The organism is Mesobacillus persicus, from assembly GCF_900109925.1.
GTDB lineage: Bacteria > Bacillota > Bacilli > Bacillales > Cytobacillaceae > Mesobacillus_B > Mesobacillus_B persicus.
Genome location: NZ_FOBW01000014.1, coordinates 57672 through 115342 on the forward strand (window position 1 = coordinate 57672; position 57671 = coordinate 115342).

The window sequence follows — 57671 nt, forward strand, 5'->3', positions numbered from 1 at the left end:
AATTAGTACCTCCTACTAATAATAGGTTCTTATCCTATTGTATAAAAGAAGTACAAAAAAAGGAAGGGTGAAATCCCTTCCTTGTCCTCATTTTTATAATCAACGGATTAATTGTGATTAACCAAGTCTAACATATGCATCCAGGTTGTCTTTTCAAAGACATCCATCGGCTCGCCATTTCCGAGAATCCCATAGCCAACAGCAGCACCTAAGATCGTGCTAAGAGCCAATAAAGCAATAATAATGAGGAGGCGTAGCCAAATGGGAATAAGGCGCACTCGAACCTTTTTCCGTTCCTGCCCCTTCACCTTCTCTTTACTCTTTTTCACTTGTTCGCGTGTTAATGCTTCTTGTTTGCTGTTCACTGCCATTATGTTCTTCCCCTTTTAACGAATTCATCCAGGTTGAGACATTATTATTTTTCACTATCCTCTATTATAAAAAAAAATGCAACAAGAAGCATTAACAAATTGTAGAAATTTGCGTTTTTTCTTGTTTGGCTGCTAAAAATGGATGTTGATTTCCGCTTCAGGCGCTTGCTTTCCGCGGGGCGGGCGGTGAGCCTCCTCGCTCGTTCCTCGCTGTGGGGTCTCACCTGTCCCGCTGCTCCCGCAGGAGTCAAGCGCCTTCCGCTCCAATCAACCTGCTAAAAAACACTACTTTCTTATTTTAAAAGCTAAAAAATCCATGGCTCAACTTGAGACCATGGACGTGTTAGCTCGTTAGACGATTTTCCTTCTTGCGATTTTATCAAGGTTATCAAGCATAATGCCTGTCCCTAGCGCCACACATTCCATTGGGTTTTCCGCAACAAGGACAGGTACTTTGAGTTCTTCTGCTAGTAAGGTATCCATACCATGTAGCAAAGCACCGCCACCGGTTAAAATCACACCACGGTCAATGATGTCTGCAGATAGCTCTGGAGGGGTTTTCTCAAGCACTGTTTTCGCCGCATGGACAATCACCGCTACCGATTCACGTAGCGCGTTTTCGATCTCCTCTGAGCGTACAGAAATCGTTCTAGGAAGACCAGAAACCATATCACGGCCACGGATGTCCATTTCCTCGCTACGAGATCCAGGGAACACCGTACCAATATTCAATTTAATGTTTTCCGCCGTACGCTCCCCAATCAAGAGCTTATACTGCCGTTTGATATAGCTGAGGATTTCGGCATCGAACTTATCCCCTGCCATTTTTATAGAAGCAGAAGTAACGATATCGCCCATAGACAACACGGCTACATCTGTTGTTCCACCACCGATGTCGACAACCATGTTTCCGCTCGGTTGGAAGATATCCATTCCTGCACCAATCGCCGCCACCTTAGGCTCTTCTTCAAGATAAATCTTTTTGCCACCGCTTTTCTCAGCAGCTTCTCTAATTGCTTTTTGCTCTACGCTCGTAATATTCGTCGGGCAGCAGATCAAAATCCGCGGCTTCGACAACAGACCTTTAACGTTTAATTTGTTAATAAAATGCTTTAGCATCGCTTCCGTCACATCAAAATCAGCAATCACGCCGTCCTTCAACGGGCGAATTGCGACGATGTTTCCCGGTGTGCGCCCTACCATCTGACGCGCTTCTTCCCCGACTGCCAAAACTTTGTTTGTATTTTTATCAATTGCCACGACAGACGGCTCGTTCAATACAATCCCACGGCCTTTAACGTGTATCAACACATTCGCTGTTCCAAGGTCAATCCCAATATCCCTTGCTAACATTCTACCCAAACCTCCTTGACAAATGGCTGGCTGCGGCTGATTCATCCTCACCTCTACCAACAACTTAGACAAGGACTTATTCTTCTTATAGACAGACGCGGCACCATATTCACCTAATTTTCTATTTTAACACATGCTAACCAAAATAGTAACTGTTTTCGACAGTTTCTGCAGAAAATTGTCGGATTTTTTAGAGGAGTAGGATTTTGCTTTAGTTTTTAATCATGCCCATTATTGGTTGATTTTATGGAAGAGGGTTTTGTTCACTTTGTTCTTCGGGACAATGAGAGGTTGATTTCCGCTCCAGGCACTTGCTTTCCGCGGGGCGGGCGCTGAGCCTCCTCGTCGCTTACGCTCCTGCGGGGTCTCACCTGTCCCGCTGCTCCCGCAGGAGTCAAGCGCCTGGAGCTCCAATCAACACGACTGGTAAAAGTTTTTATTCACACCAAACATCCACCTTCAATAGGAATATTAGATTCTGGTTTGGTACATGCGGCTTTTCGGGTAAATGTAAAAACACAAAAGGCGACTGCCTCTTTAAATTTCGAGACACTCGCCTATTGTTCTGCCCAGTCTTTCTTTCCGGACATTGCTATTTGCTCCTTTACCATTGACTTGAAAAGTGTAATCGTTGGAGACAGAAAGTAACATACGTTATTTTACGGGTTCCTCTTCCCTTTCTTCTTTTCGGTATTTTAGCTTCGTCGCTTCGCCACCTCGTAAATGGCGAATCGATTTATGATAATCGAGAATTTCTTTTACTTCATTCGCTAGTTCCGGATTGATCTCAGGCAGCCTTTCCGTCAAGTCTTTATGGACTGTACTTTTGGATACGCCAAACTCTTTCGCGATGACGCGAACTGTTTTTTTCGTCTCCACGATATACTTTCCAATCTTGATGGTTCTCTCTTTGATGTAATCGTGCACACCACTCGCCCTCCCTAAATTGGATGTGAGAAGTGTGAAATGAGACCCGCTTTTCCGCGTAAGATACTGGAACCGCACCATTGTATGCGGCAGAAGGCCTGGCCTTCTTGACATTACTGGAAATAATCATGACCCCGGCTAAATTCATATTCTCTGCTAACGACTCTTCACCTCAAACACTCTCTTTGACAGGTTTGTAACCATTCTATTAGCTTGGATAAGGGATTATGCACGAAAAACATAATAAGGACGAGGAAAACATGTATTTTTTCTGAAAATTTAATTATTTTAGGTGATTGAGTGGGTTTATTGTGGATTTTTATCCTTGAGGACATTTTGTTAGAGGATGGAATGTGCTGGTGCATACTTGAGTGCTTTATTTTAGGAAAGGCTGTGTCGGCTCAAACCGAGGTGCCCCGGCTTGAACCTCTATCCACCATTTTTATTCGTGACATTGATTAGATCGCCCCATGTGGAGCCACCCCTATCTTTAAAAAGCCGGAGCAGCTCAGTAAATAAATAAGCGGTTGTACGGGCATCGCCGAGGGCATTATGACGTTCGTAGATTCTCGTGCCAAATGCCATCGAATATCGTTCTAAATCACGCATATCGTAGGATGGCGCGATATGTCCAATCAAATCTAATGTATCGATTGCCTGCATTCCTTTTAAGGACCGATTCGCTCTTTTGAGTTCATTTTTTAAAACAAGACTATCAAAACTGACATAATGACCGACTAGGCTGACCGCTTCACGCAATTTTATGAACTCAAAAAACTCATTTATTGCTTCGATGGCTTCAGGTGCGTTTTCAACCTTTTCCGGCGTAATCGATGTCAGGTCGATTATTTCTTGAGAAATGTTTCGTTGCGGGTTCACATAGGTCTGAAAGCATTCATCTTCGTACACTTCTAAGCCACGGATGGTTACCGCGCCAATCTCAATCAACCGATCATCTGCCCCGACATTAAATCCCGTCGTTTCGGTGTCGAACACAACGAAAGTTAAATCCTCAATCGACGTTGATAAAGGAATGGACTGATACGATATCGGACAAGTGACGGATTTTCTTCGAAATAGCATCGAAACCTCCTTATTTCCCGTTTTTTATTCCCTGTACGAGAATATATCGGCTGAATATGGTCATCTTATTCCCTGTGCGGGAATATAACTTCCCTTAGAGAGAATATATCTTCCTTTAGAGGGAATAAAACTGTCGTTAGCGGGAATATAATCTAGCTCACCTGATCAAAACTAGTTTTTATTCCCACTAGGCGGAATAAAATATACCCCGCAGTGTAATTTAAACCGCTAATCTACTTTAAAAACAGCTGATTTTTAACAAAAATTACCCATTTCAGATAAAAACTAACCCCCATACTAAGCAAATCTAGCTCTGATCAGAACAAAACTCGCAAATCTAGCACTATCAAATCGAAAACCGCGCAAAAACCAGCCCCTGCAGCTCCCTCAACGTATCTAAACTTAAAATTAACTCATCTTTTTCCCTCGTGGATAGAGAATGAAAGTGGAGAACAGAACTTCCGCCCGCCCACCTCAGCCGAATATACACAGATAGAATCTGCTCCACCCCGGCCTTGAGATCAGCAGCAAAATCCGGCGTAAAAACGCCCCGCTGTAATAACGCATTAATTTTACCCACCGGCGTCCCACCTGGGATTCCCTCTAGCAAAGACAGAATCTGCAAACTATGATGATAGGGAAACAGCACTTCCTTCTTCAAATCGATACTCTTCCGGTCCATTTTAAACAGTGAGCGAATGGGTTGGTCTAGCATAGGTATCTGGCCTTGCGCCCGCTCTGCTTGGGCCAGTCGATACTGGAAGATTTTCGAGCGATCAAGCAACTCTAAAATCATCGAATCTAGCTTTTTCGCTACACTCTCATCCCCGGCAACCAATCGATAGGAAAAGAAGTTTTGTGCTAGCAGCAAGTTTTCATTGGTCGATTTTAGCATCCAGTGACGCAGCCGCTCCTGCCACTGGCTCACCGACCCGCGCCACTGCTCCTCACTCGCCATCATCAAGCCCTGACAACGCGCGTAGCCAGCCACCTCGAACAGTCTCGTGATTTCCACACCTAAGCGCTTAAAATAAACATGGTCGCTACCATTCTCAAAGACAAGAAAATGGTCCTGATCCGTCAGCATGAACTGCTCCCCACGACCACTTGACCCCATTTGAAAGAAAGCAAATTTCGTCGAGGCACCTCCCAGATTCGCCACGGCCAACTCAACCACGCGCAACACCACACGGTCATACAGAGCCGTCACCACTTCTAGCAACGAAAATGCTGGGACCTGTTCTTTTATTAACATATCAGTAATGTCACAGATGGCTTCCCTCACAAATGGGAGGGACGCTTCATCGGCTTCATCAATTCGCCTAATCATCTTCATGACACTAGCATTCTTCTTTTGAAATAAATCAGATAAGGTCACAATTCCTAACACGGTTTTACCGCCCTTATCTGTAACAGGTAAATGCTTAATTCCATTTAAAAGCATGCTAGTTATGGCCTCATAATAGTAGGCAAGGCGAGGAATCGTTATTGGACTGGCGGTCATGATTTCCGAAGCCCGGCCTTGATCGTTTTTCCCTTGAGCGACAACGCGATGGACAATGTCGCGCTCGGTGATGATTCCGGTGAGCACCTCTCCTTCCATGACCAACACCGAGCTTGTCCGAGATTCAAACATCTTCAACGCCACGTCTTGGATCGTTGCATCAGGCGTAACAGTGACCAGTTTTTCGACCATCAAATCTTGAACCCTCGTCATGAATGTTTGTTTGTCGCCAATCTTTCGGGCTAATTTTACCTGCTCGGCAAGCGAGCCATAAACATCCTTCAGCCGGACCGTTACTTGCGCTAGCAAATATTCGGTGACCACCGGCTCATTCCATCTTTTAGATAACACGCCGAAAGGGACGAACAATGCCTCAAGCTCCTCCACAGCCCGAACCTGAATTGCGGTTGGAGTGTCCCGTACCTTCAACCCACTCATCACTTCAACCAGGTTAGAAAATCCAATCAGCTCTCCCTTTTGAAGAATTTCAAGCACTTCATCCTCAACAAACACTTCGGCCATTCCTGATAAAATCACCAACAAGCCACGGTGCGGTGGAATGACTTCGGTTTTTTTATAAGACCGGGGCTCACAATCGGAGACAAGGGAAAGGGCCGTGCTTTGCTCCAACCCCTGAAAGAGGGGATGAAGCTGCACAGCCTCCCATATTTCTTTATGCCTTTGTGGATCCATCTTCACTCATCCAAACTTCGCCGTCTTTATAGACCATTTGTTCAGGATATCGTAAGTCCATAACTTCTTCCTGAATTTTTTGCGAAGGTGCTGCCGTTGCTAGCGATACGATGATGTTTGCCAAGAACGCGGCCGTTGCCCCGAAGACACCCGCGCCAGTGTCGATGATTCCAAGAATCGTAAATCCGCCGTATTTTGCAGCGAAAATGTAGCCAAGTGTCACCGCTAGACCAACTAGTAGACCAGCAATAACCCCTTGTGAGTTTGAACGCTTCCACCAAACCCCTAGTACAAGTGCTGGGAAGAAGGTTCCTGTCGCGAGCGCAAACGCCCAAGCAACAATTTGCGTGATTGCTCCCGGAGGATTTAAGGCAATCAAGCCAGCGAATAATGTAGCTAAAACAATCGACCAACGTGCCACCGAAAGACGCGTCTTTTCCGTTGAATTCGGCTTCCACACGCGGTAAAAAATATCATGCGCAAATGCTGAGGAAATCGAAATCATTAATCCACCAGCCGTTGAAAGCGCCGCTGCCATTGCACCTGCTGCGACAAGTCCGATTACAAATACGCCAAGATTGGCAATTTCCGGTGTCGCCATAACGACGATATCGTTAGAGATGATCAATTCGCTCCATTGAAGGACGCCATCGCCATTGCCATCGGCCATCTGAAGCTTACCGGTGTCAATCCATGATTTCGTCCATGCAGGAAGATTGGTAATCTCGCTTCCAGCAATCTTTGTCATTAAAATAAATCTTGAGAACGCTGCATAAGCAGGCGCGGATAAATATAAAAGTCCGATAAATAATAGTGCCCAAGCACCAGACCAACGAGCGGCTTTCATCGTTGCTACCGTATAGAAACGAACGATTACGTGCGGCAAGCCCGCTGTTCCACACATTAATGTAAACATTAGCGCCAAGAACTGCCACTTCGTCCCGTTCGTAAATGGTGCGAAATACTCCGAAATTCCAAGCTCACGATCAAGTTCGCCCATTTTACCAACGAGCTCGCCGTAAGAAAGCCATGGCAACGCACTATTCGTTAACTGCAAGCTCATAAAAATAACCGGAATTAGGTAAGCAATAATTAACACGACATACTGAGCAACCTGCGTCCAAGTAATCCCCTTCATCCCACCAAAGGCAGCGTAGAAGGCAATCAATACTACCCCAATCATCGTGCCAAGCTTGGCATCGATTTCAAACAAACGGCCAATAACCACGCCTGAACCAGACAATTGCCCGATTGAATACGTAAACGAGATGATAATCGTACAAATCGCCGCAATCACGCGTGCGGTATGGCTATCATATCGGTCACCGATAAATTCAGGTACCGTGTAACGACCGTACTTACGCAGCTGTGGTGCGAGCAGGAACGTTAACAGCAAGTAACCGCCGGTCCACCCCATAATATAAGCAAGCCCATCGTACCCGAGTAACATGATCGTACCGGCCATCCCAATAAACGATGCGGCACTCATCCAGTCCGCACCAATCGCCATTCCATTAAAAACCGGCGGAACCCCGCGGCTTGCTACATAGAAGTCTGACGTCGCTCTCGCCTTATTGTAGACAGCAATCCCTATATAAAGTGCAAATGTCGCGATAATAATAGAAAATGAGACCAAAAACTGAGTATCCAAAATGTGTTATCCCCCTTTGCTACAACTATTTCTACTAGACCCCCACTCGAGGTCAGCCTATACTTTTAATCCCCTAGACCCATTGAAGGTCAGGTCTATTTTTACTAGTGATCCACGCTTTTCCCAGCGCTTAGTTTGATATTCTGTGCTTCGTCGATGCCGTATTTTTTATCAATCATATCGCCGACCTTGGCGTTGACGAACAATAAGATAATAAAGGTCACGACGGCTCCCTGTGCTCCCATAAAGTAATGAAACGGAAATCCGCCCATAAGCGTCAGTTCGCTCAATGGCTCTGCCAACAGGACGACACCGTACGAAACGATGAACCAGATGATGAAATAGATCACCATATAGCGGTTCTTTTCACGAAAATAGGCATCTGCTACTGCTTTCTCAATCTTCTTCACATTCCCACCCCTTTGTAAAATAACAAACTATTAGGCCGTAAAATCACCATTCACTCCTTCCTCCGTTTTCATCCTCGTACCAATCAACTTAAGCTGAAAATAAATTTGACTGTATCGAAAAATGGCGCAGGCACCTTGAGGACTTCAATGAAGAAATATAAGAAAATACTGAGGAATGGAATAGCAAGGTAAAAAGACTTTTTCTTTCGTAAAGCTAAAATAAGTGACGCTCCTGTAATGGAAACTAAAATAATCAATGTTAGCATTTTGACCCACCCCCTTCTGTAAGCGCTACCAAAACTAATCCGAAATCCATGGTTGAACATTCGTTCAGACGGCTCAAATAGTTTATTTAATTTTTAGAAAATTGGTAATTTTTATTATCCATAAATCAAACAAGTTGGTCAAGGAAAATTTTAGGCGAAATTTAGGACAATTCTGTCGACAACTTTATCCGATTAACAACTTATCCTCGTTGGTAATAGGGTTTCTCTCTTTTAGTGATTGTCGAAAAATATATTTTATGATGTTGCTGGTTTTACTGCTGGTATGGTAGCTTTCCTATCTATTGGTGACCTTTCTTGTTCTAGTAACACTCACTTAGGGCACCAATAGGCTTCATTGGTGACCTTTCTTCCTCTAGCAGCACTTACTTTGGGCACCAATGAGCCTTATTGGTGACCTTTCTCGTTCTAGCAACACTTACTTTCGGCACCAACGGGCCTTATTGGTGACCTTTCTTCCTCTAGCAACACTTACTTTCGGCACGCACCAATTGGTTTTCATTGGTGACCTTCCTTCTCTATCACGATATCCAACCCATTTTAAAAATCCCAATTACCCCAACAGAAAAAACCAGAAGGGATTTTCCCTTCTGGCCTCATTTATTCTTTTTCTGCTAGAAAGACATTCTTCACTTTCGTTACGGCTGCTGTGGAGCCGCCGCCGGTTTGGACATCTTCGATCATCATTGAGATCATTAATTCCGGGTTGTATCCGATGAACCAACCAAGCTCGCGGCCTTTTGTTCCTTGTGTTGCTTTGATCTCGGCTGTTCCGGTTTTCCCTGCAATTGGATAGCCTTCAATCCTTGCAGCGTGGGCGGTTCCATTCGGGTCGCTCACTACCTTTGTGAGCATTGCGTTCAGGCCTGTAGCTTGTTCCGCACTAACTAACCCTTCTGCCCAGATTTGCTTTTGAGTTTCATCCGCTAATAAAATCGGTTTGATGAGATTGCCATTGTTGACAAATGGTGTGTAGGTTGCGGCTAAATGAAGGATATTCATTTCCACTTGGCCCTGACCATAGCCCGAATCAGCTAGAGCAATTTCACTAGCGAGCTCACCCATTTGCGAACTTTCAAGTGGATAAGGATACTCCATATCCTCAAAGCCAAACTTCTTTAATCCAGCAGCAAAGTCCTCTTTGCCAATTTCCAGAGCACTGCGGGCAAAATAGATGTTATCGGAATAAATCATTGCCTTTTCAAGGTTAACTTGGCCTGGTAAATTTGTGTACCGCGTTACTTTGTAGTCTCCCCATGACTTATCTGGCTGCCATTGCTTTTCATTGATTTCATAGGTTGTGTCTAGCTTTAGTTTACCAGTGGATAATCCGACTGCAGCGGTGATCGGCTTCATTACGGAACCAGGGACATACGTTAACTTGAAGCGATTCAAATACGGCTTCAATGGATTTTCTTCTAATGCTTGGCGCTGTGATGCTGAGATGCCTAATGTTTCAGCATTCGGATCAAACCCTGGCGCACTTACCAATGCGAGCGTTTCTCCAGTAACGGGGTTCATTGCTGCCGCTGTACCTGCAACACCTTTCATCTGGTCATAGATACGCTGTTGGAGCACGACATCAATCGTTAACTGAACATCCTCGCCATCCTCTACCGGTTTTTCAGCAAGTACCTTTTCTGTTCCGTCTTCCTTAACGATTGAAATTTTCACGCCATTGGTGCCTTTTAACTTTTCTTCAAATACTTGCTCAAGGCCGCGCTTGCCGATATAATCGGCGGCTGTGTAGCCTTTTCCTTCATTGTTTTCAAGGTCCTCAGCGGTAACCTTCGCGACAAAGCCCACAAGATGGGAAAGGTCCTCGCCGTAAGGATATTCGCGGGCACCCACCTCCATGCTCGTGACTCCAGCGACGGCAAATAGCTTCTCTTTTAGCGCCTCATCTGTCTTAGAGATATTTTTAAGCGGCACAAATAGATCTGCTTTTACCCATGAGGCATTTAATAATTTCGTGATTTGATCCTCAGACATGTTGAGCAGCTCGCTTAGCTTCGTGACGGAGTTTTCATCCATCTTCCCGGGAACGACGCCAATCTGCATCGCCGTTCCATTAATGGCGAGTCCATTGCCGCGACGGTCGACAATGCTGCCACGCACAGCCGGGATATTGTCGTAGCTAATTTTATCGGCGCTCCCTAGCTCTGGGAAAATATACGTGGTATCCCAATTGACATACCAATTCGTGTCGTCCTCGCGCTCTTCTTTTACAAGGACGGCCGTGTGATCAAACTCAATGGGCCCGGCGGCGCTATCCATCTTGGCGGAATAGGCAAAGCCAGCCTGTTCTTCGTATTTCTCTTCTTCTTCTGGCGGATTGAATAGGACATCAAGCTGGTCGATTTCGAGGTCCTGGTAAATTTTATGATAACGATTGACAAAGTCTTCTTTCGTGATTGTCTCTCTAGCTGGCTGTGAAAGTAATTCATACATTTCTTCAAAGTTTTGCTCATTCCAAAGGCTTACGTACTCTGCAAATCTCTCATCCGGGGTTGGCTGTTTGCTCATACACCCGGCCAAAATAATGGTTAAAACGAACGTCATCAGGATGATTGCTTTTTTCAAATGCGACTCCCCCTTCTTGTCTAATTTTACCACATTCAAAAGGTTGGATGTGTTATACGGGGTTATTGATTTCCGCTCCAGGCACTTCGCGCACCTTAGGGCAGTCCGGGAGCCTCCTCGTCACTACCGCTCCTGCGGGGTCTCCCTTGGCCTTGCACTCCCGCAGGACATTGAATGGCTTCCTCGAATATGCCCACGCACGAGAAAATGTGCAGTTCATTTTCGAGGAGTCTTCGTGCCTTCCGCTCCAATCAACCTGGTCAAAATCAACATAGTCCTTTAACACAGCCAAAAAGAAAAACCCGCCAGTTAGCATGACGGGTTTCCTGTCCATTTTAAAATCTATTTACAAATCAAGAGTTGCTAGATGGTGTTGCGTTATCTTCAGTTGGGCCATCCTCTGGTGTTGAAGTTTCTTCATCAGACCCAGTTCCTTCTTCTGTTGAAGTTTCTTCGTCAGATCCAGTTCCTTCTTCTGTAGAAGTTCCTTCGCCGGACTCAGTTCCTTCTTCAGTTGAAGTTCCTTCGTCAGATTCAGTGGCATCCGTTGATGGGTTTTCATCAGCGTCTGCACCAGTACCAGTTTCAGCTTTACCAGCATCGCCTTCAGAGTCCATTTCTGCCTCTTGAAGCGCGCTTAGTGGCTTATCAAAGTAATCTAATGGGTTCACTGGAGTTCCGTCTTTACGAATCTCAAAGTGTACATGGACGCCTGATTGCTCGTTAAACTGGCTTGTACCAGCTGTTGCAATCGCATCACCTTGCTTGACCATGTCGCCCGCTTTTACTTTCATATTTTTAATTGATTGATACTGTGTTACAATTCCATTGTCGTGTTCGATTTCGATTACGTTACCTAGCAGTGAGTCTTCCTTAACCGTTGTTACTTCCCCGCTTAACGATGCGATGACATCAAATTCCTTGCCATCTTTTGCTGCGATGTCGAGTCCTGTGCTCGGATGGTATTGGTTATTGTAAACAACTAGTGCAGCTTCTTGTTCGGCTTTATCACTTTCGTTGTCATAAAACTGCATTTTCACAACAGAGTTTTCGACATCTTCCATTGGCATAACGAATTTCTCCAACGAGCTATTTACTTCAACTGCTGGCTCGTCATTGAACTGCTTGCTTGGATTGTCGGTTGCCTGATCAAGTTGATCTGTACCTTGTTCACCGCCACCTTGGAACCAAAGAACACCTGTTAGTATGATTGCGGCACTTCCTAAATACACTGCTGGGTAAACCCACCGCTTCTTGAAAAAGCGTTTAAAGCTCTTTTCTTGAGAAGATTTTTCCTCTCTCATTTTCATCACCTCAGCAATCATTCTGAACAGATGCGAAAAAATATATACATAGAGTTGAAAAAAATTTTAAATGCTTATTTTTCGACAAACTTCTCAGTATTATACATTTTATTTTTTTGGAGGTTTTTATGAAACACGTTATTAGGATTTTGCCCGTCGTTTATATGGCACTTATTTGGGTTTTATCGAGCATGCCGGCGGATGCGGTGGTGGAGCTGCCGAATGTTGGGGTTGACCGATTTATTAAAGAGTCGCTGCATCTTGTAGAGTTTGGGATCTTGTATGCGTTGTTATTTTTTGCTGGATTGACGTTTGGTGGTCGGTTTAAACCTTTGTGGAGTTTTATTTTTATGGGTGTGGCGATTTTATATGGGGCAATTGATGAAATCCACCAGTCGTTTGTGCCATACCGCTCGGCGACATGGATTGATTTTGTAAAAGATACCATCGGTGTGCTAGTTGCTTCGCATTTTATGCATCATGCTTATTTTAGTGGGAAGTTTGTGCGGTTGGGGGATTGGTTGCGGAAGTTTGCTGCGTGGGTGCGGTGATTTTATTCCTGTAGCGGGAATATGTTTGCAGTTTATTCCCTTTACAGGAATATAGCAGGCTAAATATTCTCTCTGCGAGAATATATTAAGTTTGATATTCCTCTCAAGGGAATATCTGTTCCATTTCGGGGAATATAACGTCTCTCAGAGGGAATATAATTTTACATCCTATTATTATATTCTCTCTAAGGGTAATATAAATTACCCCCACCCCTATAAAGTCACAAATCCTTCACATTATCTAGCAGCTTTTTGAAGGAAACTGCCCCCGTGGTGCCGTATTTTACTATCAAACCTAATAAGGAGGAATCCATTTGTACATAAAACCCCGCCCAATCCCTCTAAATGTGCTATTTTGCCATGCACTAATTCCCAGGCTAAGTCCCAACCACCCTAAAATACCTCAACTAGAAAGAGAAATCAGCAGCTATATGTCAGGGTATCGTGGCGAAAAGGCGACTGAATTCCATTTAACCTTCCTCGATGACAAAAAACATCATATATTCGGAGGTTTACGTCTTCCTCACGAACAGCATTACTTCCAAATCGACACTCCTATTCTTACGCGCAAGTACATTCTCATTCTTGAAACCAAAAACATGGGTGGCGAACTTGATTTTAGTCCCGAGCAATTTAGCCAAAACTCTTTTTACGGAAAAAAGGGCTATAAAAATCCAATCGTACAAGTAAACCGCCACAAGGAGCAGTTACAAAATTGGCTAGAAACTCATAAACTCCCTGTAACTATCCCGTTGATCCCCCTTGTCGTACTTAGCAACCCATCGGCCATCATTAAAACGGATGAACCCGACGTTCTTCAGCAGGTTTGCAAAGTGGAAAACCTAAAAAACAAACTTACGAATCTCACTAACCTCTATGCGAAGGATGTTCTAACAGATAGAATGGTTAAAAAGATTTCCATGCTTCTCCTTGAAGACGACACACCACTTTTCCCTGATATTGAAAAAACGTATGGTCTATCACCACAAGACATTGTCCCTGGAGCTCTTTGCCCTAAATGTCCCTCGACCAAATTGATAAGAAGGGACCGCATTTGGATCTGTCCGCGCTGTCTTACTCATTCAATAGATGCACACAATGACGCGATACTTGATTACTTCCTTTTCAATAAAACAACTCTAACGAATAAAGAACTCAGAGACTATTTAGGGATTGACTGCATTAAAACAGCGAGTAGGATCCTTGTGTCCTTAAACCTCCCATCCACCGGACAAAACAAAGGCCGCATCTATCACCGCCCACTCGATTTTCTTGAACAACTAGAAGCACGTTACAAACGTATAAAAAGCTAAATGACGATAATAGAAAAAAACCAGAGCCCCATCACTCTGGTTTCATACAACACTTTATTTCTTCGCCATCACCTGAGTCAGCGTATTCTCCCCAGAGGCGATTTCAATTCCCTTGTAGTAATGCTGAACAATTTCCTTATAGCTTTTTCCTTCGGCCGCCATGCCGTTTGCGCCATATTGACTCATGCCGACGCCGTGGCCATAGCCTTTCGTTTCGATCACGATGTTGTCGCCTTTGGCATACCACTTAAAATCACTGGAGTTTAACCCGAGCATATCGCGGACATCTCTCCCGCTCAAGACTTTGCCGGCAATTTCCACTTTCCCGACGCGATTGCCTTCTGTCTTCTGAGTAATCTTGCCAACCTCGCTTCGGTCTGTCAGCTTAACCCCTAGCTTTTTTTCAAATTCACTGACAGGGATAATTTTTTGCTCGGTATATTTAGGGGATACCTTATCCCACGGACTTTCTACGCTTCTTAAATAAGGAATATTATTTGCCCAGTATTCCTCTGAGTTTTCGGTAAAACCGTTGCTTGTTGAAAAGAAGGTTGCCTCAATCGGCTCTCCGCCATATGTTAAGATTTGTCCGTCCGTTGCCTGAACGGCTTCTCGAACTTTCGCGTACTTCTCGTTAAATTCAGATTTCCATTGCTGCTTTAGTTCTGCCGTATTTTTATATACTTGATGGGCTGTGGTATCTGTGACATGGGCCCCGTCTGGCAACCCGGTCGTCCCAGTTCCCATCATTTGTTTGACATAATAGGTTCGCGCTGTCAGTGCTTGCGCCTTGAGAGCCTCGAGTTCAAACTCTGCTGGCATCTCCGCTGCAACGACACCGACTAAGTATTCATTAAGTGGCACCCTCTCCACCTCCGACTGAGCGGTTCTGAAGACAGCTACTTCAACGGCTGAATCGGCAGACGGCTCTGCATTGGGATCTGCTGGTGTCACATTTTCACTCAGTTGCCCGCTCGCCTTTTCCCCACTAAAGGGAAGCACGAGTACGGTTGGAATCAGGAGGATGACTGTAAATAGAAGGGCTGCTAGAACGATGATTGGGTTGAATGATTTTTTCATTGAGTTGCCTCCATAACTATGAAATTAAAACGGAGAAGTACCCGTCTCAATTCAATCTTATGGCGAGGGACAAGCAATTATGACTTAAGAATGGACGATAAAAAAATCTTCTTCGACCTTAGGATTTTTTTACAATTAAATAATATTCCATATTTTCACGAATTTTTTTAGGTTCTCGCCCATATGGATATAAAAATATGAAATAGAACAGGAATATTTTTTTAAAGCTGTTTTCGTAAACATTGTTGCTATTGAAGAAGTTGTCTTCCGCTCCCAAGCAACAGAGTTCTAAAAACAACAAAAAACCGCAGAATCACGCTTGGGTGCAGCGTCATCCTCCGGTTTTATATAATTTTAAGCTTTCATACTAAGAGCTCAAGCGATCCTAAGCACTCAGACAAGAAGTCTTAAGCATTCATATCTGAAACGTAGGATTCAGTTTCTTCCGTTTCCTCGATTTCACTTACGCGCTCGATGTCTGCACCGATGCCAGCTAGTTTGTCGTGGAAATCCACGTAGCCGCGGTCTAAGTGTTTTAATTCAGTAACGCGTGTGATTCCATCAGCTACTAATCCAGTTAAAATTAGAGCTGCTGCTGCACGTAGGTCGGTTGCTGAAACTTCTGCTCCTTGCAGATTAGATGGACCATTCATGATTACGGAACGACCGTCGATTTTAATTGAAGCGTTCATGCGACGGAATTCTTCCACATGCATGAAACGGTTTTCAAACACTGTCTCTGTAATCATACTTGTGCCTTGAGCACGAAGTAATAATGCCATCATCTGGGATTGCATATCTGTTGGGAAACCAGGGTGTGGCATCGTTTTGATATCGACTGCCTTCAACTTTTCAGGTCCAATGACACGAATGCCCTCTTCTTCTTCTTCGATGATTACACCCATCTCTTCCATTTTCGCAATTAAGGAAGATAAATGTTCTGGTACAGCGCCTTTTACAAGCACGTTTCCACCTGTAATGGCTGATGCGACCATAAATGTACCGGCTTCAATGCGATCAGGAATGATGTTATGATCTGCACCAAATAGCTGATCGACACCTTCAATTTTAATTGTACCAGTACCTGCGCCTCTTACTTTTGCTCCCATTTTGTTAAGGAAGTTCGCAAGGTCGACAATTTCTGGTTCTTTTGCTACGTTTTCCATGACTGTTAAGCCGTTCGCTAATGCAGCTGCCATCATGATGTTTTCTGTAGCTCCAACACTTGGGAAATCAAGATAGATTTTTGCGCCATGAAGACCATTTGGTGCTTCGGCTTCAATAAATCCATTCCCAACTTTAACTTTTGCACCCATTGCTTCAAAGCCTTTAAGGTGCTGATCGATTGGACGGGAACCGATTGCACAGCCTCCTGGTAGCGCCACGCGGGCACGACCATTACGGGCTAACAACGATCCCATTACTAAAACAGAAGCACGCATTTTACGTACATACTCAAACGGTGCTTCAATTTTCAACTCTCGAGATGCATCGACAACAATTGTATTATTTTTAAACTCCACTTCGGCGTTTAAAGAACGTAAAACTTGGTTGATTGTGTATACATCGGAGAGAGTTGGCACATCACGAATGACACTTTTTCCATCACTTGCTAATAATGATGCAGCGATTACAGGCAGTACGGCATTTTTTGCTCCCTCTACTCTAACAGTGCCGCTTAGCCTTTTTCCGCCGCGGACGATGATTTTTTCCAAATGTATTCCCCTCCGCGTCCAATTTCTCTATATTAATATTCAATAGTTATGATGGGTGTGCCAACTACGAGGGTAGTGTTTCCGCCCATTCCGTCTGGTTTTCTTAGTCCTAGTTGCAAATTCATATCATGGTCTTTACTGATTGTTCCAGAGAACAATGGTGAAAAGGCGGATGTTGATAGAAAATTGTCCTCTTCCAATGCTTCAATTTCTTCTGCATTAAAAGATGCTAGAAGCCTATTCATATAAGTCGGCAAAGCCTCATCCATCTTATCACTGAACTCGCCTTTTACACAAGAGAAAGTTGAAGCCTTCCCAGTAAAAATGTCAAGCAATCTGTCTTGCCATTCTTTGCTGACAAAACCCTCGGATTGTTGGTCCCACTTTTGACCTTTCACTTCATACATAGCATATGTATGTAATTGGCCCAATGTTTCTGTTGAAACAATTTTAATTTTCTCTGTGTAATTGGACGAAACCGGAGTTGCCGTGATTGTATAATGATCAGCGTCCCGTGTTTCGCTCCATGACCAATCTGAGAACTTCTTCTTCAAATCAGCTACAAACTGCGCACGCTCCTGTTCAGTTGTCACTTTTTCCAATGTTTCCCTAGAATATAAAGACCACTCTGTGATTAAAATATGTTCGTCCTGCAAGACTGAGACCAGCGTTGTTAAATCTTGTTCAAATTTTGCTATGCTTGTTTTATTCCCTAACTGAAACATAAAAAAACCAATAATTATGATAATTGTCAAATAAAGCGACCTGTTCTTCATCTCTGTATCTCTCCTCTCCCCTTACTACCATTCTTACCAGCTTGAGGAGCGACATACTTGGGAATTGTCGTCACTTTTTGACAATTTTCATATTCAGGCAACATGTCCAGGCGTGCAGATAATTACAAAACGTAACATAGGTTTAACTGTTTTTTATTGTGAAGCTTGTTTTTAAGTCGTCATTGCAGGTTTAGTTTGTTCGTTTATCTTGCTGTATGTTAGCTATTCGCACAATTTTACAATCCACTTTTGCGATTTGTACTTTTTTCACAATAAAAATCAATCCAAAGACAATAATACTCAATTATACACGTTTTGAAAACATGTATTAATACCTAAATTTTTACCATATTTGCAATTGCTGAGGTTGGGTGTTGATTTTTACTCCAGGTATCTTTCATAAAACTATTTTACAGTTTTTTTCTATATGACTAGGTAGTGGTTGATCTCCGCTCCAGGCACTCGCTTTCCGCGGGCGTGCAGGGGAGCCTCCTCGGCGCTTCCAGCGCCTGTGGGGTCTCCCCTGCCCCGTACTCCCGCAGGAGTCGAGTGCCTTCCGCTCCAATCAACCTGAGCAAAAATTAATAAATGTCCTTTAACAACACCCACTACTGAAACATAAACGGCAATTGTTGTGACCATAGTAGGTAATCTAGGAAGAAGTTACTTACGATGGAACCTATGGTGATGGAGAGTAGTATGTATAGGACTCTAGCCTGAAACACACGGTTGGCTCGTAGGAGTTTGTCAAAGTGCAGTGCTTGTAGGGCCCACCATGCGAGCGCGATGAAAGCCAAGTGTGAAACGATACTTACTAATGATTGTGTGCCAAAGTCAGCGATCACGGATCATCCCTCCTCTTTGAAACATTGTAGCATAAGCTCCCTCTATTATCAGACGGATTTATACACAAAAGGTTTCATCCTATTATCACGCTAAGATCTTATTAAAGCTACTAAATTATTTCCCAGAAAAGAATAAATGCGCAAGCGCCATGGTCAGCCCCGAGGGGTTAGGCGCATTTTCTATGTTAAAACTATACCTTCATACCTTTAAATAAAAAGAAACTGACCTCCCCCAAGGCCAGTTTCTTTGTAGAGCTCTATTATTTCCCCTTTGAAAACCGAACCATTCCAATCCCCCAATTAGAATGGTGGCTCCATTTTTAACCCATAAAATCCATGAACTGATTGAAGTTTGTCTGCAGGAAGTCGAATGCCAGCTGTGGCATCACTCCAAGCAGAATCGTCGCTACTGCACAAATGATGATAACAGCGTTCGTTCCAGCTGGCAGCTTCAATTTCGTCTCTTCCGCTGCCGGTCGGAAGAACATTTGCGTCATAATTCCAAAATAGTAGAAGTAAGAAACAACGGTTGTTGCAATCATGATTGATGCAAGCACATAATGCGATGGACTGACCATCAGCGCTCCTAAGAAGATGTTAAGCTTCCCAATAAATCCAGCTGTTCCTGGAATTCCAGCAAGCGACAGAATGAACACGGCCATCGTTACCGCTAAAATTGGTGAGCGGCGGTAAAGTCCTGCAAAATGACCAATATCCTCTGAGCCTTCTTTCTCGGTGATCAGCTGAATGATTGCAAACGCTCCAAGGTTCATGAAAACGTAAGCGAGCATGTAAAACCAGATACTATCGAACATTACATAAGACATTGCAGTAAAGGCAACAAGGATGTACCCTGCATGAGCAATACTAGAATAAGCAAACAATCGCTTAATATTGCGCTGTCTTAATGCAACAACGTTTCCTAGAATCATTGTCACCGCTGCTAGGAAGCCAATGAAATCCTGGAGATCAAACAGCATTGGAATCGTTCCGTCTCCCACTGGAATGGAAGAGAAAATCGAAACCATGATACGGATCAAGATGACAAAGCCAGCAATCTTTGAAACAACACTTAGGAAAGCTGTAACTGGTGTTGGTGCCCCTTCATACACATCTGGCGCCCACATGTGGAACGGAACAGAAGCAAGTTTGAAGGCCAAGCCGACAAAAATCATGAAAAACGCTAAACCGAGAAGGTATGTATACTGAGGATCTGTTAACGTCCTCAACATTCCAGACATCTCATTCAAGTTTGTCGAGCCAGTTATTCCGTACAAATAACTCATCCCGAAAAGCGTAATCGCCGTGGAAATACTTCCGTTAATGACATATTTCATCGCCGACTCATTCGATTTCAGGTTTTTCTTCCGTAATCCCGCAAGAATATAAGAAGAGATTGATAATAACTCAAGGCCGACAAAGAGGGTAATCAAATCTCCGCTCGAAGACATGATCATGGCACCCAGTAAGCCGGTTAAGAATAGGTAAAAGAATTCTCCACGATACTCTGTAAGACCTTCTTTCGGCTCATAATCGATGGCTAAAAGCAGGACTAAGGCCGAACCAACTAATAGAAGTAGCTTAAAGGCTTTGGCAAACGAATCGAGTCTAAAGGTATCATGTAAAATTGAACCTACTTGATTGTCGAGTAATCCTAACAGAGACACAATGGCTGCAAGGACGGCCACAAAAGCGAACCAGCCAAGCATTCTCCGATTAAATTTCTTTGGCAGAAACAAATCGAGCAAGGTTAGGATGACTGAAGCAATGACAATGATGAATTCGGGTCCCATCAAACTCCACTCATACGATAGTAATGTCTCTAAATCCATCCTTCATCACCCTCCTATCCCTTGCACAATGGTCTCTAATGGCTGACTTAACACTGCAGGATATACGCCAATTAGGATAATCAGTCCGATTAGGACAAGAACCGGTGCCCATTCAAATGAACGGATATCGGTGATACCAGCATACTCACGATCCGACTTGCCATACGTAATCGCAAGCACGGCGCGAAGTAGGTAAACAGCTGTCATGATAATACCAAGTGTCCCGACCGCAGCAAGGACCGGCATTTCCCGGAACAAACCGAGGAAAGCCATAAATTCACTAACAAACCCAGACATTCCTGGCAATCCAAGTGAAGCCATCGCCCCGGCTAACAAAAATCCAGATGCTAGTGGCATTCCTTTCGCTAATCCGCCAAGGTTTGCGATATGGGTTGTCTGCAAGCGCTCGTACATAACGCTAACTAAGAAGAATAATAGAGCTGAGATTAGACCGTGAGACACGACCTGGAAAATCGCTCCCTGAACACCAGCCTCATTATATGCACCTAATCCAATTAACACGATTCCCATATGAGAAATAGAGGAATACGCAAGGACCATTTTAAAATCTGTTTGGATGAAGGCAAGGAACGCACCGTAAAGCAGGTTTACGACCCCAAGCACGGCAATTAACACGCTTAACTCTTGGAACTCTTCTGGGAAGATGCCCATTCCGAAACGGATCAGACCAAATGCACCAATTTTTAAAAGAATTCCTGAGTGCAACATAACAATGGACGGCGGTGCTTCAACGTGCACGCGCAGCATCCAGCTATGGAGCGGGAAGATTGGCAGCTTAACTCCAAACGCAATTAACAAAGCAATAAAGAGTCCCATTTTTAAAGAATCTGAGATTGGTGTTAATACTTGTTCAGGTGAGTTCACTAAAATCTTAAGGGCTTCGATATTCGTTGTCCCTGTTTTAGCAAATAGCACCATGATCACGATTAAAAGAATTGCCGAACCTAATCCGTTATAAATCAAGAAACTATAAGCCGCTTTTTCTTTATCAAAATATCCCCATTTCCCAATTAAGAAGAACATTGGAATTAAGGTGATTTCAAAGAAGATAAAGAAGAGAATCAAGTTTTGCGCCGTAAACACACCGAGCATACCAATTTCTAAAAGGAGGAAAAGCATGAAATAGCCTTTCCATTCTTTTTTAATATGAAAAGAGGCAATTGCTGCTAGTGTCGCTAAAATCGACGTTAACACAATCATCAGCAGGGCGAAGCCGTCGATTCCCAGTTCATACCGAACGGTGAATAAATTCGGATCCATCGCGCCGAAGCTACCGAATTGAATCCAGCGAGCCTGTTCAGAAAAACTATCGAGACTCGTTCCACCTAAGTATGAAAAGTAGGCAACCAGTGCGAGCACAGTAGCAGGCAAAGTGGCTAAGACGCCGAGCATTTTCAATCCTTTTTCATTTCCCTTTGGCATGAATGCCAAGAGGATGATGCCTAATAACGGGGAGAAAACGAGTAGGCTCAAATAAAAACTATCCATTTAAATACCCCCCTGTCAGCGCAAAGATGAGCAATAGTACAGCTAGTCCGAGAAACGCGACTGTACCATAGGTTTGAATCTGACCATTTTGTAGCTTCGCACCTGTTTTGCCGAGACCTCTTACAATACCAGTGACCAATTGAACCAAACCATTGACGAGGAACATCTCGATAAAACGCAAGAATAGACTAATAGCCTTCGTCGCATAAACAATTGTAGTTTGATAAATTTCGTCGATAAAGTATTTATTGACGACAATGCTATAAAGCGTTGGCGCTCTGCTCGTAAACCAGTCACGAGAAATGCTGCGCTTGCTGTACATCAGATACGCTAAATAAATCCCTGCTAATGAAACAACCGTTGCGACAATCATGATCCAAGCTGGACCTTCAATATGACCGTGTCCAAGTGCCTCATTGCCTTCAACGAGCCAATCACCTAGGAACGTTCCAAACCATGGTGTATTGACATATCCACTTACAACCGCAAGGATTCCAAGGACAATCATTGGTCCTGTCATCGATACTGGTGATTCGTGGACGTTCTTCATTTCGCTTCGTGCTTTTCCGCTAAATACCATAAAGAACAAGCGGAACATATAGAAAGCCGTAAAGAACGCAGCAATTACTGCTAGCCAGAACAAGATGTAATTTCCATTAGCCCAAGCGGCAATTAAAATTTCATCTTTACTAAAGAAACCAGAGAACAACGGCACCCCACTAATTGCAAGTGTTCCGATTAAGAATAATGGTGCGGTAAACGAAAGCTTCTTCCACAGACCACCCATTTTTTCGATGTCTTGGGTATGAACCGCATGAATGACACTACCTGCTGCTAAGAACAACAACGCCTTGAAGAATGCGTGAGTCATTAGGTGGAACACACCGGCTGCGTAGCCAGCGGCACCAAGGGCAAGCATCATATAACCAAGCTGACTCACGGTTGAGTAAGCAAGAACTCTTTTAATATCAGTCTGTGTTAAACCAATAGTTGCGGCAAAGATGGCGGTAACAGCTCCGACAATCGCCACAGTCGACATCGCCGTTTCACTCGCTGCAAACAGAGGAAACATGGTAGCGACTAAATACACACCAGCTGCAACCATTGTTGCGGCGTGGATCAAAGCCGATACAGGTGTCGGACCTTCCATCGCATCCGGTAACCATGTATGAAGCGGGAACTGACCTGATTTACCAACAGCTCCGATAAAAATAAGAATCGCTGTTAAGGTAATCATCGTTCCTGAAACTTCGCCAGCGTGTACACTTGCAAAGATTTCATCGTATTCAAAGCTGCCAGTCTGCCAGAATAAAAGAATCATTCCGATAAAAAGACCGACATCCCCAATTCTTGTCATAATAAAGGCTTTCTTCGCTGCTGCTTTGGCACTTTCTTTATTAAAGTAGAACCCAATCAGTAGGAAGGAACCTACCCCTACAAGCTCCCAGAAAATATAGGTTTGTAGCAAGTTAGGTGAGAGAACGAGACCAAGCATAGCAAATGTGAACAAGCCTAGGTAGGCATAGAACACCGGAAAGCGCTGGTCGCCGTGCATATAGCCTTTTGAATAAGTATGTACTAGAAAACTAACTAGTGACACAATCACCAGCATCAATGCGTTTAATTGATTTACCTCAAATCCCACAGTTAATTGCAGATCTCCTATTTGGAGCCAATCAGCTTCGAGTTTATAGGTAGCACCTGTTAAGCGTCCTACCAACACGATGACTGAAAAGACCAAAGAGGCAAGGGTTAGCAAAATCCCTACATACGCACTCGCTTCTTTCAGCCGCTTGCCGAACAGAAGGAGGGCGAGAAATGATAAAAGCGGGAAAAGCGGAATGAGCCAAGCATTCTCCATCTATATCACAATCCCCTTTTTTGAACGCGCCTTACCTTTTGTGACTTTGCGCGTTTAGATTGTGCCCATTTATGGGGCATTCTTCACTAGTTTTTCAACTGATTCATGTCATCAATATTGACTGTTTTCCGGTTGCGGTAAAGCGAAAGTAGAATCGCAATTCCGACCGCTACTTCGGCAGCAGCAACAGCAATGACAAAGATGGCAAAGATTTGCCCAGTGATTGCCGGAGCCATTCCCAACTTACTGAACGTAATCAAATTGATATTTACTGCGTTTAGCATTAATTCAATTGAAATGAGCACGATAATCGTGTTCTTTTTCGTTAAGGCTCCATAAAGTCCGATACAAAATAAAATTAAGGCAAGTGCTAGATAGGCTGAAACCGGAACTCCACTCATTCCTTATCCGCCTCCTCTTTCTCATCATTCCTTGAGAGCACAATCGCGCCGACAAAAGCGACCAATAGCAGGACGGACATTAACTCAAATGGAATAACGTATTTGCTATAAAGCTCAATACCGATCTGCTCCGGATTGTTTTCATGAAGCGCAGCAGGTGCACTACCAAAGTCTAAATTATAAATACCAATATAGAAGACGGCTCCAAACGCGAGGACACCTAGAAAAAGGAACGCCTTTCTCCAGCCGCCACCTTTCGAATCGCCCTCATCCTCATCATTATGCTTCGTGAGCATAATTCCAAAAAGCATGATAATCGAGATTGCACCCGAATAAACCAAAATTTGTACGACGGCGAGGAACTCCGCCGATAGCAGGACATAAATGCCGGCAATGCTGAGGAAGGTAAACACAAGTGCTACTACCATGTGAACAACCTTTTTCAGGTTCAATAAAAGCACGCCGCCAATGATGGCCACTAAAGCAAGTGCGAGGAACGCAATAAATTCACCAGATACCGTCATGCCTTATTCACCTTCCGTACATTCTCGTCATTTTCATCGAGCCATTGGAGATTTTTAAACAAATCATCCCGACTATACTCAGCCAATTCAAACTCATTGGTCATGACAATCGCTTCTGTCGGGCACACCTCTGTACACAGGTCACAGAGAATACAAATTTCGAAGTTAATATCATACGTATCAATGACTTTCCCCTTTTTCGTAGGGTCAGGGTGTTTTTTCCCCGTCAATTGAATGCAATCCGTTGGGCAAATGTTAGCACACTGATTACAAACAATACATTTCTCTGGATAAAACTTCTGGATTCCCCTGAACCGATCCGGCAGTGGCAGCGGTTCATTTGGATAATCGTATGTGACTTTCTCTTTCGTCAGGTTCTTTAGGGTATAAGCTAATCCTTTCGTCCATCCTAGCACGTCTTTTCACCCCTTTTAGGTTGGGAGGCAAGTTGCCTTCCTTTTAAAGATTTTAGGTCTGCGTTGAAATAGGCTGTTGATTTCCGCTTCAGGCACTTCGCTTTCCGCGGGCAGTCCGGGAGCCTCCTCGTCGCTTCGCTCCTGTGGGGTCTCCCTAGGCCTTGCACTCCCGCAGGAGTCTTCGTGCCTTCCGCTCCAATCAACAGGGATTCTAAAAGTAGTACCCTTTAACTACACATTTTAAAAGATATTCAGTAACTCTTTTAATAGAGCAGTTAGGAAAATATTAGCTAATGCTACTGGTAATAGGATCTTCCAGGCGAATTCCATTAGTTGGTCGGGACGCATTCTTGGGAATGTGGCACGGAACCAGTAAAGGACGTACGTGACAACCGCGAACTTTAGACCGAACCAAACGGCTCCTGGAATGAAGCTTAGGAATTCAAATGGAGGCAACCAGCCGCCAAAGAATAACACGATAATTAGGGCCGACATCGCAAACATATAGACATATTCAGCCAGCATGAACATTGCCCAACGGAAACCAGAATACTCGGTATGGAAACCGGCAACAAGCTCATTCTCCGCTTCAGCAAGGTCGAAAGGAACTCGGTACAATTCAGCCATCGCGGCGATAAAGAAGACAACAAACGCAACTGGCTGCCAAAGGATAAACCAACCGCTTTCTTGCTGTGCAAGAACAATGTCATTTAAGTTCATGCTCCCAGTTAAAAGCACAATTCCAAGACCCGCCATGACGAGTGGAATTTCATAAGAAACCATTTGAGCGGTCGCACGCATCCCTCCAAGTAAGGAGTACTTGTTATTCGAAGCCCAAGCCGCCATCAGTGTTCCGATGATGGTGATTCCTGATATCGCAATATAATAAAGCAACCCAACATTTAAATCGGCAAACTGCAGATTCTCAGTAAAAGGGATCGTTGCGACGACTACAAACGCTGGAGCAAATGCAATGACTGGCGCAATAATAAACATTGGTCGATCAGATGCTTTCGGAATTAAGTCTTCTTTTACAAGAAGCTTTAAAACGTCTGCGACTGTCTGTAAAAGACCCCAACGGCCCCCAAGATGGTTCGGACCAATCCGTCCCTGCATAAAGCCTAATACTTTCCGCTCAGCAAGGATGGCATACGTAACGAAGCCAAGAATCACAAACAAAAATGCAAGAGCCATTGCAAAGAAAATACCAAAGTTTAGTAAACTAGGGCTCGAATGCAGCAGATCTTGAACCATTAGCCGTCAACCTCCCCGAGAACGATGTCAATTGCTCCTAAAATCGAAATAAGGTTTGAGATATTCTCCCCTATTAATAGTTTCGGGAGAATCTGAAGGTTGTAGAAAGACGGCCTTCTAAACTTCATCCGGTACGGTTCTTTCTTCCCGTCGCTCGCAATATAGCAACCAATCTCTCCTCTAGAGCCTTCAATTCGAACAAACGCTTCGCCTTTTGGCGCCTTGATGATTTTCGGAACCTTCGCCATGAAGGGACCATCTTGTGGGAATTGCTCAACGGCCTGTTCAATGATTTTCAGAGATTCCTCGATTTCTTCCAAGCGGCACTCATAACGAGCAAACGCATCGCCTGCATCACGTGTGACGACATTAAAATCAAAGCGATCATAAATCGAATAAGGTTCATCTTTACGCAAATCCCATTTTACGCCCGTGCTTCTTAGGTTTACACCGCTCAAGCTATAGTTAAGCGCATCTTCTTTCGTATAGGTGCCGATATTCTTTGTTCTGTTAAGGAAAATTTCATTGCCTGACACTAACTCATTGTAGCCAACTAGCATTTTTCTCATATAAGGAACAAAGTCGCGAACCTTTTCAATCCAGCCTTCTGGTGCATCCCACTTGACGCCGCCAACTCGCATATAATTGAAGGTTAATCGTGCCCCTGATAATTCATTTAATAGATTTAAAATCATTTCTCTCTCTCGGAAGGCATAGAGCAGTGGGCTCGTAGCCCCGAAATCGAGGATATATGTACCCCACCAGAGCAGATGGCTCGCCACCCGATTCAATTCCATTGCTAGAATTCTTAAGTATTCCGCCCGTTCCGGAATTTCAATGTTCATCATCGTTTCAACCGCATGAACAAGAACATAGTTATTGGTCATCGCCGAAACATAATCCATCCGGTCTGTATAAGGAATAATCTGAGTATATTGGAGATTTTCCGCTATTTTTTCTGTCCCGCGGTGCAAATAACCGATTACTGGTTTGGCATCTGTGATCACTTCGCCGTCAAGGGTTAAAACTAGGCGAAACACGCCGTGTGTACTCGGATGCTGCGGGCCAACGTTTAAAAGTATTTCTTCCGTGCGTATCACCGGCTACACCTCCACATCATACGGTTCATAGTCTTTTCTCAATGGGTGACCGATCCAGTCTTCACCAAGCATGATGCGGCGCAGGTCCGGATGTCCTGTAAAGCGAATCCCAAGCAGGTCATATGCTTCGCATTCTGGCCATTCGGCTCCAGCCCAAAGCCTTGCAAGTGATTCAATCTCCGGTTTGTCGCGGTCGATTTTCACTTTAAGGGCCACTGACTGACGGTTTTTATATGAATACAAATGAGCATACACTTCCATATGGGTTTCAAAATCTGTCCCATGAATCTCAGATAAGTAATCAAAGCTGAGACTTTCGTTAAACTTAAGGAACTCGGCAATCTTATAATAAGAGTCCTGCTTCGCCACAAGTGTTGGAACATCCTTCGATAGGTTGTTAATATAGGAATCTTCCAAAACGTCCTCACCTAAATGCTTTTGAATGATTTCCACATATTTATCCAAGTACTTCTGGTTCGGCGATGGCTGTTTCGGTTCTTCTGGTGTATCTGCTGCTGCTGCACCTTTACCAGCAGCTTTTGCCTTCGCGGCAGCGGCAGCTTTGGCTTTCGCCTTTGCGGCTGCAATCGCTTTCGCTTTTTCGTCATCACCTGAAGCAGCTCCACCTTCAGACGCCTTTTTCTTCGCGGCAGCAGCGGCTTTCGCTTTTGCTACGGCGGCGGCTTTTTTCTTCGCAAGATCGTCATCCCCAGCTGATGCTTCTTCTTCTGGCTCTGCTTGACCCATCGCTTTGCGTTTTGCTGCTGCGGCAGCTTTTGCTTTGGCTACAGCTGCGGCCTTTTTCTTTGCTAGATGGTCATCCCCAGCTGGTGCTTCTTCTTCTGGTTCTGCTTGACCCATCGCTTTGCGCTTTGCGGCTGCGGCGGCCTTTGCTTTCGCTACGGCTTCAGCTTTTTTCTTCGCAAGGTCATCGTCTCCTGCTGATGCTTCTTCTTCTGGTTCTGATTGACCCATCGCTTTGCGTTTTGCTGCTGCGGCGGCTTTTGCCTTTGCTACAGCTGCGGCTTTTTTCTTTGCGAGGTCGTCGGCGTCGTTGCCTGTGGCTTCAGCGGCAGGCGCTTCGTCACTTGTTCCGCTTTCAGCTTGTTCCTTCGCCTTGCGCTTTGCGGCAGCTGCGGCTTTTGCTTTCGCTACGGCTTCAGCTTTTTGCTTGGCAAGGTCATCAGCAGTTGGTGGCTCCTCTTGTGCTCCACTTTCCGCTTCCTCTTTCGCTTGTCTCTTTGCGGCTGCTTCGGCTTTCGCCTTGGCTACTGCATCCGCTTTTTGTTTCGCGAGGTCATCGCCTGCTGGTGATACTTCTTCCTTCGCTCCACTCTCAGCCTGTTCTTTTGCTTTTCGTTTCGCAGCGGCTGCAGCTTTCGCTTTCGCTACCGCTTCTTTTTTTAATTGGTCAAGATCTTTATCCCCGCTCATCGATTAGATCACCTTCTTCCCGGTCTTCGCCTCGTAACGGATTTTCTCTTTTAATTTATTGATTCCGTAAATGAGTGCAGCCGGATTTGGTGGACAGCCAGGTATGTAAACATCCACTGGTACAATCTGGTCGACCCCTTTTACAACCGAATAAGAATTTACATAAGGACCACCAGCAGTAGCACAGGATCCCATCGCAACAACCCACTTCGGCTCTGCCATTTGATCATAAAGTCTGCGGACAGTTGGAGCCATCTTTTTGGTAACGGTACCAGAAACGATCATTACGTCCGATTGACGAGGTGAGTTCCGGTAAAACGTTCCAAAGCGCTCAATATCATAGTGCGCGGAGCTCGTTCCCATCATTTCGATGGCACAGCAAGCTAGACCAAAAGTCATTGGCCAGAGTGATGCGCTTCGAGCCCATCCTTTTACCTCTTCAAGCTTTCCGAAGAGAACATTTCTTTTTACTTCTTCCATTTCCTCTTTTGAGAGATATTCCAAGTTTAAATCCATTTTAGCACCTTCTTTTTCCATGCATAGATGAGTCCAATCAGAAGCATCACAACAAAGATTAGCATTTCAATCAGCGCAAAGATTCCTAGTTTTTCATAAGCAATCGCCCATGGGTACAAAAATACTGTTTCAACGTCAAAAATAACGAACATTAGGGCAAAAACATAATAGCGGACATTGAACTGTACACGTGCATCGTGGAACGGTTCAATTCCGCTTTCGTATGTAGTATACTTCGAAGCAATGTCCTTGTACTTCGGACGAAGTAGCTTGGCCGCGAACAAAGCAACTACAGGTAATAAAATTCCGAGACATAGGAACGCAAACACTATCAAATAATTATTTTGATATAGATTCAAAAGTTCCATGCCTAACCCCCCCATGTTGTAAAATGAATTCAGATTATTAACACTTGTAATCGATAACAATTATATCATTGTTACCAATTTGTGTCGATAAACCCTTGTGATTCTTGTAAATTTTATTACAAATATTTGAATGTTTCCCTATATAAAAAATATTTTAGAATCCTATAAAAGTATTATCAGTAACTAGTATTCTTGTTTGGGCCAACCTATGCTGAATGGATGGTATTTTGGTAAAAATTAGCTTCCTTATATTATCCGGCCTCACTTTGGTACCGTTAAGCGGTTGATCGTTACCTAAAGCAACAACTACACCCTTTTCCGGGCACGTTAAACACTTTATCGTTACCAAATTCACCTACTTCACCCTTTTTCGGGCACGTTAAACACTTTATCGTTACCAAATTCAACTACTTCACCCTTTTTCGGGCACGTTAAACACTTTATCGTTACCAAACCCTCCTTCTCCATCCATTTTCGGGCACATTAAATGATACTTGCCCGTAAAAGATCAATACACTACAACATTTTAAGGCACGTTTACCCTACCTCAATTACACCTTTACACACAGTAGCAAAACCCTAAAACCAAACAAAAAAGAGCACCCCAACCAAAGTTGGAGTACTCTTTTACGTCAATTCTTATAATTTTCCCTGGGCAATGGAAATCCGGTTGATCGCGCGTTGAAGCGCTAGCTCGGCACGACGGAAATCGACATTTTCCTGCTGCTTTTCGCGCAGGCGTTGTTCCGCACGTTCTTTTGCACGCATCGCACGTTCCACATCGATATTGTCTGATTTCTCTGCCGTTTGAGCTAGAACCGTAACCGTGTCAGGGCGAACTTCGAGAAAACCGCCGCTGACGGCAACAAATTCAGTATTACCGCCTTTTTTTAAACGGACAGCACCGATTTGGAGCGGCGCAACCATTGGAATATGGCCAGGCATGATGCCAAGCTCACCAGTTTGGGCTTTGGTGCTGACCATTTCCACGTCAGATTCATAAACCGGTCCATCAGGAGTAACAACATTGACTTTCATCGTGTTCATTTTTTACCCTCCTGGTCCGTGATTATACCTCTACACCCATGCTCTTTGCTTTCTCAATAACTTCCTCGATACGACCAACAAGACGGAATGTATCTTCCGGAAGGTGGTCATATTTGCCTGCAAGGATATCCAAGAAACCTTTAACTGTTTCTTTAACTGGCACGTATGAGCCTTTCTGTCCTGTGAACTGCTCAGCAACGTGGAAGTTCTGAGATAAGAAGAACTGGATACGACGAGCGCGGTGTACGACAAGCTTGTCTTCATCACCTAACTCATCCATACCAAGGATGGCAATGATATCCTGTAATTCTCTGTAACGCTGAAGCGTAGACTGAACTTGACGAGCTACTTCGTAGTGCTCTTCGCCAACGATCTCTGGTGAAAGGGCACGAGATGTAGAAGCAAGTGGATCCACCGCAGGGTAGATACCCATTTCAGAAAGCTTACGCTCAAGGTTTGTTGTAGCATCTAAGTGGGCGAAGGTTGTCGCCGGAGCCGGATCCGTGTAGTCATCGGCTGGTACATAGATTGCTTGAATGGAAGTAACAGAACCTACGTTAGTAGATGTGATACGTTCCTGTAATTTACCCATTTCTGTAGCAAGTGTTGGCTGGTAACCAACGGCAGATGGCATACGGCCTAGTAGGGCAGAAACCTCAGAACCTGCTTGTGTGAAACGGAAGATGTTATCCATGAAGAAAAGAACGTCCTGTCCTTGCTCATCACGGAAATATTCAGCCATTGTCAAACCAGTTAGGGCAACACGCATACGTGCACCTGGTGGTTCGTTCATCTGTCCGAATACCATCGCTGTTTGCTTGATAACGCCTGAGTCAGTCATTTCGTGGTAAAGGTCATTACCTTCACGCGTACGCTCACCAACTCCAGCAAATACGGAAATACCGCTGTGCTCTTGGGCGATGTTATTGATTAATTCCTGGATTAATACAGTCTTACCAACACCGGCACCACCGAAGAGACCGATTTTACCACCTTTGATATAAGGAGCAAGAAGGTCTACTACTTTAATTCCAGTTTCAAGAATTTCTACTTCTGTAGATAATTGCTCGAATGTTGGAGCTTCTCTATGGATGGAATCACGGCGTACATCTGCTGCGATTGGCTCATCAAGGTCAATGTTCTCACCTAATACGTTGAATACACGACCAAGTGTTGCATCTCCAACTGGTACAGAGATGGCTGCACCTGTATCCACTACTTCAACTCCACGCTGAAGTCCATCTGTAGATGACATAGCGATTGTACGAACTGTATCATCACCTAAATGAAGGGCTACTTCAAGAGTTAACTGAATTTCAACTTCTGTCTCATTTTGCGGTTTCGTTTCAATCCTTAAAGCGTTATAGATCTCAGGAAGGCTGCCGCTTTCGAACTTAACGTCAACGACCGGACCCATAACTTGGAGAACGCGTCCTTTGTTCATCTTGTTCCCTCCTAACTTCCTCTTTCCAATGTATACATCATGATGGGATGTGGGTTTCGATACCACATCCCGATTAGGCATAAGTCTACTCTAACGCCGCTGCGCCGCCAACAATTTCCGTGATTTCCTGGGTAATTGCTGCCTGACGGGCACGGTTATAGCTAAGGCTAAGTGATTTAATCAGCTCATTTGCGTTATCTGTCGCATTCTTCATCGCGTTCATACGGGCAGCATGCTCACTCGCTTTGCTGTCTAGTAATGAACCGAAGATTAAGCTTTCAGCATATTGAGGTAAGAGAACCTCTAAGATTTGTTCCGCATTTGGTTCGAATTCGTAAGAAGTAGGTTTTGATGGAACTTCAATATTCGTTAACGGCAGAAGTTTCTTCTCGGTTACTTCCTGTGAAATCGCGCTGACATAATGACTATAGTAAACAAACAGTTCGTCGAATGTTCCATCTTCAAACATACCAACTGTGCTGCTGGTGATGTCCTTAATTTCGGTAAAAGAAGGTTGGTCCGCAACTCCAGTGATTTCGAGGACAACATTCATGCCCTGCTTTGCAAAAAAGTCACGTCCTACTCGACCGATGGCGATGATGGCAAATTCATCATTCGACTTATGACGCTTTTTGATTGTCTGATACACTTGACGGATGACGTTGCTGTTAAATGCACCAGCAAGACCTCGGTCCGATGTGATGACCAGATAACCCGTCTTTTTAACCGGACGACTTTTAAGCATAGGATGGTTCACATCCTGACTACCCATTGCGATGGAAGCTGTCACTTCTTGCATTTTCTCCATGTAAGGGACGAAAGCTTTTGCATTATTCACTCCACGGTTCCACTTAGAAGAAGATACCATTTCCATTGCTTTGGTGATCTGGCTAGTCTTTTTCGTCGAAGTGATCCGGTTTTTTATATCACGTAAAGATGCCATAGGTTCTCACCACCCTTTTAAAGAAATTGTTAATCGTATTTGAGCTTTAAGGTCGGCCGCACGGCACCGTACGGCTTCCCTCACACTCAGCTATTACTCTGATACCGCAAACGTCTTTTTAAAGTCGTTGATTGCAGCAACCATATCTTCGTCCTTAGGAAGTTCCTTCGTGTTCTTGATATGGTCTAACACTTCTTTACGGTTGGTGTCTAACCAAGCATGGAATTCACTTTCGAAACGGCGGATGTCCGTCAATGGAATATCATCTAGGAATCCTTTTGTTAGTGCATAAAGGATCGCAACTTGCTTCTCAACAGAAAGCGGCTTGTTTAAGTCCTGCTTTAGAACTTCAACAGTACGCGCTCCACGGTTAAGTTTTGCTTGAGTTGCTTTATCAAGGTCAGAACCGAACTGGGCAAATGACTCTAGCTCACGGTATGAAGCCAAGTCAAGACGCAGTGTACCGGCAACCTTTTTCATCGCTTTAATCTGTGCAGATCCACCAACACGGGATACGGAAAGACCAGCGTTGATCGCCGGACGTACGCCGGAGAAGAACAAGTCAGATTGTAAGAAAATCTGTCCGTCTGTGATGGAGATAACGTTTGTCGGAATATAAGCCGAAACGTCGCCTGCTTGAGTTTCAATGAACGGAAGCGCAGTGATGGAACCAGAGCCCTTCGCGTCACTTAGCTTTGCAGCACGCTCTAAAAGACGGCTGTGTAGGTAGAAGACATCCCCTGGATATGCTTCACGACCTGGAGGACGACGAAGTAGCAAGGAAAGTTCACGGTAAGCAGAAGCTTGTTTTGTTAAATCATCATAGATTACAAGAACATGCTTGCCTTGGTACATGAACTCTTCTGCCATCGTAACACCAGCATACGGAGCTAAGTATAAAAGTGGTGCAGGCTGAGATGCAGCTGCAGTCACAACGATTGAGTATTCTAATGCGCCATTCTTACGAAGTGTTTCAACTGCGTTACGTACAGTTGATTCCTTCTGACCGATAGCCACATAGATACAAATCATGTCTTGACCTTTTTGGTTCAAGATCGTATCGATTGCAACAGATGTTTTACCTGTCTGACGGTCACCGATGATTAACTCACGCTGACCACGACCGATTGGAACAAGAGCGTCAATCGCTTTAATTCCTGTTTGCAATGGCTCATGAACGGATTTACGATCCATAACGCCAGGTGCATTGTACTCGATTGGACGAGTTTTTGTAGTATTGATTGGTCCTAAACCGTCAACAGGCTGTCCAAGTGAGTTTACTACACGACCGATTAGTTCTTCCCCTACTGGAACCTCCATGATGCGGCCTGTGCGGCGGACCTCATCGCCTTCACGGATTTCCGTAAAAGGTCCAAGGATAATAATACCGACGTTATTTTCTTCAAGGTTTTGAGCCATACCCATAACGCCGTTTGAAAATTCAACAAGCTCACCAGCCATGGCATTATCAAGGCCATGAACACGGGCGATACCGTCACCAACGGAGATGACTGTACCTACATCACTTACTTGAATTTCTGCCTGATAATTTTCTATTTGCGACTTTAACAGCGCACTAATTTCTTCAGCTTTGATGCTCATGAGTTTCACCCCTATCTACGAATCTTAGCCTAGCAATTTACGTTGGAGACGATCTAGCTTACCGCGCAAGCTACCGTCAAAAATACGGTTGCCGATACGAAGCTTCACTCCACCTAGTAAATTGGAATCTGTAATATTTTCAATACGAAGTGCCGTTTTTCCAACTTTCGGTGCAAAAGCCAATGATAGGGCTTCTTTTTGAGCATCCGTTAGTGGCTGGACACTGTAAACTTTAGCGTCAGCGACACCTTTTGCGTTGTTAGCGAGCTCGATAAAGTAATCAACCACTTCTGGAATGACTTCCTCACGATGGCGCTCTGCTAAAATCAACAAGGTGTTTTGAACATACGTACTCGCGGATCCGAAAGCAGTTTTTAATAGCTCCTGTTTCTTTTCCGGAGTTAATTTTGGAGACTTCAATGTCTTAACAAAACTTGGGTTAGATAGAAATACTTCTTTCACGACCCTAAGCTCGTCTTCGACTGTATTTAGCAGGCTTTGCTTATTTGCGACCTCATAGAGCGCCGTAGCATAACGTTTCGCTACTGTTGGGTTGCTCATCGGCCTTCCCCTGCCTCATTGATGTACTCGTTGATTAGCTTTTCTTGCTCAGTAGCATCAAGTTCTTTTTCAATCACTTTCGATGCAATCATCACAGATAATGAAGCAACCTGATCGCGGATAGCCGCAACCGCTTGTTCTTTCTGTTGTTCGATTTCAACTTTAGCGGATTCCTTAATGCGGTCTGATTCTGTGCGTGCTAGCGCAAGGATCTCGTCGCGTTGGATATCTGCTTGTTTTTTAGCATTTTCAATAAGTCCTTGAGCTTCCTGGCGTGATTGCTTTAAAAGCTCACGCTGCTCATCTAAAAACTTCTGTGCTTCGGTACGACTCTTTTCAGCCGCATCGATTTCACCTGCGATATGTTGTTCACGGTTTTGCATGATTCCCATTAATGGACCCCATGCATACTTCTTTAATAACGCCATTAAAATAAGGAACATAGCGAGCTGGAAAATAATATCTCCAGTGTTCAACTGGCCTGCTGCTGCTCCTAGTACGAATAGGTTAGTACTCACTCCAGGTTCACTCCCTTCAGTAGTCGTTCAACTTTAAGAGAACCGCGATACTTAAGCCGCTTAATAGTTCAAATTGATGCCGTATAGCTACAGCGCCTAGCCCCTCGAGTCGCTTCAATCCATCAAATGAAGTCAAAGAACGACTTCCTCTGATGGATCTCCAGCGCTTGTCGGGGCTGACCAAGGCGCTTTCGCTTTAAATTACATAAAGGAATGGCGAAGCTCCTGTTTATGTGATCTTCGCCATCGTTAAAATTCTTATCGTTATTGGCCAACTACCATAAACGCGATAACAACCGCCATGATAGGAATCGCCTCTACGAAGGCAACCCCGATGAACATTGTAGATTGAAGCATTCCACGAGCCTCTGGCTGACGAGCAATACCTTCTACTGTTTTTGAAACGATCATACCGTTACCTAGACCTGCACCTAATGCTGCTAAACCAATTGCGATTGCTGCTGCTATTGCACCCATTATTCTTCCTCCTCAAAATATAAATGTAGTTTGTGTATGGGATTTTGTTCATTAAATGAACGTGTTTATATATTAATGGTCATCACTAACTTTATGAGATATATAGACCATTGTTAACAAAGTAAAGATAAATGCTTGGATGGAACCGATAAAAATAGAAAATGCTTGCCATACAATTGTCGGTAATGCCGCAACTAAAATGCCGCCAAAACCGGATGCTGCTAGAGATCCAGCTAACAACGCTAGCAGGATTTCACCCGCATAGATGTTACCGTAAAGACGGAGCCCAAGAGTCAGAGTATTTGAGAACTCTTCAATGATCTTCAATGGAAGTAGGAATCCGACAGGCTGGACAAACCCTTTTGCGTATCCTTTCATCCCCTTTAATTTCACTCCGTAATAGTGAGAAAGTGCTGTAACCATTACCGCGAGTGTTAGGGTGATGACTGGGTCAGCCGTTGGTGATTTCCACCAGAGATCGTGGCCAACTGCAATGGCAAACGGAAGGCCCAACATATTCGAAATAAATATGTACATAATTAAAGTCAGACCTAGTAGATGGAATCTACCACCTGTTTTCCAGTCCATATTGCTTTTGATTAGATTTCGAACGAAGTCCATGACCCATTCGAAAAAGTTTTGAAGTCCAGTTGGTTTCATCGCAAGTTTCCTGGTGGATACCACAGCAATGATAAACACTAGTACACTCGCTACGGTAATCATTAGGACATTCGAAAGGTTAAACCAAAGGCCCATAAACTCATACATAGGAGCTGTATGATTCAAACGTATTCACCTCTCTTCCCCCGCTATTTACGTATAAGAATTGAATGTAAAAAATAATCTATCATAATGACAAAAATATATGTCATTAATCCTATAATCACACTTATAAAGTGGAATATATCCGGATACCTTAAGGCTACAATAACCGCCAAAACTGCCGTGGCCATCCTTGAAAGGGTGCCAAGCGTGCGGACGGTTGTCCCAGTTGTGACCGCTTTACCGAGCGTATCGGTCTTTTTAGCAAGAAGCCACATATTAAAAAAACCCAGACTCGTGCCGAGGATTAATCCTGCAAACACAGACTGGTAAGAGGTAAACCCCCAACCAAGAACATATAAAGCTAGCAAATAAAACATATATTTGCGGTATCGTATCGTCATCTGCTGCCATTCTTGCATCTTATTGTTTGTCCCCCGAGTAAAAATAACGTATCGTGGTCAACACCGCATAGACGCCTGCTGCCAGACCTGCAAAAATCCCAATTATCAGAAAAAGTGGGACAGTCCCAAACTTTCCATCTAACCATCTACCAGCAAAGATCCCGACTAATGTGGAACCTGCTAATTGTGATAGAATAGCAGAGGATAAAGCGATTGCTTGAAAAGGACGATTGTTGTTTTCGCGCATAAAATCCATCCTATTCCATGGGAAGATGACGTGGCAGAGGAGTGACTAAGAACCCAGTCAAACCAACGTTGTTTACGTTTGAAAACCTTACCATTTACATCCTTTGTAAGCATACAATAGGCTCATGTCAATGTCAATCGATTAACGCGAAAAAGTTCACATACTTTTCATAGAAATAAATCCCATAGATTACCTAAGGTGCCAGGCACCATCCAGAAAACTGGATGGTGCCTGGCACCTCCCTTTTTATTTCCTATTCTTCTGTTGGTGCGATGAAGATGGAGGTGTCGATTCTGTCTTCTTGATTTGCCTTTTTGGCGAATACCTTTCCGATATAACCACCCGCCTGAGGAAGATCCTCTGGAGCCAGTTCGACTTCGAGCAACCCTTTCTTTACATTCCTTTTTGAATCGAGGAATCCGATAAAGTGTAAATCCTCTTGATCAAACAAGGCGATACCAAATTCCTCTGCCCCTCCTGGTAGATACACTTCATAGCGATAATGTCCAGGTTTGTCGGCTGGAGCAAAGGCAAAGCCCATTACCCGTGGATAATCTGGTTCTTCAAGAACATATAGGTATGGGATACTGATTTTATCACTACCTTCATTTAGCGTTAGGTAGCCGTCATGGATTTTCCCTTTAAACACCGTAGGGTCCACGAGCATACTCACTTCTATCTTCTTTTTTTCACCAGCTTTCAGCTCAAAAGTCATCGGTAGTTCCCAGTCAATTCCTTCCGCTCTCTTTGGCGTTGTAAAGGAATAGCGCTTCGTGCCTTTCCCATGATTCTGTACTTCGACCACGGTTGTATGCCTATGCATTCGATCGGCTAAACGGAACTTCCCGAAACGAAGCGAACCGGGCAGAACGAGGGTTTCTGCGTTCACCGCTTTTTCTACTTGAATTCTTCCAGCCCCTTGCTCATAGGTGCGGTATCCCTTTCCATCACGGTCCTTGATTGGAACTGACGTATTCATTAGCGCAGATTTAATTTGTTCTGGTCCCCAGTCCGGATGCGCCTGTTTAATGAGGGCACTGGCTCCAGCAACATGAGGTGCGGCCATGCTCGTCCCCTGCAGCGCGAGGTACCCATCAGGAATCGTGCTCTTAATCGCTACTCCCGGGGCAACAACATCAGGCTTGATTTCCCAAGTATCGGTCACCGGACCACGCGAACTAAAATCCGCTAATATATCCTTTTCCTCAACTAAATCCATTCGGACAAATTCCTTCGAACCGTTGAGTGCCTTTTTCAATCCTTCTCCTTCACTCATCGTAATCGAAGCGACCGGAATCTCAAGATGTTCTTCAAGGTTCCCTAAAAACCCACCCTTTGTGTTGTTAAAAATAATGACTCCAGATGCACCCGCTTTAAGCGCGTTTTTAGCCTTCTCGGTGAACGTAAGCGTTCCTCTTTTTATTAAAACAATCTTTCCTTTTGCATCTTTGATCTCTGTTTTCCGACCAATGCCACCATAAACCATTTCCTTGCTTCGGTCGAGCTTCCATCGCTCTGAACCCATTAGCGGCTCAAGTCTGATCTTCTCTTGGTGATTGGAAACGCTGAGATATGGAACTAATAGTGGCGGAGTCGAGGCGCCAACCGAGATAGCCTTGGAGGCCGTACCTGGTGAACCGACCGTCCATTTATTCGGCCCCGAATTTCCGGATGAGGTCACAGCCGTAATGCCTTTTTCGACTGCTTTATTAATCGCCAGCGAAATTGGCAGGTCAGGCCCATTGATTTCATTCCCTAGTGAAAGATTAAGGACATCAACCTTATCCTCGATCGCTTGGTCTATCGCAGCGAGAACCTGTTCCGTCGTCCCCATGCCTCCGGGACCAAGCGCTCGATACGCAATAATCGTTGCCTCTGGAGCCACTCCTGATATCCGTCCATTCGCAGCAATGATTCCGGCGACATGCGTCCCATGGAGCGTGCTTCCGCCGACCGTCCCCTTCGTTTCCATTGGATCATCGTCTCCATCGACCAAATCATGACCGCCGCCATAGTTGCGGTGCAAATCTGGGTGGTCATAATCCACACCAGTATCAATCACCCCTACTTTTACACCCTTCCCCGTTAGACGGTGACCCTTTTTGTCAAAAATGCCGCGTACCTTTTCACCGCCAATTAACTCAATATTGGTGGCCGTAGCATCTGTTTTATAAGACTGAACAGGCGTAACTTGTTTCGCCCCGGGAATTTTCTCCAAGGCATGCAGTGGGCCTTCCACCGAATAACCAGGAATCGCATGCTTAAATACACGGCGAATTTTTACCTCGGGATTTTGCGTTAGCTGCTGCTCAATTTCTTGTTTCGATTGGAATTCTTCAGTTAAAACGATGGCTACCTTATTTTCATGTTTATCTTGTGATGGAATATTGGGGTGCTTTAAATTTTGCTGTTTAGTAACTGTTTGTGTTGGAGCAGGATCAAAGAGCTTGCTACTTGAACCCGTTCCGGTCATTCCGAACGCTGACCCAGCCCCAGCACACAACATCATCAACGTGATAATTATGTAAAAGATGTTTCGCATGCTCACACCTACTTTTTTACCTGTTAGATTAAGCCAATTAGACAAGGAATATGCATGAGCTCTCGGCTCTTCATCCAGAACTCTCTGCTTTGTCCTATGGATAGCTAGTTTAGGCGCAGAATCTGCTGTTTTATCATCTAAAAATTCGGATTATTTCCTATTATATAGGTAAATTTAGGTATCACCCTAAAAGAGCACGGACCCCGCCTGACCCAGATGGGGGATTAAGTATGGTTTGGATAAAATAAGCGGAGAAATTTCTCTTATTTAGGAAATTGGACTGAAACTAGCATAAATAGACGGAGAATTTCCGACTATTTACTCAAAATAACAGGGAAGTGGGTTATTTTCTCTACTTAACCGGAAAAACTCCGCTTATTTACCATTAATTGAGCTCTATTCTAATTTTAACCGGAAAACTTCCGCTTATTTTTAAGCAATATGGATATCAGATGAAGGGAACATTGTCAGGTTTTCTCAATATGGATTGATTCTTAGCAGTTATGCATCGATTTTTACGAGTTATACATCGATTATCAAGAGTTATTGAAAAAATCGTGAACAATATGTGAACTCTCTCCTAAGTTAACCTCCATAAAACAAAAAAATCCCCCTCCTATATAAAAAGAGGGAGATGAACTAGTTTTACTTCGTTCCAAACAAGCGGTCGCCGGCGTCACCAAGACCTGGGACGATATAGCCATGGTCATTCAGCTTTTCATCAAGTGCAGCAATGTAGATGTCTACATCTGGATGTGCTTCCTTCACTGCGTCCACGCCTTCTGGTGCGGCAATCAAGCACATAAATTTAATGTGTTTAGCTCCGCGCTTCTTCAACGAATTAATCGCTTCAATCGCGGATCCACCTGTTGCTAGCATCGGATCGACAACGATGAAGTCACGCTCTTCGACATCGCTAGGAAGCTTCACGTAATATTCAACCGGCATTAATGTTGCTGGGTCACGGTACAGACCCACATGGCCAACCTTCGCTGCCGGCATCAATTTCAAGATGCCATCCACCATGCCAATTCCCGCACGTAAAATCGGAACAAGACCAATCTTTTTACCTGAAAGCACCTTTGAAGTTGTCATCTGGACTGGAGTTTCAACCTCCATATCCTGAAGTGGCATGTCGCGCGTAATTTCAAACGCCATTAATGTTGCAACTTCATCTACCAACTCACGAAATTCTTTCGTACCTGTGTTTTTATCACGAATATAAGTCAACTTATGTTGAATCAACGGGTGGTCGAATACAAATACCTTAGCCATGGGGATCTCTCCTTTTAAAAGTAGAATTTTGTCGCTATATGTAAAAAAAACTCAGATGACACTTCGTATTATTTTACAGAAAAACACTCCTAAGAGCAACAAGCATTATCCACTCTTTCTATTGTTTATTTAAATGCTCAATAATATCAACTCTTTAAGACAGTTTGTTAAATTTCTGTCAAAATGATAAGTCATCTCGGCTAGTGTAGGTTGATTTCCACTCCAGGCACTTCGCTTTCCGCGGGCAGTCCGGGAGCCTCCTCGTCGCTTCGCTCCTGCGGGGTCTCCCTTGGCCTTGCACTCTCGCAGGACACTGAATGGCTTCCTTGAATATGCCCACGCACGAGAAAATGCGGGTTTTCATTTTCGAGGAGTCTTCGTGCCTTCCGCTCCAATCAACCGCTTTAAAAAAGCCTTATTAACAAAGAATCAAAATAATCCTAAAAAAGCGGCTCTCCACAGAGAACCGCCTTTTCTACTGCCTATTATTAATACTCAGGATAAAGCACGAATTTCGAGCTCAACGCTTCAACACGTGCGCTTGCTTCTGCAAGTTTTTCTTCGTTGTCATGGTTTTTAAGTGTATAAGCAATGATTGAGGCAATTTCGTCCATATCCTCAAGACCGAAGCCGCGGCTTGTTACAGCGGCTGTTCCGATACGGATACCGCTTGTCACAAATGGGCTAGCTGGATCGAATGGAATCGTATTTTTATTAACGGTAATTCCTACATCGTCAAGAACCTTCTCAGCAACTTTACCAGTAAGTTCAAGTGAACGTGTATCAATCAGCACCAAGTGATTATCCGTACCACCTGAGACAAGAGTAATCCCTTCGCTTTGCAGGCTTTCTGCCAGACGCTTCGCATTTGTGACAACATTCTGCGCGTACTCTTTAAAGCTCTCTTGTAGCGCCTCACCAAAAGCCACTGCCTTTGCAGAAATTACGTGCATCAATGGTCCACCCTGAATTCCAGGGAAGATGGATTTATCGATTTTTTTCGCGAATTCCTCACGGCAAAGAATCATCCCACCGCGTGGGCCGCGAAGAGTTTTATGCGTAGTTGTTGTCACAAAATCTGCATAAGGAACTGGATTCGAGTGAAGACCTGTTGCCACTAGACCAGCGATATGCGCCATATCAACCATCAAGTAAGCACCGACTTCATCCGCAATTTCACGGAACTTTTTAAAATCAATTTCGCGTGGATACGCGCTTGCCCCGGCAACAATCAGCTTCGGCTTATTCTCAACCGCTTTCTGGCGGACGTCTTCATAATTGATCAAATGTGTGGTTTCATCGACACCATACTCAATGAAGTTATATTGAACACCACTGAAATTGACCGGGCTACCATGTGTTAAGTGGCCCCCATGAGAAAGGTTCATCCCAAGAACCGTGTCGCCATGTTCAAGAATCGTAAAATAAACCGCCATATTCGCTTGGGCACCAGAGTGTGGCTGGACATTGACATGCTCGGCCCCAAAGATCTCCTTCGCACGGTCACGAGCGATATTCTCAACAATATCCACGTATTCGCAACCACCATAATAACGCTTCGCTGGGTACCCTTCCGCATATTTATTCGTCAATACGGATCCTTGCGCTTCCATTACCGCTTCACTGACAAAGTTTTCTGAGGCAATCAATTCAATCTTCGTACGCTGACGTTTTAACTCTTGTTGGATTGCCTCAAACACCTGGCTATCCTGCTCCTTAAGATGCTTCATGTTTATCCCCCTTTTATCTCACTGATGCCGAATAAGTTATGTAACTCTCTACTGTTATTAAGTGAAAATTCTTATATTATTGTAGCCCATGTTGGTATGAAAAGAAAGGTCGAGAATGAAATGTAAACGGTTGCTATCAATTATTTTTATAAAATATGAACCGTCCACTAATTTTCGGAAAAATATGTTCTATATATTGGAAATAAATCAACTTTTCGAACACAACTATCCTAACCTCATACAAAACGTTAATTACTCTCAAAAATGTTCGTCTTTATTTTAATCCAATAAAACAAAAAGCCCAAATCAGGGCTTGTGTTTAACAGGATTCATTTTCACGAGTATGTTCATAGACAGCACGACTGCCACCGATGAGTTTTGGCCGCGTTTTTGCCAAGGTAACATAGGCATGTCCCACTGTTTTTTGCGAGACCCGGAGCGGCACGGCTACATGCTTTAAATGCATGCCAATCAGTGTATTGCCAATGTCAATGCCGGCTTCTGCCTTAATAAACTCGACAACGACAGGATCGATCAAGTTCGCGTAGGCATATGTAGCCATAGCTCCGCCAGCCTTTCTGACCGGAATCACAGTCACTTCCTCAAGCTGGCGCTGCTCAGCCGTCTTGCGCTCGACAACGAGGGCTCTGTTCAAATGCTCACAGCATTGAAATGCCAGCTGAATCCCGATTTCAGCCTGTAACCCTTTTAACTGACGAAACACGAATTCGGCCACTTCTTCCGTTCCAGCGGTTCCAATCCTTTCACCCGCGATTTCACTCGTACTGCACCCAATGACTAACACTTGATCCTTAGATAGGTTCGCTTGTTCCTTAAACTCAGAAAGGACACGATTTAGTTCAGCTTCCCATTGATTAATCACTTCTCACCCACATCCTTTCTGTGGAGGGGAAGCAAGGGGACGGTTCTTCCGCTTCCTTCAGAATAAGGAAGCAGAAGAACCGTCCCCTTGCTTCCTTACTTATTCTCGTACTCAGTTATCTTTCCTACTCGATTTGCGTGGCGGCCGCCTTCATAGTCAGATGTGAGCCAAGTTTTTGCGATTTCGCGAGCAAGTCCTGGTCCAATGACGCGCTCTCCCATCGCGATGATATTGCTGTCGTTATGTTGGCGAGTGGCCTTCGCACTAAACACATCATGAACAAGTGCGCAACGAATTCCCTTGACTTTATTGGCCGCGATGCTCATGCCAATTCCCGTGCCACAAATTAGGATGCCGCGGTCAAATTCACCGGAAGCCACTTTTTCAGCCACAGGAAGAGCGTAATCAGGATAATCTACAGAGGTATCACACTCGCAACCAAAATCCTCGTACTCAATCCCCAGTTCTTCCATTTCTTGCTTAATTTCTTCACGAATGTTCAATCCACCATGGTCGGACGCAATGGCTACTCTCATCAAACTTTCCTCCTATTTTCCACCTATTTAGGGGACCCGAATTTTCCGGGTAGAATTCTACCGTTATTCTCTCACAATCCCCTTAAAATAAAAAGATTCCTTAAATCAAATCCCCGAAAATCTATTTGGTCCATTTTGGCTCTGCTTTATCAATAGCTTCCTTAATCCCCGCAAAAGCCGCTCGATAAAGGTCTATGCTACCGCCATAAGGGTCGGCGATGTCTCGAGCAGAATCACCTGCAAACTCACTTAACGTAAACGTTTTTTTCGCTGCTTGTGGAAAGAAACTTAAAACCGCATCTTTGTGACTGGCTGTCATCGTCAGAATGATTGTCGCCCACTCGACTTCTTTTACCGATAGCTGTGTGGATTTGTGATCTAAATTAATGTCGTTTTCGTTTAATACTTTTTCTGCATTCACAGAGGCAGCACTTCCATCAGCAGCGAAAACCCCTGCCGACTTTACCTCAATATCAGGTATGTTCTTACTTTTTAAAACCGCCTCCGCCATCGGACTGCGGCAGGTATTTCCTGTACAGACAAATAGGATTCGATTCATTTGGCCAGCCTCCTTTTTTAATCCATTTATATTATTATACTTTTAAAAGATGAAAATCAGTAAAAAAGAGACACCTTAAATTCCTAAGGTGTCTAAAATGCATCTCCATCAGTATGTAATCATCTAAATAAACAACCTTTTCTTAATCCCATACTAACAGACATCCTCTCCTCATAAAACCAATTTGCCTATTTACCTTCTAGAGGGGAATCAATAATTTTAAGCCAAAGGCGAGCAGTATTCCACCGCCGAGCGCTTCGCTGTATTTACCGAGCCAGCCCTGCACCCTTCGTCCAAGCAGGAGACCTGCCCAAGTCAAGACGGTTGCTGCAACCCCAAAGCAGGTAAGAACTATTAGCGTTTTTGCCCCGTAAATCCCAAGGGTCAACCCCGCTGAAAAGCTATCAAGACTCACCCCGAAAGCAAACACTAGTAGGCCTTTCCCAACTGGTGCAATAAGCGATTCTTCCTCTTGTTTAAAACTAGATCGGACCATTTGAATACCCAAAAATATCAGCAGACCCCCCCCAAGGTAGGTAGCGATTGCGCCAAACTGTTCCGATAAAAAACGCCCGCCAATCATCCCGACCAGCGGCATCCAGACATGAAAAAAGCCAATCATGATTCCTATTTTAAATATTTGCCTTAACGTCAAGTTAAACATTCCCATGCCGAGACCGACAGAAAAGGCATCCATTCCTAGCGCAAAGGCCATCAAGATTAGTGTTACGACTTCTCCGATCACTGCTTCCATATTCTAGCCTCCCTGGACACATACGTGGACTTGCTATATCAACATATGCACGCCATTTGGGGTTTAGAAGCACAACTAATCTTGTTCGTTGGTGCCAACAGTTTCCTGAGAGAATTCTTATTTTAAAAGGCATATAGCCCTGCTCTTACCGACCTGGTTTGAGCAAATAGAAGATTTTTACTCATTTCCACATTTATTAAAAAAAATTCTGTGTTAAACACGGCTGGTAATTTCCGCTCCAGGCACTCGCTTTCCGCGGGCGTGCCGGGGAGCCTCCTCGGCGCTTAAGCGCCTGTGGGGTCTCCCCTGTCCCGTGCATCCCGCAGGACATTGATTAACTTCCTCGAATATGCCCACGCACGAGAAAATGCGCATTTCATTTTCGAGGAGTCGAGTGCCTTCCGCTCCAATCACCAGTTTGTGAAAAATAAAATGTCCTTTAAAACAGCCACTAAAAAAGAAACTGACCCCTACCAGTCAGTTCCTACCTCTTTATTCCGCCACTTCTATAATCGGAAAACCCGATGCCTTTGTCAGCCGGTTCATTATGGCCACGCCGACGCCTGTTTCCGGAAAGATTTCGCCAAATATGATGTCTACATCGCTTTCATTAAATGCGCGCAAAGTATCATATAATGCTTCGGCGACTGTTTCTAGCTGGGCGCGACGTCCGCATGGAAAAATAACATCTGCCTGGTAGCTATGTTGGTTTTCCTCGGTCGTCATCACGCCTACCTTCAAACCCTCTCCCCGCTTCTCATCCACTAACTTCTGAATATCACTGGCGTCACCATTCACCAAATAGAGTGGGGCATTCGGGGCATAATGACGGTACTTCATCCCAGGGGATTTCGGCGCCTGTTTCGAATCCGTTAAAGCCGGATCCGTTAACACCTCACCAACAACTAGCTCCAACTGTTCCTTTGTCACACCACCTGGCCGTAAAATCACGGGTGTTTCCCCGGTACAATCGACAACTGTTGATTCAACTCCAACTCCTGTTGGCCCGCCATCGACAATCCCAGCAATGCGCCCATCCAAATCATCCTGCACATGGCGTGCGGTTGTCGGACTAGGTCGGCCTGATACATTCGCACTTGGAGCCGCAATTGGCAGACCCGAAGCTTCAATCAAAGCCAATGCAACCGGATGATTAGGCATCCGGACCGCTACTGTGGATAACCCCGCTGTCGCCAGCTCCGAAAGTTTCCCGACCTTTTTATCTAAAATAATCGTAAGCGGCCCCGGCCAGAAGGCAGCCATTAACTTTTCCGCCGTTTCTGGTATTTCGCGAACAATTTCCGCGAGTTGGTTCAGATTGGCAATATGAATGATTAACGGGTTATCACTCGGACGCCCCTTTGCTGCAAAAATTCTCGCGACCGCCTCATCACTTTCGGCATTCCCACCAAGGCCATAAACCGTTTCTGTAGGCAAAGCGACCACTTCATTTTCCGTCAAAATTCTCGCTGCTTCGACAATTTGTGGATATGTTATTAACCTATCCACACTTTTATCCACTTTCCACAATCTTGTTAACATAGTTGTCCACCTTTTATACCTGGGACGATTGTCCTCAAATTAGTTCTATTTTCCCTTTATAACAGGGATACGGAAAGTAATTTCTATGAAAGTATAAAAGAAGAACTCAATGATGACAAGTTTTTATCCACAAATTGTGTATAAAAAGGTCCATTCCGTGGATAACTTTTCTTAGCTATCCACATTTTCTCCCAGCCTTCTCCACAAACTAAGAGTTATCCACATTCCCAACTGGCATTTTCATGATAATCGAGTTATCCACACTGGATACCTGTTCAAAATGTCGATTATTGTAAAGGGCCGGCGGAATATCGTCCACTGTTATAAACCCAATTTTATTAAAAAAGGAAACCGCAGTTTCTTTATTTGTCACAAGGTAAAGGGAATCTAGCTTTTTGCTTTCAGCAATTTTAATGACGCGATCAAATAAGAGTAAAATCTGAACCTGTGTCGTTCCTTCAGACAGGACAAACGAACGAAGCATGCCGACGCCATTCACCGGTTCTATCCCAATACACGCCTTTAAAGCCCCACTTTTTGTTTCTAATAGAGAATAATAATCAATCGAATCCGCGACTCCTTCAGCATTTACGTTTGCTTCTAATAGAAAGGACTCTAATCTTTTAATATCCTTACTTTCCGCCTTGCGAATCGTTTCTTCCATTTTTCCACCCCATTTTTGAATTCTAGTATATGTTTATGGGTAATGTAGAAAAGTAGAACCAATAATCTATTTGTTTCAACCGTGATTGCACTCACATTCTTTTTTCCACAATCAGTTTATACTAATACTAGATTCTACTAAATGGAGGGAATCCTAATGGAAAAACAAACTTTAAACCAATATCAAGAATTCAGCGAAGAAAGATTTACAAAACGGATTGTTTTCAAAAAAGGTGACAGCACCGTTTTCTTACTAAATTTCTTACCAGGCCAAGAGTTACCACCACACGCTCACCCAGGCAGCGAAGTGTTTATTCAAATGATGCAAGGCGCGGGCACGTTTACCGTTGACGGCGAAGAGGTTGTCCTCGGCCAAAATGAAGTGATTCATTGTAGCGATCAAGAAAAAATGGCTTTTAAAAACACAGGAACTGAACCTGTTTCGCTTTATGTGATGCTTAGTAAAATTCCTGATGAGCGGTTTGCAGAAGATCTATAAAACCTACTAAAGAGCGTGACTCATTTTTACTTGAGCCACGCTCTTTATTTTAACCAAAAATCTTATTCCATATATCTACTAGGAAGAATCGGACTTCGACCGGCTCTTCATCCTGCTCCTCATATAGCGGTGCTTGTTCTTCACTGCTCGCTACTTCAGCAACCTCTTCTTCGCCTTCAGCTGGTTTCCCGTCTTCAAACCCTTTGCTTGTTGCTTCGCCGTTTGAAAAGTCTAGAAAACATAGTGGCGGGAATAATACGCACCACCAGTTAGATCCTGTTCCTTCGCCAAGTGTGATGAGGACAGCCTCGTACTCACCAGCTGGATATAAAAATTGTCCGTAAAGTTTGGTTGGAAAACTAACTTTATTGAACTCGGCTTTTACCGATTGATTACTTCCATGTTCGGCAACCACTTCTTCAGCAATCTTCTGTAGCTCCGGAATCCCTTCTTTGATTACAGTTCTCGCTTCATCTAGTGATACCAACTCTTCTACCCATTTTGTGATCTCCGCATTAACTGCGTCTCTCACCTTGCGCTTAATTTCCTGGTCTTCCTTAGAGTCGCTATCAGCCAAGATTCTCAACCGAATCGCCTCATTTGGAATCACCTGTGGATCCTGTGATGTCGCCTCTGTCGTTGGCATATATAAATTTAAAATAGTAGCAGCACATAATAAAATAATATAAAGTTCAGCAAGTAATTTTTGTTTCATTTTCTAGCACCATCCCTTCACTAGTCACAGTGTGGACAGATTGCTAGATTCTTAAACTATTAAATTTTGAATTTGTTTTAAAAAATTTGGTTTTCCCAGAAATCCGGTTTTAAAGCTTGGATCTTTTTACCGGCTTCCTGAACAATCAACGACCCGATGTCTGGCCTAAACCACATCCTGGTCGCTGACCGTGTTCTCTTACCCCTCAATTTCCGCAAATACCATCCGGTCCTTGCCATTGATATCGTTAACGACTTCAATCTTCGCTCCAGGAAAGGCCTGCTTCAACAGCTCTGAAACGGCTTCTCCCTGGCCAAAGCCAATCTCAAACCCAACCAATGCCTTTTCTTTTAAAACTAGCGGGAGCTCGTCCATAAACCGTCGGTACAAATCAAGGCCATCTTCTCCGGCGAACAGGGCGAGATGGGGCTCGTGTTCGGTGACAACCTCCGACATCGACACTTGATCACTCACTGGGATGTACGGAGGATTTGAAATGATGGCATCAAACTTTTTCCCCGATTGAATCAACGGGGCAAGCAAATCACCTTTGACAAATTCAATTTCGGCCCCAAGCTTTGCCGCATTGCTCTTCGCTGTTTCCAATGCTGCTTCAGAAAGGTCAGTGGCGGTCACGCTCAGCTCAGGTTTTTCTAATTTTAACGTCACCGAAATCGCACCGCTTCCTGTTCCAATGTCAGCTAGTTCAAGTCCAACCTGACTATCAAACATCGAATTCAAACGATTTAAAGTTCCATAAATTAGTTCCTCAGTTTCCGGACGCGGAATCAATACTGAAGGATTCACATCAAACTCTCGACCATAAAACTCCTGTGAACCGATGATATATTGAACGGGTACTCCCTGTTCATGCTGGTGAATTGCTTCCTTAAAAGCCAACCAGACTTCCGGCTTTAACTCTTCGCGTAGTTCTGATAAAAGCTTTGCCCGACTCATCCCGGTAAAATGGCGTAAGAGAAGTTCACCAACGTTTTCATCCCGCTGCTTTTCTTCTAAAAAAGACGAAGCCCAGTTTAGGGCTTCGTAGATTTTTTTACTCATTGGATGCTTCCTCTAGACGATTAGACTGATCTTCCATAATCAAAGCTTCGATGATTTCATCTAGTTTCCCTTGGAGGATTTGGTCTAGTTTTTGAATCGTTAACCCGATACGGTGGTCGGTGACGCGGTTTTGCGGGAAGTTATACGTACGAATCCGCTCCGAACGGTCACCCGTTCCAACAGCAGATTTACGTACGGAATCGTATTCCGCTTGAGCTTCCTGCTGGAATTTATCATACACACGCGCACGTAATACCTTCATCGCTTTGTCTTTATTTTTATGCTGGGATTTCTCATCCTGGATGGAAACGACTATTCCTGTTGGAATATGCGTCAAGCGCACCGCCGACATCGTCGTGTTAACGCTCTGTCCGCCGGCACCACTAGAAGCAAAGGCATCAAAGCGAATATCTTTGTCATGTAGCTCGATTTCAACTTCTTCTGCTTCTGGAAGGCAAGCTACTGTTGCTGTTGAAGTATGAATTCGGCCACCAGATTCAGTTTCTGGCACACGCTGAACGCGGTGAGCACCATTTTCAAACTTCATTTTTGAATAAGCACCAGCGCCATTGATCATAAAAATAATTTCTTTAAAGCCGCCAACTCCTGTTGAGTTAGCCTCCATTACTTCTACTTTCCAACCTTGGCTTTCGGCAAAACGGCTGTACATGCGGTATAAATCACCAGCGAACAATGCCGCCTCATCTCCACCTGCTGCGCCGCGGATTTCCATGATAACGTTTTTGTCATCATTCGGGTCCTTAGGAATGAGAAGAAGCTTTAAGCGTGCTTCAAGACCTTCAATTTGATCCTCGAGCTCAGAGATTTCTTCCTTCACCATTTCGCGCATTTCAGCATCCAGCTTATCCTCAAGCATGGCCTTTGCATCTTGGAACTGTTCTTTTGCATCTTTGTATTCACGATAAACATCGACAGTCTCTTGAATATCAGACTGTTCCTTTGAAAATTCACGAAGCTTTTTTGGGTCATTCACAATTTCAGGGTCACTTAAAAGCTCATTCAGCCTTTCATAGCGATCCTCAACAGCTTGAAGACGATCAAACAAAGTCATTCACCTCATATTTTATATATTAAAAAGGTACATATATCGTACGTTTTATTCCTATTATCATTTTTACCCATAACTACTTAATTATAGTATAGGGAGATGAAAGCGTCAAAATCAAATTAACTCGGATAGGTTCACTTGACACGTTCTTATTGGCTGCGTTAAACGCGGCTGTTGATTTCCGCTCCAGGCACTTCGCTTTCCGCGGGCTGAACAAGGCGCTTCCGCTTTTCTTTCTCCTCGTCGCTTTGCTCCTGTGGGGTCTCCCCTGGCCTTGCACTCCCGCAGGACTTTGAATAGCTTCCTTGAATAGGCCCACGCACGAGAAAATGTGCAGTTCATTTTCGAGGAGTCTTCGTGCCTTCCGCTCCAATCAACGTTGTAAAAAATAGAATAGCCTCGTTAAATGAAAACGATCCCTAAACATGCTCCGTTACACTTAATCTACTTAAATAAATAAAAAACCAGCTTCCCTAATAAAAGAAGCTGGTTTTTCATCTATTTAAGTCAGGCTATCGGTTTTAGGAGTGATTTCCTGTTCGCGTGGTACTTTTGGCACTTCGTGATGGTGACGGCAACGGGGCTCGTACGATTCTGAGGCGCCGACGAGGATAACAGGATCATGATAAGAGGCCGGTTCTCCGTTGATGAGACGCTGCGTACGGCTTGCAGGTGATCCGCAGACTGCACATACAGCTTGAAGCTTCGTCACTTGTTCGGCTACCGCCATTAGCGCTGGCATTTGGCCGAATGGTTCGCCTCGGAAGTCTTGGTCTAGACCAGCAACAATCACACGGTGACCACTATTGGCAAGGTGTTGAACGACCTGAACAATTTCATCATCAAAAAATTGGACTTCATCAATGGCTATGACTTCGATTTCAGAGTTAATATGCTGGAAAATGTCAGTTGAATTCGCAACCGGTTTCGCCATTACGGATGTTCCATTATGGGATACGACTGCTTCTTCACTGTAACGATTATCAATTAACGGTTTAAAAACAGCAAGTTTTTGTTTCGCAAATTGGGTTCTTCTGACTCGGCGAATCAATTCCTCTGATTTGCCGGAAAACATGCTGCCGCAGATTAATTCAATCCAGCCGCTGTGCTTCATCACATACATAGAGACGGCCTCTCCTTCCTAGCTATCACGATTTCATTTTATTTTTTATCGTTCCTATAATGAACGTTTATTATTTTATTGGCTCTGTTAAACAGGTATGTTGATTTCCATTACAATCAACGGTAACAAACAAAAATGCCCTTTAATAGAGCTATTTTTTTCGAAATAAAAAGCAGGCAAGGTAGTGTTGCTTCTTGCCTGCTTTTTTAATTTGTCTATTACTGTTGTACGTCGTTCTTAAGACCGTACTTCTTGTTGAAGCGGTCTACACGTCCACCAGCCTCAGCGAATTTTTGACGCCCTGTGTAGAACGGATGGCACTCAGAGCAAGTTTCAACGCGAATCTCTTGCTTTACTGAACCCGTTTCAAAAGTGTTTCCGCATGCGCAAGAAACAGTGATTGTCTTGTAGTTTGGATGAATTCCAGTTCTCATTCCTTTTCATCTCCTTTTGCCCTGAATCATTTGCTGAAACAGAGTTATATTGTAGGGGCCATATCGACACCTTAGAGTTTGAAAAAACACACTGTTGTCATTATAGCAAGGCTATACTAATTTATCAAGCTTGTTTTTACCACAATAATTTCCATCAGAGAAATCCGATTACAGCGCCCGTTTATTACCAGCCTTAATTTCCTCAGCTAAGATTGCAAAAAACTCTTCGTTTGATTTCGTCTGCTTCAACTTGCGAAGGAATTTCTCCGAAAAGTCCGGCGAATCGGTTAGCGATTTACGGATTGCCCAAAGCTTGTCAAGATTTGGTTTCGGAATAAGCAGCTCTTCCTTCCGCGTCCCAGAGCGACGAATATCAAGCGCTGGGAAGATTCGTCTTTCTGCAAGTGAGCGATCAAGATGCAGTTCCATATTCCCTGTTCCCTTGAACTCTTCATAAATGACGTCATCCATACGAGAACCTGTTTCGACAAGCGCCGTCGCTAGAATCGTCAAGCTACCGCCCTCTTCAATATTACGGGCCGCACCGAAGAAACGCTTTGGACGATGGAACGCTGCCGGGTCAATCCCCCCTGAAAGTGTTCGACCACTTGGCGGAATAACAAGGTTATAAGCACGTGCTAGACGTGTAATACTGTCCATAAGGATGATAACATCACGCTTATGTTCAACAAGGCGCATCGCTCGTTCAAGCACAAGCTCAGCCACCTTAATATGGTTCTCTGGAACTTCATCAAAAGTCGAGCTCACCACATCACCCGCAACAGAGCGCTCGATGTCGGTAACTTCCTCAGGTCGTTCGTCGATCAGCAACACAATCAATTCGGCTTCTGGATGATTCGTCGTAATGCTGTTGGCGATTTCTTTGATCAGCATCGTTTTCCCAGCCTTAGGCGGAGCAACAATCAAACCACGCTGCCCAAAACCAACAGGTGCCAGCAAGTCCATAATCCGTGTTGAAATATGCTTAGGCGTTGTTTCAAGCTTCATTTGGCGGTCTGGATAGAGTGGCGTAAGACCTGGGAAGTGAACTCGTTCTTTCGCAGTTTCTGGGTCATCTCCGTTAACCAGTTCAACTTGAAGCAAACCGAAATAGCGTTCATTTTCCTTTGGAGGACGTACTTTACCAGAGACTTTATCCCCGTTCCGAAGATCAAAACGACGGATTTGTGAAGCTGAGATATAAATATCCTCAGAGCTTGGCGAGTAATTAATTGGACGTAGGAAACCGAAACCTTCCGATTGGATGATTTCTAGGACACCTTCCATAAAAAAGTAACCCTGACGCTCAGCTCTAGCTTTTAAAATTGCAAAAATCAGTTCTTTTTTAGACAACTTGCTGTAATATGAAACTTTATATTCACGGGCAAGCTCGTACAGTTCTTTTAATTTCATATTTTCTAAACTTGAAATATTGACTTCCATATCGTCACCACACTTAAATAGTATTTCGATTTCCTGTCCATAAAAATTGTAAAAAAACGAATATGAGTACACTTACTATGGATGGAAAAAGAAGAAAAGAGTTTCCACTGAAGGATGTAAAGAAGGATTGATGAAAAGCAGTCGATCGAAGATCCTTTTTTATAAAAATAATGTTAATTGTACCTTATCTTTGCATGTAGAAGCAATTAAAACTTTCCAAATTTTGACGCTCCTTTTTGACGGGTTGTTAAAAAGGAGCATCATCTTGAGGACATAGGAAATTATCTTTGCATTGTTAACACGTTGATTTCCGCTCCAGGCACTCGCTTTCCGCGGGCGTGCCGGGGAGCCTCCTCGGCGCTTACAGCGCCTGTGGGGTCTCCCCTGCCCCGTACTCCCGCAGGAGTCGAGTGCCTTCCGCTCCAATCAAGATCCAGCAAATGTCAACCGTATCCTTAAAATTCAATTATTTAATCACAAGGTTCGGCTTTTTGTTTAGGCTGTGCTGGCCTTCGATGAAGCGGAGTGTTCCTGATTTGGCACGCATGACGATGGAGTGGGTTGTTGCTACGTTGCCTTTGTATTGAACGCCCTTTAACATTTCACCGTCTGTTATTCCGGTTGCAGCAAAGATGGCGTCGTCGCCTTTAACGAGATCCTCCATCAACAAGACCTTTGTTACGTCGATGCCCATTTTAATGCAACGCTCTGCTTCGGCATCGTTTTGTGGGACAAGTCTTCCTTGGATTTCGCCACCCATGCATTTTAACGCAATCGCAGATAGCACTCCTTCAGGTGCGCCGCCTGTTCCAAACAAGATATCAACGCCAGTAAAATCAAAGGCGGTGTTGATTGCTCCGGCAACGTCTCCGTCATCAATCAACTTGATTCTTGCACCTGCTTCGCGTATTTGTTGAATGATGTGTCCATGACGGTCTCGATTTAAAACCGTCGCAACGACATCTTCCATATCTTTATTTTTCGCTTTCGCAACCGCTTTTAAGTTATCTAACACGGAGGCGCGGATATCGATTAATCCAACAGCTTCTGGCCCGACAGCGATTTTTTCCATATACATATCTGGTGCATTAAGGAGATTCCCATGATCAGCAATTCCCAATACAGCTAGTGCGTTCCAGCCACCAGATGCCACAATATTTGTTCCTTCGACAGGATCCACCGCCACATCGACACGTGGTCCATATCCTGTCCCAAGTTTTTCACCAATATAAAGCATCGGTGCTTCGTCCATTTCCCCTTCACCAATGACGACAGTCCCTTTCATGGGAACTGTATCAAACACATCCCTCATTGCTGAGGTCGCTGCTCCATCGGCCTCGTCTTTTTTGCCGCGGCCCATCCAACGAGCGGATGCTAGTGCAGCTGCTTCGGTTACGCGAACAAGCTCCATTGATAAACTTCTTTCCATCGGTTTCTCCCCTCATTCTCTTTTTTAAAGGCTAGCGTTAAACGTGGTTGTTGATTTGCGCTCCAGGCACTCGCTTTCCGCGGGCGTGCCGGGGAGCCTCCTCGGCGCTTGAGGCGCCTGCGGGGTCTCCCCTGCCCCGTACTCCCGCAGGAGTCGAGTGCCTTCCGCTACAATCAACAATGTTCTTTAACATAGCCTATAGAAACCCAGACTTGTTTCTCTTTATATAAAAAACTCAATACCGATTTAAGCGTTTTTCATTTGTTCCATTTCTTCTTTGGTCATTTTTTCGCGCCAGGCTGTTGCTCCGAGGCCGTTTAGCTTTTCGATTAGATGGCTGTAGCCGCGGTCGATATGTTCAAGCCCGGTGATTTCGGTTACGCCCTCAGCAATGAGTCCAGCAATGACGAGCGCAGCTCCTGCACGGAGGTCACTTGCTTTTACCTTTGCCCCTTGAAGCTGAATGGGACCATTGATGATGGCGGAACGGCCTTCGACTTTAATATTGGCATTCATTCTTCTTAGCTCATCGATATGCTTAAACCGAGCCCCGTAAATTGTATCTGTGACAACGCTTGAACCTTCTGCCTTTGTTAATAGCGAGGTGAATGGCTGTTGCAGGTCCGTTGGAAAACCTGGGTAGACTAATGTTTTGATATCAACAGACTTATAGTGTTCCGTTGGTCCAACAAACACTTGGTCATCCTTTGTTTCGACATGGACACCCATTTCTTTAAGCTTGGCAATCAATGACTCGAGGTGAAGCGGAATGACATTATCAATGAGAATTCCTTGGCCGACAGCAGCTGCCAAAATCATGTACGTTCCGGCTTCAATCCGGTCAGGAATAATCGTATGACGGCAGCCGTGAAGCTTGTCTACTCCATCAATCCGGATCACATCCGTTCCGGCGCCTTTGATTTTCGCTCCCATATTAGATAGAAGCGTAGCAACATCAATGATTTCCGGCTCCTTCGCCGCATTTTCTATAATCGTCTGGCCTTTCGCACGAACAGCAGCAAGCATGATGTTAATGGTCGCACCGACACTAACAACATCTAAGTAAATTCGAGCGCCACGTAATTCATCGGCACGGAGATAAATCGCTCCCTGCTCATTTGTTACCTTTGCACCAAGAGCTTCAAAGCCTTTGATATGTTGATCAATTGGTCTTGGTCCTAAATGGCACCCGCCTGGCAACCCGATGACCGCTTTTTTGAAGCGACCGAGCATGGCCCCCATAAGATAATAGGAAGCTCGCAGTTTTTTTACTTTTCCATTCGGCAAAGGCATGGAGATCATGGAAGAGGGATCAACCGTCATTTCATTGTCTGAGAAAGTTGCGGGCCCACCGATTTCCTGAAGCAAGTCCTTTAAAATATGGACATCAGAAATATCCGGTAAACCTTCAATCGTAACAGGGGATTCAGCCAAAATCGTCGCGGGAATCAACGCGACCGCACTGTTTTTCGCCCCGCTAATACGCACCGTTCCCTTTAATGGGTATCCACCTGCAATTTTAAGCTTTTCCATTTTTGACTCCCTTCTAAGCCGTGATGTAGATTCTAACTTCCATGCACAAAGGCTTGTCCCCAACTAAGACAACCCTCATTCACTTACATTATGCATTATTTACAAAGAAAGATGAAAATATAATAGTCCGGATGATTCCTATGGTTTTATCATACATTATAAATGAAGTAAACGTTTAAAAATCTTTATTTAGAGCGTTTTTCCCAATCTGCCAAGA

General features: G+C 44.2%; 57 protein-coding genes (1 of these 57 only partly in view). 3 read left to right on the forward strand and 54 right to left on the reverse strand.

Annotation, left to right across the window (positions count from 1 at the left end):
• Positions 1 to 107: 107 nt before the first annotated feature.
• The 11 genes from BMX30_RS17590 to spoIIQ form a co-directional block, all read right to left on the reverse strand.
• Positions 108 to 371, reverse strand: a complete 264-nt coding sequence (locus tag BMX30_RS17590) for a DNA-directed RNA polymerase subunit beta (protein ID WP_090748751.1) — start codon at positions 369 to 371, stop codon at positions 108 to 110.
• Positions 372 to 722: 351 nt separating this feature from the next.
• A complete protein-coding gene (gene mreB, locus BMX30_RS17595; RefSeq protein WP_090748753.1) occupies positions 723 to 1724 on the reverse strand; it encodes a rod shape-determining protein in 1002 nt (333 codons plus the stop codon).
• Positions 1725 to 1955: 231 nt separating this feature from the next.
• Positions 1956 to 2138 carry a hypothetical protein gene (locus tag BMX30_RS24295; RefSeq protein WP_090748755.1) on the reverse strand — a complete coding sequence of 61 codons (183 nt, stop codon included), beginning with the start codon at positions 2136 to 2138 and terminating at the stop codon, positions 1956 to 1958.
• A gap of 240 nt (positions 2139 to 2378) precedes the next feature.
• Entirely contained in the window at positions 2379 to 2651 is a 273-nt protein-coding gene (gene spoIIID, locus BMX30_RS17605) for a sporulation transcriptional regulator SpoIIID (protein WP_090748757.1), read from the reverse strand.
• Positions 2652 to 3080: 429 nt separating this feature from the next.
• Positions 3081 to 3734: a 3'-5' exonuclease gene (locus BMX30_RS17610; RefSeq protein WP_090748758.1), complete on the reverse strand. Its 654-nt coding sequence runs from the start codon at positions 3732 to 3734 to the stop codon at positions 3081 to 3083.
• Between the two features lie 346 nt (positions 3735 to 4080).
• Positions 4081 to 5931: a DUF294 nucleotidyltransferase-like domain-containing protein gene (locus tag BMX30_RS17615; RefSeq protein WP_090748760.1), complete on the reverse strand. Its 1851-nt coding sequence runs from the start codon at positions 5929 to 5931 to the stop codon at positions 4081 to 4083.
• The gene (locus BMX30_RS17620; RefSeq protein ID WP_090748761.1) at positions 5912 to 7582 is read right to left on the reverse strand and encodes a sodium:solute symporter family protein; all 1671 of its coding nucleotides are present in this window, start codon (positions 7580 to 7582) and stop codon (positions 5912 to 5914) included. The genes BMX30_RS17615 and BMX30_RS17620 overlap by 20 nt, the downstream gene beginning before the upstream one ends.
• 104 nt (positions 7583 to 7686) lie before the next feature.
• Positions 7687 to 7992: a DUF4212 domain-containing protein gene (locus BMX30_RS17625; protein WP_090748763.1), complete on the reverse strand. Its 306-nt coding sequence runs from the start codon at positions 7990 to 7992 to the stop codon at positions 7687 to 7689.
• Between the two features lie 83 nt (positions 7993 to 8075).
• Positions 8076 to 8258 (reverse strand): hypothetical protein, encoded by a 183-nt coding sequence (locus tag BMX30_RS17630; RefSeq protein WP_090748765.1) that lies wholly within the window; start codon positions 8256 to 8258, stop codon positions 8076 to 8078.
• A gap of 618 nt (positions 8259 to 8876) precedes the next feature.
• Complete coding sequence (locus tag BMX30_RS17635; protein WP_090748767.1) at positions 8877 to 10859, reverse strand: penicillin-binding transpeptidase domain-containing protein; 1983 nt, start codon at positions 10857 to 10859, stop codon at positions 8877 to 8879.
• 353 nt (positions 10860 to 11212) lie between these two features.
• Positions 11213 to 12163 (reverse strand): stage II sporulation protein SpoIIQ, encoded by a 951-nt coding sequence (gene spoIIQ / locus BMX30_RS17645; protein ID WP_090748771.1) that lies wholly within the window; start codon positions 12161 to 12163, stop codon positions 11213 to 11215.
• A gap of 128 nt (positions 12164 to 12291) precedes the next feature.
• Here spoIIQ and BMX30_RS17650 point away from each other — a divergent pair, with 128 nt between their 5' ends.
• Positions 12292 to 12714: a VanZ family protein gene (locus BMX30_RS17650; protein ID WP_090748773.1), complete on the forward strand. Its 423-nt coding sequence runs from the start codon at positions 12292 to 12294 to the stop codon at positions 12712 to 12714.
• Between the two features lie 314 nt (positions 12715 to 13028).
• On the forward strand, positions 13029 to 14027 hold the full coding sequence (locus BMX30_RS17655; RefSeq protein WP_090748775.1) for a nuclease-related domain-containing protein: 999 nt from the start codon (positions 13029 to 13031) through the stop codon (positions 14025 to 14027).
• A gap of 54 nt (positions 14028 to 14081) precedes the next feature.
• Here the strand turns inward: BMX30_RS17655 and spoIID are convergent, their stop codons facing one another.
• The 34 genes from spoIID to BMX30_RS17835 all read right to left on the reverse strand — a co-directional run bounded on the left by spoIID (position 14082) and on the right by BMX30_RS17835 (position 48148).
• Positions 14082 to 15107, reverse strand: a complete 1026-nt coding sequence (spoIID, locus tag BMX30_RS17660; protein WP_090748777.1) for a stage II sporulation protein D — start codon at positions 15105 to 15107, stop codon at positions 14082 to 14084.
• A gap of 407 nt (positions 15108 to 15514) precedes the next feature.
• Positions 15515 to 16822 carry a UDP-N-acetylglucosamine 1-carboxyvinyltransferase gene (gene murA, locus BMX30_RS17665; protein ID WP_090748779.1) on the reverse strand — a complete coding sequence of 436 codons (1308 nt, stop codon included), beginning with the start codon at positions 16820 to 16822 and terminating at the stop codon, positions 15515 to 15517.
• 32 nt (positions 16823 to 16854) lie between these two features.
• Positions 16855 to 17598, reverse strand: coding sequence for a YwmB family TATA-box binding protein (locus tag BMX30_RS17670; RefSeq protein WP_090748781.1), 744 nt, complete (start codon positions 17596 to 17598; stop codon positions 16855 to 16857).
• 608 nt (positions 17599 to 18206) lie between these two features.
• Positions 18207 to 18443: a DUF1146 family protein gene (locus BMX30_RS17675; RefSeq protein WP_090748783.1), complete on the reverse strand. Its 237-nt coding sequence runs from the start codon at positions 18441 to 18443 to the stop codon at positions 18207 to 18209.
• 320 nt (positions 18444 to 18763) lie between these two features.
• Positions 18764 to 20275 (reverse strand): NADH-quinone oxidoreductase subunit NuoN, encoded by a 1512-nt coding sequence (gene nuoN / locus BMX30_RS17680; RefSeq protein ID WP_090748784.1) that lies wholly within the window; start codon positions 20273 to 20275, stop codon positions 18764 to 18766.
• 6 nt (positions 20276 to 20281) lie between these two features.
• Complete coding sequence (locus tag BMX30_RS17685) at positions 20282 to 21784, reverse strand: NADH-quinone oxidoreductase subunit M (RefSeq protein ID WP_090748786.1); 1503 nt, start codon at positions 21782 to 21784, stop codon at positions 20282 to 20284.
• Complete coding sequence (gene nuoL / locus BMX30_RS17690) at positions 21777 to 23645, reverse strand: NADH-quinone oxidoreductase subunit L (RefSeq protein ID WP_090748788.1); 1869 nt, start codon at positions 23643 to 23645, stop codon at positions 21777 to 21779. Before nuoL ends, BMX30_RS17685 begins: the two co-directional genes overlap by 8 nt.
• Before the next feature lie 86 nt (positions 23646 to 23731).
• Complete coding sequence (nuoK, locus tag BMX30_RS17695) at positions 23732 to 24046, reverse strand: NADH-quinone oxidoreductase subunit NuoK (RefSeq protein ID WP_090748790.1); 315 nt, start codon at positions 24044 to 24046, stop codon at positions 23732 to 23734.
• Positions 24043 to 24570 (reverse strand): NADH-quinone oxidoreductase subunit J, encoded by a 528-nt coding sequence (locus BMX30_RS17700; protein ID WP_090748792.1) that lies wholly within the window; start codon positions 24568 to 24570, stop codon positions 24043 to 24045. The genes nuoK and BMX30_RS17700 overlap by 4 nt, the downstream gene beginning before the upstream one ends.
• A complete protein-coding gene (gene nuoI, locus BMX30_RS17705) occupies positions 24567 to 24986 on the reverse strand; it encodes an NADH-quinone oxidoreductase subunit NuoI (protein ID WP_090748794.1) in 420 nt (139 codons plus the stop codon). Before nuoI ends, BMX30_RS17700 begins: the two co-directional genes overlap by 4 nt.
• Positions 24987 to 25226: 240 nt before the next feature.
• A complete protein-coding gene (gene nuoH, locus BMX30_RS17715) occupies positions 25227 to 26240 on the reverse strand; it encodes an NADH-quinone oxidoreductase subunit NuoH (RefSeq protein ID WP_090748798.1) in 1014 nt (337 codons plus the stop codon).
• Positions 26240 to 27340 (reverse strand): NADH-quinone oxidoreductase subunit D, encoded by a 1101-nt coding sequence (locus tag BMX30_RS17720; RefSeq protein ID WP_090748800.1) that lies wholly within the window; start codon positions 27338 to 27340, stop codon positions 26240 to 26242. The genes nuoH and BMX30_RS17720 overlap by 1 nt, the downstream gene beginning before the upstream one ends.
• 3 nt (positions 27341 to 27343) lie before the next feature.
• Positions 27344 to 28774 carry an NADH-quinone oxidoreductase subunit C gene (locus BMX30_RS17725; RefSeq protein WP_090748802.1) on the reverse strand — a complete coding sequence of 477 codons (1431 nt, stop codon included), beginning with the start codon at positions 28772 to 28774 and terminating at the stop codon, positions 27344 to 27346.
• Positions 28775 to 28777: 3 nt separating this feature from the next.
• A complete protein-coding gene (locus BMX30_RS17730; protein WP_139195411.1) occupies positions 28778 to 29290 on the reverse strand; it encodes a NuoB/complex I 20 kDa subunit family protein in 513 nt (170 codons plus the stop codon).
• Positions 29281 to 29658: an NADH-quinone oxidoreductase subunit A gene (locus tag BMX30_RS17735; protein ID WP_090748806.1), complete on the reverse strand. Its 378-nt coding sequence runs from the start codon at positions 29656 to 29658 to the stop codon at positions 29281 to 29283. Before BMX30_RS17735 ends, BMX30_RS17730 begins: the two co-directional genes overlap by 10 nt.
• Positions 29659 to 30297: 639 nt before the next feature.
• Positions 30298 to 30705 (reverse strand): F0F1 ATP synthase subunit epsilon, encoded by a 408-nt coding sequence (locus tag BMX30_RS17745; protein ID WP_090748810.1) that lies wholly within the window; start codon positions 30703 to 30705, stop codon positions 30298 to 30300.
• A gap of 22 nt (positions 30706 to 30727) precedes the next feature.
• On the reverse strand, positions 30728 to 32149 hold the full coding sequence (atpD, locus tag BMX30_RS17750; protein WP_090748812.1) for a F0F1 ATP synthase subunit beta: 1422 nt from the start codon (positions 32147 to 32149) through the stop codon (positions 30728 to 30730).
• A gap of 85 nt (positions 32150 to 32234) precedes the next feature.
• On the reverse strand, positions 32235 to 33092 hold the full coding sequence (gene atpG, locus BMX30_RS17755; RefSeq protein WP_090748814.1) for an ATP synthase F1 subunit gamma: 858 nt from the start codon (positions 33090 to 33092) through the stop codon (positions 32235 to 32237).
• A 93-nt stretch (positions 33093 to 33185) separates the two neighbouring features.
• Positions 33186 to 34694, reverse strand: a complete 1509-nt coding sequence (atpA, locus tag BMX30_RS17760; protein WP_090748816.1) for a F0F1 ATP synthase subunit alpha — start codon at positions 34692 to 34694, stop codon at positions 33186 to 33188.
• 24 nt (positions 34695 to 34718) lie between these two features.
• A complete protein-coding gene (locus BMX30_RS17765; protein ID WP_090748818.1) occupies positions 34719 to 35255 on the reverse strand; it encodes a F0F1 ATP synthase subunit delta in 537 nt (178 codons plus the stop codon).
• Positions 35252 to 35773, reverse strand: a complete 522-nt coding sequence (gene atpF / locus BMX30_RS17770) for a F0F1 ATP synthase subunit B (protein WP_090748820.1) — start codon at positions 35771 to 35773, stop codon at positions 35252 to 35254. The genes BMX30_RS17765 and atpF overlap by 4 nt, the downstream gene beginning before the upstream one ends.
• 264 nt (positions 35774 to 36037) lie before the next feature.
• Positions 36038 to 36250, reverse strand: coding sequence for a F0F1 ATP synthase subunit C (atpE, locus tag BMX30_RS17775; protein ID WP_090748822.1), 213 nt, complete (start codon positions 36248 to 36250; stop codon positions 36038 to 36040).
• Between the two features lie 72 nt (positions 36251 to 36322).
• Positions 36323 to 37036 (reverse strand): F0F1 ATP synthase subunit A, encoded by a 714-nt coding sequence (gene atpB, locus BMX30_RS17780; RefSeq protein ID WP_090748824.1) that lies wholly within the window; start codon positions 37034 to 37036, stop codon positions 36323 to 36325.
• Between the two features lie 23 nt (positions 37037 to 37059).
• A complete protein-coding gene (locus BMX30_RS17785; RefSeq protein ID WP_090748826.1) occupies positions 37060 to 37434 on the reverse strand; it encodes an ATP synthase subunit I in 375 nt (124 codons plus the stop codon).
• A 1-nt stretch (position 37435) separates the two neighbouring features.
• Positions 37436 to 37663, reverse strand: a complete 228-nt coding sequence (locus BMX30_RS17790; protein WP_090748827.1) for an AtpZ/AtpI family protein — start codon at positions 37661 to 37663, stop codon at positions 37436 to 37438.
• Positions 37664 to 37916: 253 nt separating this feature from the next.
• Positions 37917 to 40205 (reverse strand): S8 family serine peptidase, encoded by a 2289-nt coding sequence (locus tag BMX30_RS17795; RefSeq protein WP_280139983.1) that lies wholly within the window; start codon positions 40203 to 40205, stop codon positions 37917 to 37919.
• A 645-nt stretch (positions 40206 to 40850) separates the two neighbouring features.
• A complete protein-coding gene (upp, locus tag BMX30_RS17800) occupies positions 40851 to 41480 on the reverse strand; it encodes a uracil phosphoribosyltransferase (protein ID WP_090748829.1) in 630 nt (209 codons plus the stop codon).
• Positions 41481 to 41968: 488 nt separating this feature from the next.
• The gene (gene glyA, locus BMX30_RS17805; protein ID WP_090748830.1) at positions 41969 to 43210 is read right to left on the reverse strand and encodes a serine hydroxymethyltransferase; all 1242 of its coding nucleotides are present in this window, start codon (positions 43208 to 43210) and stop codon (positions 41969 to 41971) included.
• A gap of 319 nt (positions 43211 to 43529) precedes the next feature.
• On the reverse strand, positions 43530 to 44093 hold the full coding sequence (locus BMX30_RS17810; RefSeq protein WP_090748832.1) for a TIGR01440 family protein: 564 nt from the start codon (positions 44091 to 44093) through the stop codon (positions 43530 to 43532).
• A gap of 95 nt (positions 44094 to 44188) precedes the next feature.
• A complete protein-coding gene (gene rpiB, locus BMX30_RS17815; protein WP_090748834.1) occupies positions 44189 to 44629 on the reverse strand; it encodes a ribose 5-phosphate isomerase B in 441 nt (146 codons plus the stop codon).
• Between the two features lie 121 nt (positions 44630 to 44750).
• The gene (locus BMX30_RS17820) at positions 44751 to 45188 is read right to left on the reverse strand and encodes a low molecular weight protein arginine phosphatase (protein WP_090748836.1); all 438 of its coding nucleotides are present in this window, start codon (positions 45186 to 45188) and stop codon (positions 44751 to 44753) included.
• 199 nt (positions 45189 to 45387) lie between these two features.
• The gene (locus BMX30_RS17825) at positions 45388 to 45942 is read right to left on the reverse strand and encodes a manganese efflux pump MntP (protein ID WP_090748838.1); all 555 of its coding nucleotides are present in this window, start codon (positions 45940 to 45942) and stop codon (positions 45388 to 45390) included.
• 492 nt (positions 45943 to 46434) lie between these two features.
• Positions 46435 to 47484: an L-threonylcarbamoyladenylate synthase gene (locus BMX30_RS17830; RefSeq protein WP_090748840.1), complete on the reverse strand. Its 1050-nt coding sequence runs from the start codon at positions 47482 to 47484 to the stop codon at positions 46435 to 46437.
• Positions 47485 to 47692: 208 nt separating this feature from the next.
• Complete coding sequence (locus tag BMX30_RS17835) at positions 47693 to 48148, reverse strand: GNAT family N-acetyltransferase (RefSeq protein ID WP_090748842.1); 456 nt, start codon at positions 48146 to 48148, stop codon at positions 47693 to 47695.
• Between the two features lie 156 nt (positions 48149 to 48304).
• Between BMX30_RS17835 and BMX30_RS17840 the strand changes: the two genes are divergently transcribed.
• Positions 48305 to 48646, forward strand: coding sequence for a cupin domain-containing protein (locus BMX30_RS17840; RefSeq protein WP_090748844.1), 342 nt, complete (start codon positions 48305 to 48307; stop codon positions 48644 to 48646).
• 49 nt (positions 48647 to 48695) lie between these two features.
• On the opposite strand, the gene spoIIR is transcribed toward BMX30_RS17840, so the two are convergent.
• The 9 genes from spoIIR to fsa all read right to left on the reverse strand — a co-directional run.
• Positions 48696 to 49361: a stage II sporulation protein R gene (spoIIR, locus tag BMX30_RS17845; RefSeq protein WP_090748846.1), complete on the reverse strand. Its 666-nt coding sequence runs from the start codon at positions 49359 to 49361 to the stop codon at positions 48696 to 48698.
• A gap of 198 nt (positions 49362 to 49559) precedes the next feature.
• Positions 49560 to 50423, reverse strand: coding sequence for a peptide chain release factor N(5)-glutamine methyltransferase (prmC, locus tag BMX30_RS17850; RefSeq protein ID WP_090748848.1), 864 nt, complete (start codon positions 50421 to 50423; stop codon positions 49560 to 49562).
• On the reverse strand, positions 50416 to 51489 hold the full coding sequence (gene prfA / locus BMX30_RS17855) for a peptide chain release factor 1 (protein WP_090748850.1): 1074 nt from the start codon (positions 51487 to 51489) through the stop codon (positions 50416 to 50418). Before prfA ends, prmC begins: the two co-directional genes overlap by 8 nt.
• A 505-nt stretch (positions 51490 to 51994) precedes the next feature.
• On the reverse strand, positions 51995 to 52615 hold the full coding sequence (locus tag BMX30_RS17860) for a thymidine kinase (RefSeq protein ID WP_090748852.1): 621 nt from the start codon (positions 52613 to 52615) through the stop codon (positions 51995 to 51997).
• Positions 52616 to 52833: 218 nt separating this feature from the next.
• Positions 52834 to 53049 carry a 50S ribosomal protein L31 gene (gene rpmE, locus BMX30_RS17865; RefSeq protein WP_090748854.1) on the reverse strand — a complete coding sequence of 72 codons (216 nt, stop codon included), beginning with the start codon at positions 53047 to 53049 and terminating at the stop codon, positions 52834 to 52836.
• A 168-nt stretch (positions 53050 to 53217) separates the two neighbouring features.
• Complete coding sequence (gene rho, locus BMX30_RS17870) at positions 53218 to 54492, reverse strand: transcription termination factor Rho (RefSeq protein WP_090748855.1); 1275 nt, start codon at positions 54490 to 54492, stop codon at positions 53218 to 53220.
• Positions 54493 to 54958: 466 nt separating this feature from the next.
• Positions 54959 to 55921, reverse strand: coding sequence for a class II fructose-bisphosphatase (glpX, locus tag BMX30_RS17875; RefSeq protein ID WP_090748857.1), 963 nt, complete (start codon positions 55919 to 55921; stop codon positions 54959 to 54961).
• A 246-nt stretch (positions 55922 to 56167) separates the two neighbouring features.
• Positions 56168 to 57454: a UDP-N-acetylglucosamine 1-carboxyvinyltransferase gene (locus tag BMX30_RS17880; RefSeq protein WP_090748859.1), complete on the reverse strand. Its 1287-nt coding sequence runs from the start codon at positions 57452 to 57454 to the stop codon at positions 56168 to 56170.
• 185 nt (positions 57455 to 57639) lie between these two features.
• Positions 57640 to 57671, reverse strand: partial view of a fructose-6-phosphate aldolase gene (fsa, locus tag BMX30_RS17885; RefSeq protein WP_090748861.1) — the 3' portion only. Its footprint extends 616 nt past the window's final position; the window shows 32 of its 648 coding nt (coding positions 617-648); its start codon lies beyond the right edge, outside the window; the stop codon is at positions 57640 to 57642.

What these genes read in the sequence shown, in the direction of transcription:
- spoIID (WP_090748777.1), bottom strand. Translation starts at nt 15,107, where the DNA reads ATGAAAAAATCATTCAACCCAATCATCGTTCTAGCAGCCCTTCTATTT.
- BMX30_RS17630 (WP_090748765.1), bottom strand. Translation starts at nt 8,258, where the DNA reads ATGCTAACATTGATTATTTTAGTTTCCATTACAGGAGCGTCACTTATT.
- rpiB (WP_090748834.1), bottom strand. Translation starts at nt 44,629, where the DNA reads ATGAGAGTAGCCATTGCGTCCGACCATGGTGGATTGAACATTCGTGAA.
- BMX30_RS17790 (WP_090748827.1), bottom strand. Translation starts at nt 37,663, where the DNA reads ATGCGCGAAAACAACAATCGTCCTTTTCAAGCAATCGCTTTATCCTCT.
- BMX30_RS17700 (WP_090748792.1), bottom strand. Translation starts at nt 24,570, where the DNA reads ATGACGGTATCTGGTGAATTTATTGCGTTCCTCGCACTTGCTTTAGTG.
- BMX30_RS17825 (WP_090748838.1), bottom strand. Translation starts at nt 45,942, where the DNA reads ATGGAAGCAGTGATCGGAGAAGTCGTAACACTAATCTTGATGGCCTTT.
- BMX30_RS17670 (WP_090748781.1), bottom strand. Translation starts at nt 17,598, where the DNA reads ATGAAGAACAGGTCGCTTTATTTGACAATTATCATAATTATTGGTTTT.
- BMX30_RS17730 (WP_139195411.1), bottom strand. Translation starts at nt 29,290, where the DNA reads ATGGATTTAAACTTGGAATATCTCTCAAAAGAGGAAATGGAAGAAGTA.
- nuoH (WP_090748798.1), bottom strand. Translation starts at nt 26,240, where the DNA reads ATGGTTCAAGATCTGCTGCATTCGAGCCCTAGTTTACTAAACTTTGGT.
- BMX30_RS17880 (WP_090748859.1), bottom strand. Translation starts at nt 57,454, where the DNA reads ATGGAAAAGCTTAAAATTGCAGGTGGATACCCATTAAAGGGAACGGTG.
- atpE (WP_090748822.1), bottom strand. Translation starts at nt 36,250, where the DNA reads ATGGGTGCAATAGCAGCAGCAATCGCAATTGGTTTAGCAGCATTAGGT.
- BMX30_RS17835 (WP_090748842.1), bottom strand. Translation starts at nt 48,148, where the DNA reads ATGGAAGAAACGATTCGCAAGGCGGAAAGTAAGGATATTAAAAGATTA.
- BMX30_RS17650 (WP_090748773.1), top strand. Translation starts at nt 12,292, where the DNA reads ATGAAACACGTTATTAGGATTTTGCCCGTCGTTTATATGGCACTTATT.
- BMX30_RS17795 (WP_280139983.1), bottom strand. Translation starts at nt 40,205, where the DNA reads ATGCGAAACATCTTTTACATAATTATCACGTTGATGATGTTGTGTGCT.
- rho (WP_090748855.1), bottom strand. Translation starts at nt 54,492, where the DNA reads ATGGAAGTCAATATTTCAAGTTTAGAAAATATGAAATTAAAAGAACTG.
- BMX30_RS17840 (WP_090748844.1), top strand. Translation starts at nt 48,305, where the DNA reads ATGGAAAAACAAACTTTAAACCAATATCAAGAATTCAGCGAAGAAAGA.
- glpX (WP_090748857.1), bottom strand. Translation starts at nt 55,921, where the DNA reads ATGGAAAGAAGTTTATCAATGGAGCTTGTTCGCGTAACCGAAGCAGCT.
- nuoL (WP_090748788.1), bottom strand. Translation starts at nt 23,645, where the DNA reads ATGGAGAATGCTTGGCTCATTCCGCTTTTCCCGCTTTTATCATTTCTC.
- BMX30_RS17785 (WP_090748826.1), bottom strand. Translation starts at nt 37,434, where the DNA reads ATGCAAGAATGGCAGCAGATGACGATACGATACCGCAAATATATGTTT.
- atpD (WP_090748812.1), bottom strand. Translation starts at nt 32,149, where the DNA reads ATGAACAAAGGACGCGTTCTCCAAGTTATGGGTCCGGTCGTTGACGTT.
- nuoN (WP_090748784.1), bottom strand. Translation starts at nt 20,275, where the DNA reads ATGGATTTAGAGACATTACTATCGTATGAGTGGAGTTTGATGGGACCC.
- BMX30_RS17685 (WP_090748786.1), bottom strand. Translation starts at nt 21,784, where the DNA reads ATGGATAGTTTTTATTTGAGCCTACTCGTTTTCTCCCCGTTATTAGGC.
- BMX30_RS17745 (WP_090748810.1), bottom strand. Translation starts at nt 30,705, where the DNA reads ATGAACACGATGAAAGTCAATGTTGTTACTCCTGATGGACCGGTTTAT.
- BMX30_RS17725 (WP_090748802.1), bottom strand. Translation starts at nt 28,774, where the DNA reads ATGAGCGGGGATAAAGATCTTGACCAATTAAAAAAAGAAGCGGTAGCG.
- BMX30_RS17610 (WP_090748758.1), bottom strand. Translation starts at nt 3,734, where the DNA reads ATGCTATTTCGAAGAAAATCCGTCACTTGTCCGATATCGTATCAGTCC.
- BMX30_RS17830 (WP_090748840.1), bottom strand. Translation starts at nt 47,484, where the DNA reads ATGTTAACAAGATTGTGGAAAGTGGATAAAAGTGTGGATAGGTTAATA.
- nuoK (WP_090748790.1), bottom strand. Translation starts at nt 24,046, where the DNA reads ATGAGTGGAGTTCCGGTTTCAGCCTATCTAGCACTTGCCTTAATTTTA.
- BMX30_RS17590 (WP_090748751.1), bottom strand. Translation starts at nt 371, where the DNA reads ATGGCAGTGAACAGCAAACAAGAAGCATTAACACGCGAACAAGTGAAA.
- mreB (WP_090748753.1), bottom strand. Translation starts at nt 1,724, where the DNA reads ATGTTAGCAAGGGATATTGGGATTGACCTTGGAACAGCGAATGTGTTG.
- BMX30_RS17860 (WP_090748852.1), bottom strand. Translation starts at nt 52,615, where the DNA reads ATGTATGTGATGAAGCACAGCGGCTGGATTGAATTAATCTGCGGCAGC.
- BMX30_RS17615 (WP_090748760.1), bottom strand. Translation starts at nt 5,931, where the DNA reads ATGGATCCACAAAGGCATAAAGAAATATGGGAGGCTGTGCAGCTTCAT.
- atpA (WP_090748816.1), bottom strand. Translation starts at nt 34,694, where the DNA reads ATGAGCATCAAAGCTGAAGAAATTAGTGCGCTGTTAAAGTCGCAAATA.
- rpmE (WP_090748854.1), bottom strand. Translation starts at nt 53,049, where the DNA reads ATGAGAACTGGAATTCATCCAAACTACAAGACAATCACTGTTTCTTGC.
- spoIIQ (WP_090748771.1), bottom strand. Translation starts at nt 12,163, where the DNA reads ATGAGAGAGGAAAAATCTTCTCAAGAAAAGAGCTTTAAACGCTTTTTC.
- spoIIR (WP_090748846.1), bottom strand. Translation starts at nt 49,361, where the DNA reads ATGAAACAAAAATTACTTGCTGAACTTTATATTATTTTATTATGTGCT.
- upp (WP_090748829.1), bottom strand. Translation starts at nt 41,480, where the DNA reads ATGGCTAAGGTATTTGTATTCGACCACCCGTTGATTCAACATAAGTTG.
- BMX30_RS17735 (WP_090748806.1), bottom strand. Translation starts at nt 29,658, where the DNA reads ATGGAACTTTTGAATCTATATCAAAATAATTATTTGATAGTGTTTGCG.
- BMX30_RS17765 (WP_090748818.1), bottom strand. Translation starts at nt 35,255, where the DNA reads ATGAGCAACCCAACAGTAGCGAAACGTTATGCTACGGCGCTCTATGAG.
- atpG (WP_090748814.1), bottom strand. Translation starts at nt 33,092, where the DNA reads ATGGCATCTTTACGTGATATAAAAAACCGGATCACTTCGACGAAAAAG.
- glyA (WP_090748830.1), bottom strand. Translation starts at nt 43,210, where the DNA reads ATGAAGCATCTTAAGGAGCAGGATAGCCAGGTGTTTGAGGCAATCCAA.
- BMX30_RS17820 (WP_090748836.1), bottom strand. Translation starts at nt 45,188, where the DNA reads ATGAATCGAATCCTATTTGTCTGTACAGGAAATACCTGCCGCAGTCCG.
- prmC (WP_090748848.1), bottom strand. Translation starts at nt 50,423, where the DNA reads ATGAGTAAAAAAATCTACGAAGCCCTAAACTGGGCTTCGTCTTTTTTA.